Source organism: Phyllobacterium sp. 22229 (assembly GCF_052056495.1).
Lineage (GTDB): Bacteria > Pseudomonadota > Alphaproteobacteria > Rhizobiales > Rhizobiaceae > Phyllobacterium > Phyllobacterium myrsinacearum.
In genome coordinates this window covers 56,865-110,072 of record NZ_JBQEPA010000017.1, presented here as the reverse complement: position 1 = coordinate 110,072, position 53,208 = coordinate 56,865, and the positions used below count along the sequence as shown (strand labels likewise).

The window sequence follows — 53,208 nt, the reverse complement described above, 5'->3', positions numbered from 1 at the left end:
GTCACGTCGATGACCATTGACGATGCCGAACATTATTCACCGGAGCAGCGGGCAAAGATTATTGCGAGCTACCCGGCACATGAACGTGAAGCGCGAGCAAAGGGCATCCCAACACTCGGCAGTGGTTTGATCTTCCCGGTTCTGGAAGAAGACATTGTTGTCGTGCCATTCAAGATACCGGATATCTGGAAACAGATTGGTGGACTGGACTTTGGCTGGGATCATCCAACAGCTGCAGTTTGCCTCGCATACGATGCTGACAGCGATATTGTCTATGTGACCAAGAACTACAGGAAGCGTCAGGCAACACCGGTCATTCATGCAGCGGCGGTCAAGCCGTGGGGATCATGGTTGCCCTGGGCATGGCCGCATGACGGCAACAATGACACGGCGGCCGGCGAAAACCTTGCGTCCCAGTACAAGGCTCAAGGCCTGCATATGCTGCCGGAGCGGGCAACGTTCGAGGATGGCTCAAACAGTGTCGAGGCCGGACTGATGGACATGCTCGACCGGATGCAAACGGGCCGGTTCAAGGTGTTCTCGACCTGTGTCGAATGGCTGGAAGAGCGCCGCCTGTATCATCGCAAGGACGGCAAGGTCGTCAAAGAGCGGGACGACGTTATATCGGCCTCCCGGTACGCGCTGATGATGCTTAGGTTCGCCAAGATGGACACGCCTGCAGGCCAATGGAAATTCACACCCCGTAAGGTGGTCTAATGCCAAAAATGAATGATCAAGAGCTTGCTGGCGTCGTCGGTGGGCTGCTGGCGGATTGTGAGAACTATCAGGTCTCATATCGCCAGCCAGACCGCATAAAAGCCCAGCAGTATTATGATGGCGTCATGACCGACACACCTTCGGATGAGGGCCGGTCAAAGGCAATCTCCAAGGATGTGCGCTCGACCATGAAAAAGGTCCTGCCGTCCCTGTACCGGGTGTTCTTTGGATCGGACAAGATTGTCGAATATTCCCCTGTATCGCAGGGCGATGAGGAAAGCGCAGCTCAGGCCACCGATTATGTGAACTATGTTGTCCTGCCGGAGAGTGGCGGTCAGCAGGCCATTTATGACGCGATGCATGACGCGCTCTTGAAGCGCAACGGTATTCTGAAATGGTATGTCGAGAAGAAGAAGGAAACCCTGACCACCACGCATGACGGGCTTGACCAGATGTCAGCCCAATTGCTTGCCTCTGAAGCAAATGTCGAGGTTCTCGGCGTTGCTCAAGACCCGGCCACCGGTTCCTATACCTTGCAAATCCGTCGTGAGGTCGAAAACAAGCGTGTCGTACTGGAATGCGTTCCGCTTAGGGAATTCTATATTCATCCAGACGCGAAGACGATTGAAGACAGCCCTATCGTCACGCACAAGACGCTCAAGCGGCGCGGTGAACTGATCGCATCCGGTTACAAGAAATCGGTCATCGAGGCGCTGTCTGCAGCTGACGGTGCTGATATTCTTGATAGGCAGGATGAGGATGACGACAAGAGACAGCGTGTCATCGGCACAAGCGCACAGGGTCATCATCCGTCGATTGATGAAATCGAAATCATCGAAAGCTTTGTTCGCGTGGACTATGACGGCGATGGGATCGCTGAATTGCGCCGCGTGATCTATGCCGGTGGCTGCGACGAAGCAAAGATGCTTGAGAACGAGCCATGGGACGACATGATACCCTTTGGCGATCTGGTTGCAGAACGCGAGCCGCATCAATGGGAAGGCCGGTCCATTCCCGACGATATCGAGGAAATCCAGCGCATCAAGACGGTGCTGCTCCGCAATACGCTCGATAACATTTACTGGCAGAACAACCTTCAGCCAATTGTGCAGTCTGGGGCTATCCAGAACCCGGAGAGCGTCACCCAGGCAAAGTTCGGTGAGCCGATCCGTGTCAATGATGGCGTCGATGTTCGTGGGGCCGTGGGATATTCTCAGGTTCCTTTCGTTGCCGGGCAATCGTTCCAGATGCTCGGTTACATGGATGAGGCGATCACCGATCGTACTGGTGTTTCAGACGCTTCCAGCGGTCTTGCGCCGGATTCATTGCAGAACACCACCGCAAAGGCTTCAGCCATGATCGAGGCTGGCGGCATCGCCCAGACTGGTATGACGCTGCAAAATCTCGCCCTTGGCCTTCAGCGCGTGTTCAAGGGTGTCCTGCGTCTGGTCATCCAGCATCAGGATCAGCCGCGCACGGTGCGCCTGCGGGACAAATGGGTGACGTTCGATCCGCGCTCATGGGATGCCAGCATGGATGCCACGGTGAATACCGGCCTCGGCGCCGGTACGCGCGAACGTGACATGATGGCATTGCAGTTTGTCATGGGGATGCAGGAAAAGCTTCTCGCCAGCTTTGGCGCGACGGACAATCCATATGTGAAGCCTGACAATCTATGGAATGCATTGTCTCGCATGGTTGAGGCATCGGGTCTGAAAACCGTCAGTCTGTATTTCACCAAGCCCGATGACGCTGAAATTCAGAAGATGATGGAAGCCAAGCGCAACCAGCCCGATCCTGAACAGGTCAAGCATCAGAACGCTTTGGAGCTGGAGCAGGCCAAGGGGCAGACAGCCATCACCCGAGAAACAGCACAGGTTCAGGCCCAGCAGGCAATCCGCCAGCAGGAACTTGAGCACCAGACTGAACTGAACCGCCAGAAATTGGCGTTGCAGGAACAGGATGATGCCCGCAAGGCAGAGCTTGAACGTCGGCGCATGGAGGGTGAGTTTGCACTGGAGCGCGAGAAAATCGCTTCGCAGGAGCGCATTGCACTTGGCAAGCATCTTGAAAACCAGCAACGGGATGAAGCGCAGCAGTTCATGCGTGATCACGGCCATCTAGCAGGAACACACCAATGAGCAACACAGAGCGCGATGTGAATGATGCCCTGTTCCTGCTCGAACACCCGCTAATTCAGCGCATTCTCGGTGAACTGGAGAAATCGGCTACCGATTCCGCAGTCTATGCACCGATAACAGATCATGAGACGCGACAGGCACACATTGCCGAGGTTCGCGCCATCAGAGCTTTGCGGACGAAGCTCAAGGCTCTCTCAGAGAGCACAGCCACATCGGCCCGCAAGGTCTCCGTAGCATAAGCACGGGGATTTCTACCTAAAAGGAAGTCAACATGAGCGGCGAACCCACCAACCTGCCATCCGGCGGGAGTGATAACGCACACCCCTCTGATGCCCTCGACACGGCACTTGATGCAATGTTTGACGAAGGGGAGACTGAAGAGTCCAACCCCGATAAATCAGGCAAAGCCGACGCCACCGATGGGACTGAGACGGATGACGCCTTAAACGAAAATGGCGAAGAGACCGGCGATGAAGGCGAAACGGAAGGTGAGGGCGAAGAGCTTGACCCTGATGAAGCGACCCTCGTCACGCTTGCCGATGGAACTGAAATCAGCCTGAAGGAACTCAAGGGCGGTTATCAGCGGCAGGCAGACTACCAGAAGAAGACGCAGGAAGTCGCCAACATGCGGCGTGATGCGGAGGCGAAAGTTGCCGCCATCACCCAGCAGGAAGCGGCGTTTTCCCAGCAGCATTCCCAATTGCAGACAACCTTGGATGGGTTGGTGGATTATCTGGCAAATCGCTTGCCCGAGGAACCATCAACAACCCTCGCAATGACCAATCCCGGTGAATACACCCGCCAGAAGGCGATGTATGACGCGGCGGTCGGTGAATTGCAGACCATTCTTGCCACGAAAAAGCAGGTCAACGAGCGGGGCCAGCAGGTTGCATATCAGCAGCATCAGGAACGGCTCAAGGCCGAGAATGAGGCACTGGTTGCGGCTTTCCCCCAAATTGTCGACCCGGCCAAGCGTGAGGCATTCAACAAAGCAATTCTTGATACGGCGACAAAAGTTGGTTTCTCGACCGACGAACTGAACACCGTGACAGATCATCGTTTTTTGAAGCTCGGTTACTATGCGCAGATCGGCCTCAAGGCCCTTGAGCAGCAGAAAATCGGCAAGAAGAAAGTCGAAAGTGCCCCGGCGCTCGCGCCCGGTAAAGCTCGACCCACGGTCAATCCTTCCAACAAGGCCCTGCAGAATTTCAAGAAATCAGGTTCAGTCAGGGACGCCACCCAGGCGTTGGACGCTCTCGACTGGTCCTAGCCATTTTCGAAAGGAATATTACAAATGGCTCAGGCAGCAGGTACTTCCGATACCTACGATATGAAGGGCAAGGCGGAGGATTTCCGCGATGTCATTTATACCGTGGCCAAGGAGGAAACTCCTTTTCAAAAGCTGATCGGCACGACTTACGACGTGACGGCAGTCAAACATCAGTGGCAGACTGATACCCTTCGCGCTCCGGCAGCAAATGCCAAGCCGGAAGGCAACGAGACCTCCTTTACGGAAGTCGCACCGACTGTCGAAGTCGGCAATTACTGCCAGATTTCGGACGAAAGTTTCATGATTTCGAACACTGCGGAAGCGGTCAAGAAGTATGGACGCAAGTCTGAAATCAAACGCCAGACCGTGAAGAAGGCAAAAGAGCTTGCCCGAGACATGGAATACTCCATGGTCGGCGTCAAACAGGCATCTTCGGCCGGCTCTTCTGGTACTCCGGTTCGTCAGGCCGGTTCTCTCTGGACATGGCTTTCCACGAACGCCAATCGCGGTGCGACCGGTGCCAACGGCGGTTACAATCCGGCCACTGGTCTGACTGTTGCCCCGACTGACGGCACTCTACGCAACTTTGCAGAAGCCCAGATCAAGGACGTTCAGCAGAAGTGCTTCAATACCGGTGCAAAACCCACCGTTATCATGATGCACAGCAGCCTGAAGTCCACCTTCTCCAGCTTTGCCGGTATTGCGCTGAACCGTGTCGACCAGAAGGTCAGCAAGGGCAGCGACATGCAGGCGACCATTCTTGGTGCGGCTGACGTTTATCAGGGCGATTTCGGCTATCTGACGGCGCTTGCCAATCCATGGCAGAGCGTCCGCGACGTTGCCTTGCTCGACCCGGAAATGTGGGAAGTCGGTTTCCTTCGCGGCATGAACCAGACACCGCTCGCCAAGACCGGTGACGCCGAAAAGCGCCTGGTCAACTGTGAATGGACGCTCGTGGCCAAAAACGAAGCCTCCAGCGCGGTCATCGCGGACGTTCAGCCCACACCGTAACCTGAACGGCATGAATAACAGAGCGGGGGCCATTGGTCCCCGTTTCCCTTTCACTGGAAAGCAAGATCATGGCAGACGAACCAAACACCGACACGAACAAACAGGCGTCTTCGGCGAAAGATCGCACCATGGAAGTTCTGCTTCTTCGTGGATACTTCCACAAGGAAGGCGAGCAGATCGACGCCGGAACAATTGTCGAATTACCGGAACAGGAAGCGAAAGCTGCCATCCGCAACGGCCTTGCGACGTTCCCCGATGAGGCTTGACCGACCATATCGTCATGGCGAGGTCATCGAGGATGATCCCGTTCGTGGCTTCCGTCGTATCTGGTACGATATCGATGACAATTATGGCGCGGTGAAAACCGAATATTACGCCACAAACGAATTGCTCGACAAAAACGCAGCAGAGCGGGCCGAGAACCAGAAATGGGGCGAATTCGGCAAGGTCGCATCGATCCCCCTCAACCTTTTCTACAAAGAACTGCTCCCCGCCGTACAGGCCAAAGACGACGATTATATCCGTCGCTGGCTGCAGAATGGCGACAATGCGGGTTGGCGGACGCGAGACAAGATATGAGCGCTATCAACGGATATGCTGACCTTCTCGTGACCGCTGGGGAATATTCCGGCCGGAACGACATCGCGCACCTGTTTTCCCGGTTTCTCGGCATGGCCGAAATGAAACTCAATCGCCGGTTGCGGGTCGGGGATATGGAAAAGACGGCCACCGTCACATTGACGGACAGCACAGGACCGTTGCCATCCGATTTCATTGAAGCCAGAGCGGTCTCAATGCCGAATGGTCGGGTGCTGCGTTCATATCCACTACAAGCGCTTCTTGGCCGGTACAATCATCACATTCGTCTGACCCACACACCGGATGCTTTCGCTATCGTCGGCAAGACCATGACCGTCAGGCCGATTTGGGGTGGTGACGTACAGGTCATTTATTATGCGGCGTTGCCATCCCTGAAGCCGACAAACCCCACGAACTGGCTGCTTGATACTGCTTCGGACATCTACCTCTACGCACTGGTCGAGGAAATCGCGATCTGGGCGAAGGATGTCGCCGGGGCTGGCGCCGCAGCCAGTTTGAAGGAACAGGCAATCAAGTCATTCACCGTGAATGATGAAATTGCCCGCTTCGGTCAGAACAAACTTAGCATCGGCGGGGTAACGCCATGAGTTTGATTACTTCTGTCAATGCTGCCTGCGATGTCGTTTCGCTCGACCGGTTCGACACCGTTTACGGCAACAACAATCCCAATGCTCAAACCATGATTGAGTTTGCCCAGGAAGCAGGCGAGGAGATTGTCCGCCGCGTCGATTGGGAAAAGACACTCAAGACGGCAATCGTACCATCGTCACCCTACGCTTTGGACGAGAATTTTCAGCGTTTGATAACCGGCGGAGCCGTCACAACAGCAGCCGGTGAATTCGTTCGACCCGTTACCAATGGCAGTGAATGGACCGTGATCAATCAGGTTCCGTCTTCACAGCCATATTGCTTTATTCGAGGCGGCAAAATGCTCTTTTCGCCTGCAATCGCGGGAGTGGGGGCAATCATCGAATACGTCAGCCGCAATTGGATTTTGGCCGGAACTGACGAGAAATCGAAATTTACAGCCGACGACAACACATTCCTGTTCCCGGAGCGATTGCTGACTATGGGTCTCATTTGGCGCTGGAAGCGACAGAAGGGCCTTACATACGATGATCATCTTGCGGAATTCGAAGCTGCGCTTGCCTTTGAGATCGCAGCAGATCTGGGGGCCTCGCAATGATGGTACGTCCCGGGCGCGTTGCACAGACAAATCGCGGTAGCGTCTCGGTTGGCAGCAAGCCAACTGGAACACCGATCACGTTTCCGGCTCCTAAGCTTGGCCTCGTCTCGAATTATGACCTGATGGCAGAGCAGGCGGGCGCGGCCAGCGTATTGCAGAACTTCCTTCCAACCTTGAAGGGCGCTCGCATTCGTGGCGGTTCGGTCAAGAAAGCGCTTCTCGCTGGCCTCGGGAATGTCCGCAGCGCTTTCAATTATCGCTTCGGTGGCATCGAAAAGATGTTCATGGCGACTGACACCGGCATATTCGAGGTTACCAGCCCCTCAGCGCCACCGGCAACGACACCGGCAAGCCTTGGCAGCCAAACCTCCGGCAATTGGACCGTTGTGCAACATACCACCCAGGGCACGTCGATGATGGTGTGCGTCAACGGATCCGATCCGCGCCAGATGTACAACGGCACGGCGTGGGTGACGACACCGGCGATCACCTTTACAGACGGCACGACGACCAATCAGCTCAATTATGTGTGGCTGTTCAAGAACCGTGAGTTCTTCCTGAAGAACGGCACGATGGACGCCTATTATCTTGATCTGAATTCAATCGGCGGCGCGGCAAAAGTTCTGCCGCTTGGCGGGGTCATGAAAAAGGGCGGTTCGCTCCTGACCGGCTTTTCGTGGTCCATCGAGAGTGGCGATGGCCTGAATGACATGTGCTGCTTCGTCAGTACCGAAGGCGAAGTTGCGGTCTATTCCGGTGCAGATCCCAGTGATGTCAATACATGGGCGCTGAAGGGCGTCTACCAGATCGGTAAACCGCTCGGGAAAAATGCTTGGATCAGGGCTGGCGCTGACGTTCTGATTGCCACGACAGACGGATTTTTACCCATGTCGCAGGTTTTTCAGCGTGATCGGCAGGCGCTTTCGCTCGTCTCTGTCAGCCGGCCGATTGAGGACGAATGGCGGGCGGCAGCGTCCGCCACCGGTACAGGGTGGACGATCACGCAATGGATTGAACGCAATCTGGTTTTCATCACCTTTCCAAAAAACGTCGTCATTCAGGATACGACATTTGTCTTGAACGTCCTGACAGGGCGTTGGTCGATTGTCACCAACTGGAATGCAAGCTGCTTCTCGACGCTGCAGGGTAGTTTGTTCTTTGGGGCAGCGGGTGGCTATGTCTGGCAGGGTGACACAACGGGCACGGATGACGGATTGCCATTCATCGCTGCGTACCTATCTCAGTTCCTTGCTGGTGGTAACGTTGGCCAGCGCAAGACTGCCGCAATGGCTCGTATGCTGGTTCGCGGGAAGGCAAAGCCAAAGGTTCTCCTGTTCGCTCGGGCAGATATGAACAAGGCGCTTCCTGCATTCTCCGACGTGTCGATAGGAAATCAGGCATCTTCGGAATGGGATGTCGGATTGTGGGACCAGGCATTGTGGGATGGGGTCTCTGTCCGTAATGACTATTGGTATCGCCAGAATGTTCGGGCATCGGGTGATACGCTGGCGCTTGGCTGTATCATCGTTTCCGGCGGTCAGTATGCGCTTGATGCCGAAATCGACATTGGCGCGCTACAGGTCGAGGTTGGCGAGGCCAGCGCATGATAATCGTCTGGGCCGATGACGCGGGTTGTCTCGAGATCAACGACGGTATCGGGCAATTCGTCGCCTCTCATATCGCTGGGTGTGATCGGGGCTTTGAGAAATTCAACAGCCTGGGTGTGATTGACAAGGATCGGCTCATTGCCGGGGTGATCTATCACAACTGGTCCCCTGAAACCGGTGTCATTGAATTGTCGGCGGCATCAACCAGCCCGTTATGGCTGACGGTGCCTGTCCTGAACGCTATGTTCGACTACCCGTTCCGGCAGCTTGGTTGTCAAATCTGCGTTCTCCGGGTGTCTGAGCGCAATCAGCGCATGCGGCGCATTCTCGACAGGTTCGGCTTTTCCTCGGTTCGTGTGCCCCGTTTGAGAGGGCGAGACGAAGCCGAAATCATATTCACACTGACCGACGATGCGTGGTCTTCACACAAATTCAATACCAGACAGGGAGAGCGCGTCAGCGCTTGATTGCCGATGGGAAAATCTGCACCGAAAGCACCCGATCCAAAAGAGACAGCCGCGGCACAGACCGGGACAAATGTCACAACAGCGCTTGCAAACGCTCAGCTCGGCAATGTCAACAAGTACGGCCCTGACGGCAGCGTTACCTATTCCCAGAGCGGTAGCAAGCAATTCCGCGATCCTACAAACGGGGCGGTTTATGACATCCCGCAGTACAACCAGACGACGACGCTTTCGCCGCAACAGCAGGCCATCAAGGATCAGACTGACGCCGCACAGTTGAACCTTGGGCAGCTTGCCAACTCGCAATCGTCGCGACTTCAGGGGCTGCTCGGTACGCCATTCACTCTCAACGGCCTTCCGGCTGGAGGAGATGCGTCGAAGATCACGGGCCCGAATTACCAGCGGTTTGCGGACGGACCGCAGCTTCAGACCAGCTACACGGATGACTTCTCGAAGGACAAGCAGGCAGTCCAGGACGCACTCATGTCTCGGCTTCAGCCATCCCTCGACAAGGACCGGGCAGCACTTGAGCAGCGTCTCGCCAATCAGGGGATTCAGATCGGATCTGATGCATATAAGGCTGCAATGGATGATTTCGGCCGCACGTCGAATGATGCTCGCACTTCGACGTTGCTCGCTGCCGGACAGGAACAATCGCGCCTTGCCGGTTTGTCCCGCGATCAGGCGACTTTCGGCAATACCGCCAATCAGCAAATGTTCCAGAACAAGAACACCACAATCGGCGCGAACAACTCGCTGCAGGACCAGATGACCAATGCGCAGCTTGCCCAGTTCAATGCTGCAAACACGCAACGACAGCTTGCAACGAGCGAGAAATTCGCCGAACGCAACCAGCCGTTGAATGAAATCTCCGGGCTTCTCTCCGGTTCGCAGATCACCATGCCTCAGTTCGGTGCATCGAATATGCCGTCGATCCCGACTGTTGATTATGCCGGACTGGTTCAGCAGAAATATGCAAATGACGTGAACGCCTATCAGCAGAAGACAGGTGCTGCGGGCGGCATTCTCGGCGGGCTGTTCGGCCTCGGCGGAAAACTCATCGCCGCATCTGATGAGCGGGTCAAGAAAGACATCCAGAAGGTCGGTAAGGCCAATGGCCACAACCTTTACATGTACCACTACAAGGGCGAGCCGGATGACGCTCCGAAGCGCCTCGGTCTTCTTGCCCAGGAAGTCAAAAAGAAAAAGCCATCGGCTGTCATCAAGATGCCCGGTGGACTTCTCGCTGTCGATTACGGCAAAGCATTGGGGGCTTAAATGTCGGTTCAGTCATTCATCTTCGGCCCCGGCCAGAAATACAAGACGCAGGAAGACTTGGACCGCGCCCGCGCCATGGTGCGCGATATGTATGGCAATATCGGCTCTCCAAGAACTATAGGCGAGGGGCTGTCGGCGCTCGGTGATGGCATCATGGCAAACGTCATGAACCGCCGCATTGCGCAGGGACAGGGCGAGTTTGACAAGAACCGCGCCAGTGCTGACGCCGGTTTCTTGAGCGGTATGTCGGGACTGGGCGCGCCTGCATTTCCGTCCTCCGTTGCTGCTGGCGGCTCGCCTACTGCGCCGGCCGCAACCGGCGTGCAGGCTCCGGATGCAGAAGCCAGCGCTCTCCCGTCTTCTCTGTTGGGTGCGCTCGATAAAACAGAAGGGGGCGGAAATTACGACACCCTCTACGGTAACGCGCAGCGCAATGGCGGAGCTTTTTCGGGCATCAATGTTTCACAGATGCCAATCAAGGATGTTCTGGCCTTTTCTGACCCGAATGGGCGATATGCACAGTCAGTCAAGAGCCAGATCGGGCGCGTTGCAACGCCCATGGGACGGCATCAGATCGTTGGCACAACTTTGAGAAATGCTGTTGACCAGATGGGCATTGATCCCAATACGCCCTTTGATCGCAATACCCAGGACGCGATTGCTACGCATCTGGCGCGCAGCCGCATATCCGCAGCCGGTACGATGGAAGGAAAGATCGCAGGTCTCAGATCGGAGTGGGCTGGCCTGAAAAATGTTCCGGATGCTCAACTGGCGCAGATCGTGAATGATCTTGAGAACGGGAAATCAACGTCTCAGCCCACGCAGGTTGCTTCACTCGATCCATCGTCCGGAATGGAGCAGGCATACGCACCAACTCGGCCACGACAGAGTGCAGCGGTGCAGGCCATCAATCAGGTTGCACCACAGCAGAACAACTACCCGGAAGCCGGGAAAGTTGCGCCGGTCGATTGGACGGACCAGCCGCAGTTTTCAGTTGCTGCTGGTATGCAGTTTGCAAACGGTCAGCCGCCGCAAGGCCAGCAAATGGCGCCATTGCCACCTCAGCAGGCACAAACGCCACAGGCGGGGCAGGATGGCCGTCTGCCGGGCGTTTCAGACGCCATGTTGCGCGCCAATGACCAGATGATGGGCGGCATGTTCGCGCCACAGGGTCAGCAGCCGGTTCAGATTGCCGACAATGGCGGGTATTTTCCGCCGACTCCGTCGATGGCCGATGCTCCAGCACAACAGCCGCAGCAGAATGGCAACCGTCTGGAATTTTATGCCCGGCAGATGAGCAATCCATTTCTATCGCCGGAAATGAAGAAGCTCGCCCTGTACCAGTATCAGCAGGAGGCCGAACGCCAGCAACAGGCATCCGATCCGATGCGTCAGCTGCAATTACAGAAAGGCCAGTTGGAGATTGATGCCCTGAAGCGAGGCAAATCCGCTTTGCTGAATGCGGGCAATGGACAGCTTTACAACCCCAATACAGGCCAATGGATCACTGCGCCGGACAGCGGGAAGGACAAAGAGACAACCGACATCCAGAACTATAATTTTGCCAAGCAGAACGACGGATACTCCGGTACGCTTGCGGACTGGGTGAACAACGTCAAGCGCGGCAAGAACAGTGCGACCGTCAATGGGAACACTATCGATCTGGAAAGCCTTCCGCCTGTTTCCCTGAATGAGCAAGGCGCGCCCGATCCAGCCTCACAGGCTGAATTCCTGTCGAAGCTCCCGACATCCTTGCGCGCTCAGGTGCAGGGCATTTCAGAAGGCCGTATCCCGATTGAAAAGGTGACTTCTATGCGGGGTGGCGAGCGGCAGGAGCTTGCCCGCATCGTCTCGCTGTTCGATCCCACATTTGACATGTCGCAGTCCGGTGCCCGTGTGGCGATCCGGAAGGACTATGCTTCTGGCGAAATGGCAAAGCTTGCCGCGTCAAGCAATCTCGCACTCCAGCATGCGGGCGGTATGCTCGATGCGGCGGAGAAGCTGGATAATGGCCAATATCCATGGGTCAACGCTGCTGGAAACTATTTTGCCAGCAAGACGGGTCAGGGCGCACAGTCTGCCTTCGAAACCTATCGCCTTGGTGTGGCCGACGAGCTGGGCAAAGCCTTCCATGGTGTCGGCGCTGTTCCAGTCGAGACTGTCAAAGAGTGGAAAAATGCAATCAGCACGAGTAGTTCCCCGGAACAGTTGAGATCGGCGGTTGATGCTGCTGTTCACATGCTGGCTGCACGTACCGAGACATACAATCAGCGGTACAGGAACGTCATGGGGCAGGATGCGCCCAGCTTCCTTACGCCGGAGTCGGTCAAGACCTTAACTAAGTTGGGGATTGATCCGAGCACCCTTGATCCTCGCTATGTGGATAAGAGTGCTGGCAAGAATACCCCGGCTCCACTTGGCGCGGGCACTACCTCCGGTGGTCTGAAATGGAGCATTGAACAGTAATGGCAACCCTCAATATCAGCGGTCAGCGCATCAAGGTTGACGATGCGTTCTTGACCATGTCTCCGGATCAACAGAGCGCCGCAGTCGAGGAAATCGCTCGTTCGTTGCCACAGCAGGCAACTCCTGAACCCCAGCAATCGCAGGACTTGCGGAACTCTCTTTCCTCCTTGACGCAAAACCATGATATCGGCACCGCCGATCGGATGGCATTTGACGAGTTGCCCACATGGCAAAAGCCACTCCAAGCAGCCGATGATGTTGTGCGCAAGGGCGTAAACGGCCTCACGATGGGCTTTGCCGACAAGTTGGCAGGTTACATGAGTGGGACGGGAACGGAGGCCCAGCGGGAGCTTTCCCAGCAAGCGTCGAACCGCGCCGGATCAGCGGGAACAGCTGCCGAATTCGGGGGTGCCATCGCAACTCCTGTTGGTCTTGCAGGGAAGGGTATCACCTTGGCCGGCAGGGCTGGAGCAGCGACTATGCAAGGTCTTCCAGGCCTACTGGCGCGAACTGGCTTGATGGGAGCAGAGGGAGCTGGATACGGCGCATTGACCGCTGCTGGCAATGATGAAAACCTTGCGCAAGGTGCGGGTCTCGGCCTTCTTGGCGGTACTGTCGGCAATGTGGCAGGAGAGGCGCTGTCGGCCGGTATCGGTAAGGTGGCAGGACTCTTCAATAAGGGGCCCGCAGTTCCGAACCTGGAAGAACTGCGTAATGCCGCTGAACAGGCCTATAAACGTGCCGATGACGCAGGGGTGATGTTCAGTCCAACCGGTGTTCAAAAGCTCCAGAACAATATCATTTCTGATTTCACTGATCGCGGTTTCCTGCCTGCGAATGAACCGGGTGCTGCGGCTGTTCTCAATCAATTGGGTGAATTGAATGGTAAGAATGTTACCTTGAAAGGCTTGGATACCATCCGAAAAATGGCTGGAAATGCCTATATCCAGGGAAACAAGTCCAACAACGCGCTCATCAAGAAAATGATCGGACGAGTCGATGAGTTGGCTACATCCCCGGCCGCCGATGATGTGATTGCTGGGAATAGCCAGGTAGGATCAGACGCAATCAAGGAGGCAAGGGGGCTTTGGTCTCGGGTGAGCAAGCTGGATCAGGTCAATGACGCAATCCAGAAGGCCGATTTGCGAGCTGCTTCAACAGGATCAGGCGGCAATGTGGATAATGCCACACGTCAAAATCTGCGGCGGGTTCTGGAAAAGGGCCGGGGTTTCAGTCCTGATGAAAAATCTGCCCTTGAAGCCGCAATCAGAGGCACCTCGGGTCAAAACGCACTGCGGCTTGCAGGCAAGCTGTCACCTTCAGGAAACGGCCTGATGGCGGCGCTTGGCGTAGGCGGTGCAATGGTCAACCCATTGGTGGGCGCTGCATCTCTGGGCGGTATGGGCGCAAAGTATGCGGCCGACAGAATGACTAATCAGAATGTTCAGAAGCTGCTCAAGGTCATCAGCGTCGGTGGAGACCTATCGGCCACGCAGGCCGCTCCAAATGCGGTTCAGCGCCTTTCCAAGGCGAAACGCGATACCCTTGCTCGCATGATCATGGGTGGGACCATCAACCAAACTGTTCGGCCTTGAAGGCTTCAATAGCCACCACAATAGGGCAATAAGAAGCGCAATCGCGGTGTAGTCGCGCCAATCCCAGCCTTGGGTGTTCAATCGTCCCTGACCTGCGGCGACGACAATTGCAATTCCAGCAAATGGGATTGCTTTCCATAGTGGATGTTCTTTTTTGAATTCGTCAGGATCGTGGTCAATTTGGTTCATGCCACGCAATATGCCTGAACTCTACGCTTAAGAGAATCCCCCAACATTTCAATATTTGCCATCCTCATCAGGGCGGCTTGTCTATGGAGAATGCCATGCCAAGAACAGGCGGTATCTACAATGCGCCGGCCGGAACGAAAGGTGTGCCAAACACCACGATCCAATCAGCACCCTATAATGCCCTGATTGACGATCTGGTTCAGGATGCCAATGCGGCCCGGCCAATCACTGCAGGTGGAACTGGCGCGACTGACGCTACAACTGCTCGAAATAACCTTGGAGCAATGGCAACCGCTGACCTTGCAGCGGCGGCAACCAAGGCCGTGCCAGTTGATAACGATACATTCCTTGTGCTGGACAGCGAGGACACAAATAAACTGAAGCGCTTCTCTTGGTCAGTCATCAAGACAAAGTTGCGCGAGTTTTTTGACCCGCTCTATTACATCCCCGGCATGAACACCATCGAGCTTGGAGCAAACCAAGCCACTGATACCGTGGCGGCTATTGACCTGCATGCTACGCCTGCATCGGACTACAACGCTCGCATCATGCGCATTGCCGGTGCAAATGGTGAGCTGCAGATTATTCAGACCGGGACGGGCGACATACGGTTCACTGGCGGCAATGTTCGCATCGCTGAACTGCTGCTCGCGGCCAAGAGTATCTCTACTCAAGGATCAATCACCGTAGACAATGACTCTTTTTCCTTTTTGTCATTGCGGAATGCGGCCGGAACAGAAAAGGCGGCGCTCTACGCGCAGAGCGTTGGTGGCAACGCCTTTCTGAGAGTAGCAGGTACAGTTTCTTTTACGTTCGGTGCGGATGGAAAGTTCACGGCCCCGTCATCACTCGGTGCCGGTTCTGCCGCGCTTAACAGCGACGGCAATGTTAGCGGTTCAGTCTGGGCAGGATGGAATGCTACCTACACCGACGCTTTTAACGCGATCAATGCCCGCATCGAAGCGCGCGCAAGCGCATATGCAGGGTTGGCACAGACCAATGCCATCGCCCAGATCATGCCTACCGTAGCCGCTCAGAACGTAGGTGATGTCGGTACATATGCGATGCTCAAGGCAGTTTCTGGATCTGCGCCGGTTCCAGGTACACTGAAATCTGGCAGCGAACTTCAATACACCAACTCGCATGGCGATGGTTACGGCAGTCTAGGTCCTAGTGGAACATGGATGTGCTGCGGCGTCAGCATTGTCACATCGGCAATCAGCGATGGTGCGGTGACCATATATTTGAAAAAGGCAGCATAATGATCATCAAATCTGTAAAAAATCTTCGCTGGGTCAGGTCAGATCGCTCCGCATTTGATGCGGATGTTGATACTGTTGAGCTTGGGGTCATCCCATACACCGCAACCCCTGAGAGCCCGACGAACTACGGTCAGGAGATTTGGAGTAAGGGCCTCGCCGGTGAGTACGGTGATATTGCGGACTTTGCGCCTCCCATCGTGCTGCCGTTAAACAAACCACTATCGCCAGAGCAATTCTATGGATTGCTCGACGGCTTGGGAAAACTTGATCAATTCGCGACAATGATTGAAGCGGTTGTTCCAACCGTAAAGAAAATGACATGTCGCAACCAGTTCAACAATGCCACCACTTTCATATGGGATATGGTGCTCATGACTGAGGTCGCACCGAAAGTTTGGGGTGACGATTGGCGGACGGTTGTTGGCCCTCAGTGGGTATCAGCGTAATTTAGCGAGACCTTTGGCGCGAACAAAAGAGCGGCCCAGAAATGACCGTACCTGCCGAATTGGGTTCGATTTGTGTGTATTCGGAGTGGGGGTCTCTGTAACTTCCAATCCTTGATCCGAACAGACGCCGTAAAAGAATGTTAATTTTTCATGCGGAACAAAGGCCCAATTCCATGATTGCATATCGAATTGCACATCGGGTGTCGGGACGACAAAACCATCCATGAGGCGGAACGAAACATACTCAAAATCCGTCTTGAATTTCATGAATTCCGATACATCAACTGCGGCGAGAATTTCCGAAAAGATGATAGGGCGATTTTTTCTGATTGTCTTTGATGCGCCACGCAAAAATGCAGGTTCATGACCTTCAATATCGACCTTGATGACGGATATCGCTTCCTGAATTGCCAATTCATCGAGTGTCGTTTTTTCAACGACGACCTCTTTCGCATATTTCTGGAAGCTCTTTTCAAGGGATGCACTTGTCTCCAAGAGACCATGTTCTGGGTCCGGCAAGTAAAGGGTTGCCGTGCCCGTAGTGTCGCTCAGAGCAACCTTGTGTAGTTTCACGCGGCTTGCGAGATCATTCAGATCAATGTTGCGTTCGACGGATATGATGCAATCAGGCAATGGTTCAAATGCGTAAACATTTACGTTTGGCCGAGTTGTTGCTGCAAGGACGCTATAGACACCACTATTTGCGCCAACATCGAGAAAAGCACCGGTTGAATGAGAAACAGTGCCAGTGATCATCGCTGGCAATGGGGGCTCAAAAGTGCCTTTTCGGATTTCACGCGCAGCAATGTCAGGCGTCCCTTGCTCGGAGAGTTTAAACTGAACCCCGGCGAATTTGACCTTAAATACCCGCACTGAATATCCCCACATGTTTCAAAATGGCCAGCAAAAGCAGATCGCTCGTTGTCCGGCTCTAGATTCGTTCAATCACACGGCGCGCTTGTAAGCAAGCGCAGCAGAAATCAACCACAACAAGGAAATCCATTATGGATAGAACCATCCCTCGCGGGGCGGCGATCCTGCTCGACTTTGTGTATCGAACAGACGCCGGATGTCCGCCGCCAATCTGTTACGATACCATCTTCGGCAATCGCCAGAACCGGCTTTCCAAGCCCATCACAAGGATGACCCTGGGCGAGTTGATCGACGCACAGCGCAACTGGTCGAACAAGGCCTGGGTGAAACAGAACTGGGGTTACGACAAGGCGTCTTCGGCGTCCGGCGCTGCCCAGTTCATGCGTACCACACTCCAAGACATGTCGGGCGAGTTGAACCTAAGCGGATCGCAGGTATTCGACGCTGACTTTCAGGATCGGCTTGCATATCACCTCCTGAAGCGGCGCGGCTATGAGGATTTCATGGCCGGGAAGATCAGTCGGACGGAGTTTGGCAGGCGGCTTGCTCAGGAATGGGCATCATTCCCAGTCCTCGCGGCCACCAAGGGCGGCTCTCGTGTCGTCAGTCGTGGCCAGTCCTTCTATGCAGGAGACGGCCTCAACAAGTCTTTGGTGAAGCCTGAGGCCGTGGAGGCTGTTCTTGATCGCGTGAAGGCCGTCACATCGGCTCCAGTCACGCCAACACCCGTTGAACCAGCAAAACCGCAACCCACGCCGGAGCAGCCGACCAAACCGCAATCGCTCTTTGCGATCCTCGCTGGCCTGCTCGGTCGCATCTTCAAGAAGGGATAACCCCATGACAGCAACCAAGTTTTGGGTGGCGCTGATTATCGGCCTCATTGCCTTCATCCGCGCTGCCTTCGGCATCGATCTTGGTATGGACGATGCAACGATCAACACGATTGCCATTGCCGTTCAGGGCTTTCTCACTGCCCTGTTGGTCTGGGCATTCCCTAACCGTCCAAAGGAAAAGTGATGGCGACAATCCTCTCCCTCATTTCGGGCGGCAATGGCCTGTTGGTGGCGCTTGGTGCGGTACTGGCGGCCATTGTCGCAGCATTCTTCAAGGGCCGCTCAGTCGAGCGTACCAATCAGAAGGCAAGGAACGCCGATGCTCTCGAAAATCACTACAAAGATGTCAGTTCTGCTGCTGATGCTCGCCACAACGTCAATTCTGACGGGGTGCGGAACGATCCTTATAAGCGCGACTGATCCGGCCCGGCGTGACCTGTGTGAGCGGGCTTGGAAGCCGGTCACGTATTCCAGCCGCGACACGCAGGAAACCCAGTTGCAAGCCCGACAGAATAATGCCGCCTATGACAGCTACTGTAAGGGGAAAGGCAAATGACCGACCGCCAGATGATGGGAATGAGCGTCGATATGAAAATGAGCCTGGGCAACCTCATTACGATTGGCACTGTGGTTGCCGGGATTTCAATTTCTTATGCAGTCATCAGTACGGGAGTGGATCGGACAAAGATCGATGTGACGAAGCTGGAAACCCGCATCGAGCGATTGGAGACGCAGAATGGCGATGTTCGGGACCGAATGACCCGAATGGAAGTCACCCTGTCAAACATGGCCATCAACATTGATCGGGTTGCGCGGTATGTGGACAGTACACAAGCGCCAAGGCCGGGCGCGCCGCGTTGAGTAAGATCAGGGAATTACGAATGGCCTTCTGTGAGTGCTTCCTGCCACAATGTCGAAATTAATTATTGACAATACAAAATTACCATATTCGTACGATATTTGTTCTGCTACCCTAATTGATAGGGGTTGGATTAGGTGATTCACATGGGCCGTCAAAAGGCAGAAATAGTTAATATAAAGCCTGACGTGGACAGAATAGTTGCGGCTATTAGCTATATTATACATGTGGCCGATGATTTAGGTGCAAAATTCTCACAATATGACGTCGTTAAGTCAATGTTTTTGGCAGATCGGGCGCATTTGAATGAATATGGACGTCTGATTTCATCGGATATGTACGTTGCTATGAAGCATGGCCCAGTTCCGACTACAGCCTATAATCTACTTAAGGGCGACCAAATTGCAAAGCGGACGCATGGTATTGATGATCTGCCATGGCAAGTTACTGAAGTTGGCGGTGGTAAGAAACATTATCATGCCGCTGAGGTTGGTTGGGTGGATGACTTTTTGGCTCCAAGTGACAAGTCTGCCATTGCTACAGCTGTCGCTAAAGTGAAAAGCCTGTCCTTCGGTCAAATTCGCCATCTCACCCATGAGGACCCAGCGTATCTTGATGCATGGGAAGAGGGTACTGATCGAAAGCAGTTTCCAATGAGCTTGGGGTTGCTTTTTGAAAAGCCGAATTTTGAGCGAGCACGGGAAATTCAGGACATATCGCAGATTTCTTGATGGCATTTTCAGTGGGTGACATTGTTCTTTTTGAGAGTTCCGTCGCTGGAAAGGCCAAATTTCATTTCTGCTTCTATTTTGATGATAACAGTGAACGCTTCGGATTTATCTTCTTGAACTCGGAAGGCGAATATAGAGATCACTTTGGAATTGATTGCGGTAAGATTCCTGAGTTACCTAAATCGCGGACAGGCCGTACTGTTTTTTCATGCCCAACAGTTATGCGAAAAACGCCCAAAATGCTCGGGCCGCTCCGTCCGAGAAAGATGTGCAGATTACCGAAAGACGTCGCATCTGAATTTTACGAGTTTGCAAAATCGATTACCTCGATGATTGATGCAGACAAAAGCCGACTTTTGACAACACTGAAACTGCTTATGGACGAAGCGTAAAATCTGATTTTTGTGTATAAGATCATCCAGCCTTAAACCCAGCCCAGCCGTTCACGGTCCCATTGCTGCCCTCAGCTTTATGCTCACCGCAATACCACTCCGTTCCATAGCGCTTGTTAAAGCCGAACGGTGCAACCTCGTTGCAACCTTCATGTTCGCAGACGTGGTTTAATCTGCCTTCGGGCAGTATGGATTTGGGTGTCTCGGACATTCCGTCATTTCTTTTTCATGAATTTCGACAGGCGAATCTTAACGTCTGTCTTTGCCTTCGCATCTATTGCAAGAGCCGTATTGTCCGCAACAGCTATGATCGCTGTGATGACTTCCTGCTGACACCACCTCGCAAGTTGATGCGGCCCCGATCAGATCAATCAAACCATCCTCAATGGCCAACTGGCAATCTTCAAATCGATCAGGGTATTTGCCCTTGGCCTTCGGCGCCTTGATTTTCATCCATTCACCCTGTTTGCGCAAGAACAACCAGTTCATCATCGGGCAGCGGCTTTTGAAGCTTCAGGGCTTCTTCAGCTGGCGCATTCATCCAGATGTCGATTTCATCCGCCGTTCGTAGAATGACCGGCATTGCCTTCGAATGGATGGGCTTCACAACAGCATTCGGTTCGGTGGTCAGAAAAGCGAATATCTCTGTATCAACCGGGCCTTCCTTTTTCTTCCGGGTTCCGTGCCATTTGGTCCAAACACCAGCAAACCAGAACAGAGGTTCGTCCTCAGTCAATGCGAACCAGTGAAGCGGGAGCTTCTTTGTCTCAGGATCGCGGACGCTGCCGTATTCCGAGAATCGTGTGGCCGGAATGACGCAGCGGCTGTCAGGACCAAGCCAGCGCCGCCAGTGCGGAGACTTCACGTTTCGGATGTTGGTTACGCCGCTATCAGTTTCACCCTTAACAAACATGGGCGGCGTCGGCATTCCCCAGCGGAGCATGGCCAACTCCATATCCCCGTCCTTATCCTTGCGCGCTATTGGGGCAGGGTAATCGGGATAGATATTGTCATCGAACTCAGTCTTGTTCGTTCGGTTGCCGATCCCCTTGAAGAGATCGCGCATTGCCTGAAAGCCGGTGGTTATTCTGTAAAGGTTGCACATGGTTGAATGATATCCGATCCCGATGCGATCACAAGATGGACTCTGCGACATCTCTGATCTTGACTCTCGTCGAATTTGTTCTCATTTTGTTCACGTGTCAATTGTTGCGGAAGAGTAGCACAGGGAGGGTAAAATGGCATTCGAACCGACAGCGGCAGAAGTTCGCCGTTTGAACAATCTTCCGAGTGAGGAGCGCTACAAGTTCTTCATTGAGACCGTGGCTAAACACAAGCAGATGTTTGCGTACACCGATGGGAACCGCATGGGAATGATGGAAGGCCAAGACCTGCCGGGGCTTCTCTTGGTTTGGCCCGCAATGACTTTTGTCGATGCGTTCTGTTTGGACGAAAACAGGGAACTCCCCGAACTCACGATAGCTGTGCAGATTTCGTTGGCTGCCGTTTTTGACCACTACCTGCCAGCGTTGAAGCGCGAAGGGTTCGGTGTCGGCGTGTTTCCCGATCCAGATGGCCACCTGGCGGAATTGTCCGTTGAGCAGTTCGAAGCCGACCTTCGCGGCGCGTTGGATGCTTCTCCCGCTCAACACTGATCGCCCCAATTTATTGAATGAAAAACCCGATGACAGTGAACGTCGACACGCTCGGCAAAGCGGCGAAACACGGCTTCTTCCTGCATGTGAAATGCACCCGCTGCGGCAAGGAATCCACCTTCTTCGCAAGGGACCTTCTCGTATTTTACGTGCCAGATTGCCCGCTGGATCGGATCAACTTCAAGTGCGAGCGTTGTGACACGAAGAATACTGAGGTGATGGCGTTTCAGGTCTGCCGGGACCGGTCAAACCGCAAGCAATTGGTCTGGCGGTTGGTGGAGATGTGACCATGGGCGAGAACTACAATACGCTGGGTTATCACCTCCAAGCTGGTGATATGATCAGTGCGGTTTGCTACAATAGGGAGTGCCAGCACGGTGCGCCCCTCGATCTAAAATACCTCGTGGAGAAGTTGGGGCCTGAGTTTCTGGCTATGCACCATACCCTGACACCGTTGCTCTATTGTTCGGAGTGCAAATCCAAGAATGTCGGAATACGGTTGAATGTGAATGTCGAACAGAAAGTGAGCCCAACAGGCTAGGATGGTCAACAGGCCGCAGTGTAGTGTTATAGCGGTCAAGAATGGAGTTTAGACTTTGCCACTCTTAGGAAGAAAAAAGTCATCCACATTTTCGAAACAATCATTGAAAAACAACAATTTCTTACGGCCTTCTAAGCCGACGGTCGCTGGTTCGAATCCAGCCGGGATCGCCATTTCCTTTCAACAGGTTGGACGAAAATCCGGAATCATTTTCCAACCGCCGGGATGCTCCGTTCAATGATCGCTGCGGCTTTTCCCGAGTTGAACCAATAAACCAGCAACGGCATCTTCAAGGCCGGTGGTAAACGTATCGATCGTCGTCGTTCCCGCATCCCATTTTTCGTAAGTCCGGCCGGCGACCTGTTGCCACGTCGGCAGCACGAGACCGGCAATATCTGAAGCCCGCGTTTCAACCCGGCGGCGATGCTCTGCCATGTCCGAACATATGACCTCAATCGCGTGAAAGGGAACACCGGCGCGGGCTGCCACATCCCGCCATGCCTGGCGGGTCAAGGCCAGACCATTGACGTAATCGGCAATGACGGTTGCTCCCGTGCGCAGGTTTTCCTCCGCGACGGCATATCCGACGATGTATGCCGTTGGATTGTCATCGTCTTTCATAACCTCTGCCGCAATGAGAGCCTGTGCAATCGTGTCAGCGCGCAAAAACACGCCGTTCAGGCGCCGGGCAAGCTCACGCGCTATGGTGGTTTTTCCAGTGCCCGGAAGTCCGCTCATGATGATCAGCATATATGACCTCTTCCCGAATGCAGCGAATCCTATGTGTCCAGCCGCAAAGTGGCAAGCTGAGGCGGGCGACGGAATGTGTTCTTTGCATCAAAATGCGGCGTGTACCGGATGAGAATATTTGACTTCATCCCACCTCCCGCTTGCGCCAAGCTTCCGGCCAGCGAGAGGGCAGGATGCATCCGGAATCCATCATCGTTTCCATTGAGCAGGCGGTCGCAACCGCCACGATCAGCCGTGCCCTGCAGCGCAATGCCCTGTCGAAAGCGCTGGTTGAAGCGCTGACGCGTGCATTGGACCGGCTGGACGCTGATCCTGCGATCAAGGTGATCATCCTCACCGGGGAGGGCATGCACTTCGCCGCGGGCGCCGGCGTCAAGGAGATGCATGGCCTTACAATGGCCGATGGCATTGCCAGGGATTGGTCTCGCGTGTTGTAGCGCCCGATCAACTGATCAACGAGGCGAAGTCGGTTGCATCCCGGATCGCGTCCCTTTCGGCACCGGTGGTGCAGATGATCAAGGCGGCCGTGATGCAGGGGCTTGATGGATCGCTGTCGAGCGGTCTTGCCCTTGAGCGGCGGATGTTTCATCTCACCTTTGCCCTCAACGACCGCGCCGAGGGCATGGCGGCCTTCATTGAGAAGCGTCCGCCTTCCTTTCAGGATCGATGACGAGGCTGCGGCCATGGCAATCGGGTGGCATGCCTCCTCGTCGGCGGTGCGCTATACTCTATTCCACTTTAATATCCACCGTCGTTAAATGAGCATTGCCGGTCGAAGTATGGCCGGAAATCGTCACTTTATCGCGCCCCTTAAAGCCCTTATCCGATGTGTAGAGGACCTTTATTCCATCGACGGCTTTTGCATTGCATTTATAGCGCATGTTGTCCCTGCTGAAATTGGGATAGACTTTGCTTTGAATAATGCGGACGGAACCATGACTTGGTCCCGCAACGGCTTTGACAACTGGCATACCAGCATTTGAACAGTCAGGATTGACCTCCGTATCGTGGTAGATAAAGATCTCCTGACCGGAAAGAGATGTCTTTGTATAAGCGTCTCGGGCATCATTCCCCGCTGTCACGCAGCCGGAAAGGCTCAAAACCACAAATGATGATGTGATCAGAACACGATGGCGGTTCATTTGGTTTCCCCCCAAATAAGTGGTGTGTGAAAGTAAAAATAGAGCCAATACCGAAACTGAGTGGCGGAGCCTCTCATTCACGCATCGGTACGCGAAAAACGAAGCCCCGTCATGTCATCACTGTAAGTTCGCTATCGTGCACGGGCCGTTTGCATTCCACAACAGGCGTTAGGCGCGGTATCGTGCCGTCACCCGCGCCGGGCCGCCTCGATTGCGGCGATATCGATCTTCTTCATGTCCATCATCACATCGAACGCGCGTTTTGCTTCAGCGCCGCCGGCAGCCATCGCGTCGGTCAGCGCGCGCGGGGTGATTTGCCAGGAGACGCCCCATTTGTCCTTGCACCAGCCGCAGGCGCTTTCCTCGCCGCCATTGCCGACGATGGCGTTCCAGTATCGGTCGGTCTCCTCCTGATCGTCCGTGGCGATCTGAAACGAGAATGCTTCGCTGTGCTTGAACACCGGTCCGCCATTGAGGCCGATGCAGGGGATGCCGGCAACCGTGAATTCCACCGTTAGCACATCGCCCGCCTTGCCGGACGGGTAGTCGCTGGGAGCGCGATGAACGGCTTTGACTGAACTGTCGGGAAAAACCCCGGCGTAGAAGCGGGCTGCCGCCTCGGCATCCTTGTCGTACCAGATACAGATCGTGTTCTTGGCATTTACCATGGTTCGTCCTTTCCCATCTTGACGTTGACGCGGTCTCCAATCCTCATCCGCGGCCGTCTGAGCCAAACGCATCTTTCCGCATTGAAAAGCGGTGTCCCTGTGGCCGTGGCAACCGGTCTACCTTAACGCCGCAGCCTCTTTCGGTCAAAACGGGCGTAATGCAGGTCAGACCGCCGCCAGAATGATGTGAGCCTGGATTTTGGCCGCAATCGCGCCGCTGCCATGCCTGCCGGCAAGCGCGGATGCGACATAGTCGGTTGCCGCTGCCAGCTTTCCCGCGCCTCTCGCCTCGATTTCGTTGCGAAGCAGCGTTCCCTGGCAATAGGCAATGGCCGGAAGGCGCGGCGAGGAGGCGCGGCTTTGTTCAGCCCTTGTCTCGATCAGCACACGGGAGAAACCCGCGTCCGCCAGCTCGCTGCGGATCAGCGCCGTATCGTGGTAGCCGTGCGGTGTGCGGGCCAGAAAGCGCGGCGGATCCTGCGGAAACATCCTTGCGAGCGCATCCGTCACATCGTTTGCAAATATGTTCTCCTCGATGCGATCCCAGACATTGAACAGGAAATGTCCGCCGGGCTTCAGCACCCGCCTGGCTTCGCGGTAGGCGGATAGGCGGTCGGGAAAGAACATCGCGCCGAACTGACAACAAACGAGATCGAAGACCGCATTGTCAAACGGCAGTGCCAAAGCATCCGCCTGGCGCCACAGGATGGGCCGGCCGGGAGGCTGCCGCGAAGCAGCGCGGTCGAGCATGGGCTGGTTCAGGTCGGTTGCGGTATAGCTGGCACCAGGAGGCAGTTCTGGCGCCAATGCACGGGTGACAACCCCGGTGCCTGCCGCGGTTTCCAGCACGGCGCCCGGCTTCATCGACGCGGCGCGCCGTGCAAGATCGGCTGCGAACGGCGCGAAAATCAACGGCACCATATAGCGGTCGTAGTTTTCCGGAACCGAGCCGGCGAACACCTTGTCTGTTTCCAGCATCGCAAACACCCGCCATCCGTTTGAGCCCTGCGCGACCGGCGCAGGCCGCCATCGCTTCGCCAGGGAGAAAGCAAGATCAGGCTGCTGAAACCTATCATACCGGGCGCTGCAGGTCGATAAAGGCACGGCAGGGGCCGCAATGGAGGCGCCAGCCCTTCCACGGGCGGCGATGGCGGCTTACTATCCTGCCATGGAGGCCGGAGAACACCCCCGTGTGGCAAGAGCAATTTATCGAGAAGATCAGGAACGTCTTTGAACCCAATGAAAGGGTGATCGCGCTGTTTCTGGCGGGCAGCTTCGGAAAGGGGCAGGCCGATGCCTACAGCGATGTCGACCTGCTGGCGATCGTTGCGCGTGATGATCAGGCTGAGTTCAGCGCCGGGTGGCGGCACCAGCTCGAAACCATCGCGCCGGTTGTCTTCTGGAACGAATTGGGCAAGGAGGAGCGCGTCTTCAATGCCATCACCGACCAATGGCAGCGGGTCGATCTGGCCGTAGCCGATGCGGAATCGCTGAAGAAGCGCAGCAGGGACGCGCTCAAGCCCCTGATCGACAGGCAGGGCCTGTATGACGCTTTACCGGCCACGGTTCCCTGGACTGGACCCAACAAGGGATATGTCGCCTATCTCATCAATGAGTTTTTCCGCGTGTTCGGCCTCCTGGCTGTCGCGAGCGGCCGCAGGGAGTATCTCCTCAGCATGGCCGGCGTCGAGTTGCTTAGAATGATGCTCTTCAATCTCCTGAGCGAGGAGGTCGAACGGTCGGACAAGGGCGGTATGCTGGCGTGGAGCCGCAGGCTTTCCCCCGAGCAACTGGGCCTGCTCGCCAGCATTCCGCCGCTGGAGCCGACGCCCCAGTCCCTGATCGACGCTCACCTTGCCTGCGCGAAAGCCTTTCTGCCACGGGCTCGAAAAATGGCAGAGAGATGGAATATCGAATGGCCGCAGGCGTTTGAGGAAGCGACATGGAACAATCTTGAGCGCGAAGTGGGACTCATAAAACCGGACGGCCTATCCTGACGGCCCGTGGCTGTCCGGCCGCCGCAAACCGCTGCTAGGGCGTTGTCCCGCGAAATACGGACAAGCCGATGAACGCCGCCAGGATGGAGCCGGCGACGGAAATGATCACATAGGCGGCGGATGCAATTCCGTTATCGCGTTGCCATAGGGTTGCCGTATCAAGCGCGAAGGCCGAAAATGTCGTAAAGCCGCCGATAATGCCGGTTGTAATCAGCAACCGGACCGATTGGGATTCCGTCCCGCCGCCACGAAAAGCAAACCAACCCGCGCACAATCCCATCAGAAAGCAGCCGACGAGGTTCACAAAGAGGGTGCCGCCGGGCCAGTCTGGGCCCAGCAGACGCAACGAGACCTGATTGGCACCCAGACGCAAGGCCGAGCCTATGCCGCCGCCGACGAAGACCAAAATGTAAAGAGACATCGATTCCATACCCACTCCTTCCGGCCGGATGCCGGTTAAAAGCAGGAGTCATCAGCCATCATGGCGGTTATTGGGAGAACCCCATTCCCAGTACGTTACGAATACAGAAAGCGTTGACATTCGGCAAGCGCGTGTTTCGGAAACGGTCCTTGCTGCGGCTTTCCTGTCGCAGGCCGTTCACATCAAGCCCAGGCCATAGGCGAACCCTGATTTGCGGTAATATCAAGTACAGGGCAGTGCAGATATAATTCAAAATGCGACAGATTTATACAAATAACGAACAGATTAACTAAGAAATATCGTCGCAAAGAATTTATTGCGTAGATTAACATGTCGCATATTGATGAAGTTACTGAATTCATACAGAGTGACTGTAGTTCAGATTTACTCTGTTTGGAGGTGGCTATGGATAATCACGGTGGCTCTGGACTATTTCCGAGCGCAGAGGCTGAAGCGATATTCTATCACCAGGTAAAATTGTCCCACGACAAGATATTCGGGACAGTGGGCGGCCCCTACAACATCGATTCCGTTGCTTACTTCGCGACCGCGATCGAGTGTTTTTATTATGTGCAGCAGCACATGCGCAACCGGCCCCGGTTCGCGAGCCGGGAAGAGCTTCTGAAATTCGCCCTGGATCAAATAGAGGTGGATGGCCTGGTGCTTGAATTCGGTGTGTATTCCGGCCACACCATCAACATAACGGCCGAAAAACTGCACAATAAAGTCATCTATGGATTTGATTCCTTCAAGGGCCTTCCGGAAGATTGGACGCCTGGCATCAAGGCCGGAACCTTCGCGCGGGAAGACCTTCCAGCCGTCCGTGAAAATGTTCAGCTCGTCGTTGGCTGGTTTGACCAAAGTTTACGGCCATTCCTTGCAAGCCATCCAGGCAAGGCTTCCTTCATTCATGTGGATTGCGATCTGTATTCATCGACAAAAACAATTCTGACCGAGCTTCGCGACAGGATCGTTCCGGGGACCGTCATCTTGTTTGATGATTATTTCAATTACCCCGACTGGAAGCGTCACGAGCATCTGGCATTGCAGGAGTTTGCCGCACAGAACGACGTCAAATACGAGTATATCGGGCTGGTTCCTGCGTTCGAACAGGCCGCCATCAGGATACTTGGATAGGCGTTTACTCTAACCGCCAATGCCGCGCTTTTCGTCCTTTGCCTTCGCGATGTGTCTTGCGGCGATTTGAAGGCACCGCATAGTTTGATCTTCGATTGTTTGGAGGTGCTCTGAATGCTTGAAACCACGGCTTCTGTGCGTAATCAAAAGATCGCCTACAAATTCAGAACCCCCGATACACTGGAAGTAACACCCGTACCGGTTAAACGAATCCTCGTTGTCGGATCGTGCATGGCGGCGGGTCTATTCCACTACGCCCATGTCATCTTCAAGGGCGCGGAAGTCGATCATGTCCTGTACAATTACCCCGGTGATCTGACAGAACCGCCGCATCCAATCGAAGAATATGCCTTCCAGCTCATACATTTGCCCTTGCGGACGATTGTGCCGGAAAACATGCTGTCGGATATTCCGCATACCAGCGAAGAGCCGTTCAGGGAAAAATTGTGGGAATGCGAGCAGCGTCTGATCCAGACATTTACCGGCGCGCTGGCATTCACAAAAGACACCAGGCTCACGACCTTCGTGTCCGAATATTTTACGCCGCAGCAGAATCACATGGGGCGGCTTCTGCCGCGTTATGACCTGCGCAACCCCACCTATTTCGTCGAGCAGTTGAACCGTAAACTGCACGAACTGGCAAGGGAACATGGGGCTCACATGGTCCAGACCGATGCGATCGCGCAGACATTCGGCCGCAAGTTCATTCAGGAGGATCTCGTCTGGAACTGGTCGCATGCCGGTTACGCCAATGACTGGGATTCCATTCACGACACAACCCGCATTGTCCAGCCGGCGAAACTGACCAGCCTTTACCCGTTTAACATAGAGGATTTCATCTTCGGTTTTTGGAGCGAGATCCATGCAATGTACCGGACGCTCACGCAGCAGGACAGCGTCAAGCTGGTGATCCTCGATCTGGACGACACGCTGTGGCGCGGCGTTATCGCTGAAGAAGGCATACACAATCGCTTTGTCCTTGAAGGGTGGCCGCTCGGCCTGATCGAAGCCCTGAAATTTTTGAAGCAGCGCGGCATCATCCTGGCCATCGTCAGCAAGAATGACGAAGCGAAAATTCTCGATCTGTGGCCTCAATTGCTCAAGCACCGGCTGGATATCGACGATTTCGCGGTCCGGAAAATAAACTGGAAGCCAAAGGCGGAAAACATCCAGGATATTCTCAACGAAACCAATCTCCTGTCGAAGAACGTTCTTTTCATCGATGACAATCCGGTGGAGCGGGAGAGCGTGCAAGCGGCATTTCCGGCCATCCGTGTCCTTGGCGAGGAGTTGTATTCGATCCGCAGCACGCTGCTTTGGGCGCCGGAAACACAGGTTGCGTATGTCACGCAGGAGTCCAGCCGGCGCACCGAGATGATACAGGCGCAGGTGCAGCGCGAGACGGCAAAGGCCGATATGACCCGGGAGGAATTCCTGGCTTCGCTTGATGTTTCCGTCGGCATCCGGTCGATCAACACCGTGGACGACGAACGCTTTCCGCGAGCTCTGGAACTGATCAACAAGTCAAATCAGTTCAACACCACGGGCAAGCGCTGGACCGTCAACGAATGCCTGCAGGCCTTCCTGTCGGGCGCCACGTTCGAGATCTTCGAAGTCGGTGACAAATACACCGATTACGGTCTGGTCGGAATTGCCATTGTGAGAAACCAGGTCATCCTCCAATTCGTGATGAGCTGCCGCGTGGTTGGCCTTGGCGTTGAGCAGGCTGTCATCGCAGGGCTTGCCAAAATCCATCCTCAGTTGAAGGGCGTGTACACGGAAACCGAAGCAAACAGCCTGTGCCGCGATCTCTACCAGAAATGCGGGTTTGAATTTGACAATGGGATATGGGCGCTCGGCGAAAACACGGTCCCAGTCCCGCCGCACGTCAAATTCATCTAGCTGGCGGTTTTGACAGCCTTGTGCCCGCTTGTTTCAAGGATCGAAATCCGGAAGAAAATGGGTTCAAGCGGCCGCTCTGAATCGCGAATGACGGTCTTTGCATAACCGGGCTGCCACCATTCGGCGGATGCACTCAGAAGATGGTGCGCGGTCGCGCGGGCGTCGACATGGGACGGATCGTTCGACAGTTCTTCGTAGAGCCCGTTGACGAGCACGCTTTGCCAGCGATTGGTCGCGTCGATCTCATCAAACGCAACGCAGACACGCGGGTTGTCCCGCATCCATTCGACCTTTCGGCCAAGCGTCGTGAACGAATAGAGAAAGACGGAGTGATAGGCGAACCTGAGCGGGACGATATAGGGGTGATCATCGCGCGAACAGGCCAGGCGGCCAATGCTCGCGCGGCTGAGCAAGGCATTGATTTCGGCCTTCGTCATCTCATTAATGATCATCGAGGATGCTCCTGAATTTCTTGAACCTGCGGCGCGTTGCATTTTCTCACGGGTGTGTCGCTGCCGTGAAACCGGGGGGTACAACACGCCCCAATTATTGGCGGCGCTTTGCCCCTTGTCAAACCGCTGAATGGCTTCGGCCTGCTGCAGGAAGGACAGTTCAATCGACTGCGCAAAACCGGCGAGATGACAAGAATTTCGACATGACAATTCCGTCGTTCGTCAGAATTTCGGGCTGTTTTTCGCTTTATGGAACTACAGAAAAATAAACTTGACGGATACCATAGTAATTGTTGATGTCTGCTGTGCGCAACTCTGCGATAAACGCTACACGTAAAGAAAGATGACCATGAACCTTTACACGTACTTCATTAACAATACTGGTCGACAGATAATAAAATGCGCTCACTATTTCCCAATCTATGAGCGATATTTTTCACGCTACGTGAACCGGCCTGTCACGTTTCTGGAAATAGGAACGGGGCAGGGCGGTTCGGCGCAAATGTGGAAATACTACTTTGGTCCCATGGCCCGTATCGTGACAATCGATATTCGGCCGGAATGCAAGGCTTTCGAAGAGGAACAGATCCATGTGAGGATCGGCAGCCAGAGCGACACGCAGTTTCTGCAGAGCGTGCTTGATGAGTTCGGCGCTCCCGATGTGGTCCTGGACGACGGCAGCCATCATCACGACGATATCAATGTTTCCTTCGACTACCTTCATCCGCGGATGGCCCGTGACGGCATCTATCTGGCGGAAGACTTGAACGGTGGCTACTGGCCGCAACTGGGTGGAGGTCTGCGCTCGCCGAACAATTTCATCAATCGTTGCAAGGGATTTGTCGATGAGATGCATGCCGCGGCAACATTGTATGGTGACGAGGTTGTTGCGGAAACGGACATCACGCGCACGACGTCTGCAATTCATTTTCATGACTCGGTTGTTGTTCTGGAGAAGACCCCATACCTCAACCATACGATGATGATCATTCCGCCAGACGACCCCGGCCGCGCCTGAACAGCATCACGCCGAGATCGATCTGAACCACCTGGCCGCCCTCCGGCGGGCCGGTGTGATCCGGCTGCGGGACCGCAGCCGGTCGCTCGCAACTGCCGCCGGCATGTTGTTCCAGCCGCGCGGCCAGTGCGGGGTGCAGACCTTCACCCCGCCGGGCGGCCATCGCATGCAAAGCATTCAAGAGAGACAACATTGAACCCACACTCCCTGCGGTGTGGGTTCAATCTACGCCTGGGCCGGGGTGCCCAGCCACCCGATTCATGCCGGAGGGTTCAGGCGGCGCTTCCCCTTGGCGCAAAGAGGATGATCCCCGCAGCGACAAGCGCAAGGATGCCGCGACGGTCTTCATCCGGCGATCAGCGGATTGCAGACAGTCGGCTCTTTATCCGGGAAGGATCGAAAATCGATCGCTTCGTAACACGCGTTTTCTGAAAGTTATCGGGACTGCTGTTTCCCGGCGCGTTCAGCCACACTATAGCCCTAAACAAATCATTAACCCTGCTTCGGGGGCGTCGGCAAAAGCATATGTGGTGTATGGTTTTGGTGGGTCGTGTTAAGGAGAGAGTCATGTTCAAAGTTTTGGCAATGGCAGGTGTAGCGGCTCTGACGTTGTTGGCTTCAGCGCCGTCATTTGCGCAATCAATCGAAATAGGTCCCGGCGGTGTCCGCCTTGTCGATCCGCAATTTGAGCGGCCTTACCGCAGCGTCAGCATCAGTGAGCGGACGGCGGTGCGGATTGCCCGTTCCGAAGGCGTGCGCGAGGTCGACGATATCAGGCGGACGCGGTCGCGCATCATCGTCGAGGGAACCGATTATCAGGGAGACGACATCAGCGTCTCCATCGATCGCCGCACCGGGGAAGTGATTTCAGTCGACTGATCCCGGCTTGCAGCAGCATTTCGCCCCGCTATCCCCAGGGGATGGCGGGGTGCCTGCATCTTGATATCGGGTGGGAGGGGAAGGCCGTGCTGGCCCATACCTCGCTCCGGCCTCTCGGCTGGGTTTTCGGCGGCGCCGTGGCAATTATCCAGGCCGCTGCCCGTATAGGCTGCGCAACCCCGCATTGAGCGGGGCCGAATAGAACCGGGCAATCCCGTCGCCGGTTATCCCCGACAAGACAAGGCCGGCCAGAAAAAACATCAGGGCTGGCACTGTATCGCTGCCGGCTGCCGGGGCGAGGGACGCCAGCGGCGTGATGACAAGCATGTGGCTGAGATAGACTTCGTAACTGTTGCGCCCGAACCAGCGGAGGGGAGCGGTGACGGCCAAGGCACGGGCACCGAAGGCCAGACGGCGATCCTGCAGGGCAATGAGCATCAGGCAAACCGCCAGCGCCAGCGCCGTGACATTGAGGCCGAGCGCGGTCAGTCCTAATTCGCTGGTCTGCCGCCGGAAAATGAAGATGAATGCAAACAGCAGCACGCCCGCGGCAAGGCAGGCGCCGCGCAGAGCGGGCCGGTCCTTCATGCGCTGGGAAACAAGCGCGGCGATGCAGCCGAGGGCAATGGCATCGGCGCCCGAAAGATAGGATTTATCCGCCCACAGATCGTTGTCCGTAAGAACCGTTCGCGCGAGTGGTCCCAGCACCACGAAGACGCAAAGCATCGCGACGAGGCGGCCCGGCATGCGCGCCGCCAGGCAGAGCAGGGGAAACACGAGATAGAACATTTCCTCCACCGCCAGCGACCACAGGATATCCCAGGAGCCCGGCAAATATCCTGTCGCTGCCTCCAGCCAATTGACGTGAAATGACAGCGCGGCGAGCAGCGCCCGGTAGAGCGGCACCGTTGTGACGACGAAACCATCCGCCGCCAGCAGGTGCAACAGGCTGAGGACGGCCAGCAGCGCGATGAGGCACGGCCAGATTCGGGTCAGCCGCAGCACATAGAAATCCACAGGATTGATGGTGTCGAGGCGCCCCCATCGCCGCAACGAGGTGGTTGTGATCAGGAAACCGGAAATGGCGAAAAAAATGACGACGCCGTAATAGCCGCTGCGCAACACTGCGTTGAAGATTTCCGGCAGCAGCCGGGCGCCAAGCGGCGTCGTTTCGAACGGCATGCGCAGTTGAAGGTGAAAGAGGATGACCCAGACAACCGACAGCCCGCGCAACAGGTCAATCCCGTCACTGTGCGGTTGGCCGCCGGGCAGGCTGGAATCGCGAAGATGTGTCATCCTGCTCTGATCGGCCGGGAACATTGCAGCACTATTGCATGGTATCGATGCGCAACGCCCAATCGGCTGGTCTTTCGGTCTCCGGCATCGCGCATGAGCACATTAAGCGGGGCTTTGATGTCAGAGAATGCGCCTGACCTCCACCCAGCCATTCATGTCGTTGATCTTGAGTTTTCCGATGTTTCCGGCCGTATCGAGCAGAACTTCCGGCATGAACTGGTGCAGATACTCGTCATCGGCGCTGGTCTGCTCCCATACCTGGCCGTTGGTGAGTTCGAATTTCACCCCGCGCCCATAACCATCGGTCGAGCCTTTGATCGTCTCCTTGTCATATTCCATGGGCAGCCCTCTCATTCGGAAAGGCCCAGTGTCGGGCAAGCCGGAGAATTCGTCAATCAAGGGCAGTGGGAACCACTTTCGTTCTCACGCATTTGAGGCTTATGGAAATGCTGTCTTTCACGCATGTGACCATCAAGTCGCCCCGCACCGGCCGCGTCATCGTCGTGCGCAACGTGCGCGACGCGCTCAGCATGCTGACGCAGTACTGGTCGCGACGCCGAGGGGAAAAACATGGGCTTGCCTGCGAAGCATGCCGCCGCGCGCTTGATGAAAAACTATCCGCGGAAGATGCGCGCGCCGCATTCCTCGCCGCAGCGCGCGAAGCGGGTATCGATGTCAGCGAGCGAACCGGCTCGCAACTGGGCACCACACTTGCCGCGTCGACCGATCAGCCGGGAAAACCCGCAAATACGATCTAGGTCTGGTCGCAGGACCGGTTGTATCAATGGTTGAAGTGACAGGGGGCCGTCAGGCCATGGAAGAACAAATCTGACTAATCAGCACGGCGATCGCCAGGGCAAAGCCAAACACAAGCAAATGGCACCACGCGGGCGTGGTATAGTGCAAGTGCTGTTCGTCCTCATCATCTTCATACATTCGAATGTTCCCCTAATTCGTCTGCAGGTGCCTATTCCATCAACATGAAAGTTAAATGTCAAAGCGTGTGCATGAAAATAATTCAGAAAATGCACCGAAAATGACCTGATGGGCACAGAAGTGTTGCGGAATCGACGCACAGAAATGTGCTGCAGCGCAACAATATCCGGTTGAAACAGCGATTACTAAACCTAGGGTTGTTATGCGAAGGCGCGACCGAGCATCCAGACAGCGGCCAGGATAATGAGCATGATGATCGCGAGCCGCCAGGAACCTGCGAATACGCTGGGTTGTTTGTTGTCGTCAGACATCTGGGATTCCAGAGCGATTACAATTTTACGGAAATGAATACAACTATTGCGCGAATATGCAACGAGAACTTCTGTAATTATGGAAGGTTAAATGTTGCCTATGGCGCCGGCGCGAAAGCGTCGAAGCGTTGCATCATGAACAGATCCGATGGAAGGCCGCACATGAATGGCACCGGTCTTCGGCTTGGGAGCCGCGACCGGTGCAGTGCCAGCTGTCAAAATCCTATTTGGCCAGCGTCCTCACCTTGAGCTTGCGAACGATATGGCGCGATCTCAGTTTCTTGATCAGCCTGTCTTCGAGCTTGACGCTGCGGGCGATAAGCTCATCCCAATTCGTCGTCGTCGCCGCGGCCTTGACGGGTTTGACTTTCTTGGTCTTTTTGACTGGCTTTGGGTTCTCGGGGCGATGTGTCGCCATTTCGGTCTCGTGATTTGAATGGCCCGGGTTACGGTAGTCTTCCAAAAAGTACAGAGTAAGCACTCAGATGGCCCTTTCCAAACGTCCCCTGCCAACACAACTGCAGGTATGTGTCAGCAAATTGGACGAAGGGGTGGAGCACAAGACGATATGCGCCAGAAAAGGCCGGTCAGCGACAACCTTTGGTACTTTTGTCGTAATTCTCCAGTTGTGTCGCGCTGTGCGGTTCCACGCGGGCATGAATGTGACAAAATCACGTGAAATCCGATAGATAAGTCGTTTCGCGAAGCCGGGTATTGTTGCCGGTGAACCGCAATTCTGCCACGGTTTGCCGCGATCAGGCCTGCGGTCCGGACACGCCGGTTCCCTGGAAACCGGAGCGCGACCCCATGCTGTTTTCCGCTTGTCTGCCCCTTCGCCGCGAGGCCGATTGAACGGTCTGGGGCAGGCCGGAACAAAGGCCGGCTGGACTGGGTCATCGTCCGAATTTGCGGCCGAGAATCAGCACAATGGGAATGATGATCAGGAAGACGGCGAGATAACCCCATATGGATGTCATATAGGGCGCATAATCGTCCTTCTCCCTGCTTTCGTCGTCCTCCTCCTCCATTGCTTTCTCCCGCATGGGCTTGGCCAGGCAGAGGTCAACGGATTTTGAACCTGCAAATCGCGGTGAGGCCAAGTCACGTTGGACCAGCGTGGCAATTCGAGAACAATTTCAAAACACGATCATAACACCGACCTGGCGGTACCGGGAGGTGTAATATTCTAGTCCATCCGATTGAGCGGACCGGATGGAGGGCGGCGCGGAAGGCGATTGGCCCCGTCTCAATCGGCTTCGACGGCAACGTCGATGGAGTCCTCATAGATGTCGACATGGATCAGCGGTGTGCCGTTGACGATGGCCCGCCGCGCTGCAGGCGTGAACTTGCCCCGGTTCAGCATGCTTTCCAGGCGGGCGCGGTTGTCCTTGCTGCGGAAAAAGCTGTCGGCTTCATCGTCCGGATCGCGGTTGCCATAGACATAGAAATTCGCCCGGTCCTGGCGAATGATGGCCGCCGCGCTGTCCAGTCTCTGGCCGGTCGAGTTGAAATGGTCGGCGGAACTAAGCCTGGCCGTATAGCTGTCAATGGGCTGGGCAAGGCCTGTCGCCTGCATGGCCAGCAAGAACACGGCGGAAAGATAGATCGGCTTCATGAATACCCCCTGGCGAAAACTGCAAACGGTGTAGTGCGATGACCCGGCGCTGTCGAGCGGCGGGACGGGTTTTTCACCGCATGGCGGGATGAAACCGCCGCAGGCAGGCAAAACCCGCCGCGATGAACAGGAGCAGGACGACCCCTTGCGCAATTGCAAATGGCGGTTCCGAACCGGTGGGGGCCAAGGCATTCAGTGCCGGTATCTTCTGGAATGACTGGGCGACAAGCACGAAAACATTGAGGTAGAGCGCAATCAGCGCCGTGACCACATAGATCCACCGCCACGCACCGGCGAGGCGGAGGGGATAACGGGCGGCGGCCGCGATGATGAGAATGATAATCGAGAGGATGCCGACGCCGATGGCGGGCGTAAAACCCTGATAGGGGAAGCCGAACCCGGTCAGGCTCGTCGCGGCGGTGGTCACCAGAAAGATCAGGGTCCACCCGTCCTTTCTATCGGATGCGAGCAGCCCGGCGAGAACGATCAGCCCCGATATGATCCCGATCAGGCTGATGAGAACGTGAATGAACGTAAAGGAAGTCATGCCAAAGATCATGATATGGTCCCCTCCAGGATTTGTTCGAAATCACTCTGAAACAAACTGGAGAGAAGTAACAACGTTTAGGAAGATAAGTAAATCTCTCTCGTTGTTTCACAAATATGAGTATAAAATTCTTCTTTCATGCCTATCGGCCATTTCAAATGAAAAGAACCAGATCGTGAGATCTGGTTCCAATGCAAGCTCTGCCCGAATTGAGCAGGCTGGATATTATGGCTTCGGTGCTACGGCGGTGCTCAGCTTGGTGCCGATTGTCGTGAATGTGGTGCCGAGCGTGCTGCCGAGGCTGCCAACGCCGGCAACGATGGCGACGGAGATGAGGGCAGCAATCAGGCCGTATTCGATCGCTGTTGCGCCGGACTCATCCTTGAGAAAACGTGTGAAAAGAGTTGTCATGTTCTGTATCCCTGTTGAAGCGTTGCTGTTGACGCGGTTTCGTTGAACCGTCGTGAACTTAGGCTTCCAACAATTTCGGCTGACTTAAAGAAACTGGTTAGCAAAGTATCACCGGGTTTCTTGCTTAATCATCGCTTACACCGTCCCGAAAATTTTAAGTAAAATGAAAGTCATGACCGCAGACTTGCTTTTCCGGCATTGCGCTGTGGATCGCATGGGGCGTGCGCACAGCCGGTCAGGCAGGAGTGCTGCCCATTTGGACGGTCTATCCCGGACCAGACTTGTACTCGCGCGATCAGGCGCAATCATCCCGTTACATCTGCGAATAGATTCATCAAGTAAGTATTTGTTCAAATTGTAATTAATGTTGCGATATTCAAATGTTATTCTGTGTTTCTTTCAAGAAGAAAAAGAGTATTTTACAATAATGGAGGAAAATATATTCCAAAGTGAAACTAAGTTTGGTTTTCACACGTATTGCATTCTATTGGTTCCAAAGTTTTTTGGAATTCATGGCGGAGGTCTGAGTAAAATTATAAACTGAACAGAAATACAGACGCGAAATAAGAGTATTATCATGTATCACAATGTTGTTTTGTGTGTAATTCTTTGTTTGTTTTAATAATAAAAGCGTCACTTATAATTTAAACTATGAATTTTATTGATTTATACGAATAAATAGCGCATATATCGGTGTTCTAAGCTGTTTTTTGCTTGGAGATAATAATAAAATGACTGGGAGGTTGTAATGAACAGGTTCGAGAAAAAGACGCGTTGCATTGTAGCTGGCTCTTTCATACTTGCAGTACTGTCGACGCCAGCGCTTGCCGGAGGTTTGTCAGTGGGCGGTGTTTCGGTCGGCGGATCGCAGAATGGCGGGCTGGGCGTGGGCGCCAGCGCCAATGTCGGCGGCATAAAGGCGGGTGCGGATGCATCGGTTGGCGGCTCCAAGGGCATTGCAGCGGGAGCAGGCGCGTCGATTGGCGGTTCCAGCGGAATCAATGCGGGCGCGGGCGCCAGTGTCAACAATGGCGTTAGCGCCGGTCTCGGCGCCAATGTCGGTGGAACCGGTGGTGTGACGGCCGGAGCCGGCGCAAATATCGGATCAAGGGGTATCGGCGCAGGGGTCGGGGCCAATGTTGGCGGCGCAAACGGCGTGAGTGCCGGTGTTGGCGCGACTGTCGGCGGGACCGGTGGGATCGGCGCCGGGGCGGGTGTCGGTATTGGTGGTGGCGCCAATCCGGGTGGCACCAATCCGGGAGGGGGTACCAATCCCGGCGGTGTCAGTCCGGGCGGAATCACCACGGGCGGCGGTATCCTTGGCGGCGGCACCAAGCCGGGCAGCCTCAATCCCGGTGTAAACAACAAGGCGATCGCTGCCAGACTGGCGCAGCTCACGGCTCAGGACCGGATGAAGCTGAAAATCCGCTGTGTTGAAATTTCATCCAACGCGATGAGCTATGACAGCTCGCTGGTTGCCTTGTGCAAGCTGCTGCGCGGCTCATGAGAACAGGCGCATGATACAAGAATGGCCCCGGAAGGGGCCATTTCTTTGCCGGGACAGCGCGCGACTGCGGGCAATCAGCCTGTGCATTTGCGCCGTGCGATGGAGCGGGTCATGGAATCGACCTGTCCTTGCAGGGCGCCGGCCTTCTTCTGGTTGGCGGTGCGATAATCCGGCAGGATGGGGCCAAAGCCTGTGATCACGCTCGGCTCGCGGTAGCCCGCGCCATTGGTCAGCTGGCTGATCTGGCTCATCGCGGCGTTCTTTTGCGCAATCAGCGCGGGGCACTCGACCGTGTCATAATGCAGGGATGAAATTTTTTCGCGATCAAGCTGTCCCTGTATATTGCCGCAGCCGGCCAGCAGCACGGCCACAATAATCAGCGGAAGGTGTTTCGTCGTCGTCATGTGCCAGTTTCCTCGATCACGAATAGCGGGACATGAATGGGCCAATGCCGCGGTTTTGGCAAGATGGCTGCGTGAATCAGTTCACCGGCCAAGGCGGCGGCGCGCCGCTTTTCCCGGCTGCGGGCAGGTGGCGGACCGCGGCAGGGCAAGCCCAGTTGAATTGGTACGTAAATTCATCTTTATCAATAAGTTGCATAGCTTTTCATAATAAAGATATCAGCATTGATGTTTAAAACTGTAGTGAAATCTCGATTTAATCAGAAATCTCTAGCCAATCGGTCTTGTATCGAAGTTTTGTCTTGCTGATCACGCCCGCTCGCCCTTATGATTCTGCTTCCGGGAGCCCCCGGCATTGCAACGCAAGAGTGAGGAGACAGGAATGCCTGGTTTGCTGCACCCACTTCATGAGGGCCACGCGCCCGTCATATTGCATAGTGCCTTTCAAGACGCCCTTGATGCTTTGGAGGATTGGGAACTCGGGCACGATGAACCTCAGATTGAGGTCAATGACAGGCAGGTTCTGATCAGCGCCGTGTTCCGGCGTCTTTGGACCTGCACCGACATTCTTCCATCGCGGACACTGGATGTCGTGGAAGATTTGCTGCCATTGCGTTCGGCAGAGTTCAAGGCTGGCACGTCGACCTATGCCGATGCTGCCCATAGCCTGTGGGAACTGAGCCTGCAGAAACGCGCTGCATCCTACGAGATGCAGCATCACAACGCCTCCTGAGAGTTCCTGGATGGTTTTGAGTTACCCGCCGCTTTGACCCGGCGGGTAATTTGTTTCTGGGAGCGTCTATGGCTGGCGCGGCTTAGCCGCCATGTTTGGCCAGCCAGGCTTTCATCTGTTTGATTTCGCCTTCCTGCGCGGCGATGATGTCGGTCGCAAGCTTGCGGATTTCTTCATCCTTGCCGTATTTCAGCTCCACCTTGGCCATGTCGATTGCCCCCTGATGGTGGGCAATCATGCCGCGGACGAAATCCTTGTCGGCATCGCCTGAGAACTTGATGGACATGTCCTTGTGCATCTTGGTGTTGGCTTCGGTGAACGCCTTGGATGATGGGCCCTGATCGCCGGTTGGCTGCATCGCCATGGCGTCATGCTTCATCATCTTGTGCTCCTGCGCCAGGGCAGGTGCGGTGAAGGCAAGGGCGCAGGCGAGGGCCGCGGCGGAGAAATAGCTGGTTTTCATTGAATTGATCTTTCCTCAGGTCAGACAGACAAGCACAGGCTATGACCTGTTCACCCGTGCGTTATGAAGGATAGGAAGCAATCAATAGCGGTTTGGGTGGTGGCGACAGCGGCGCGCTGGCCTGGGCAATGAGGGGCAGTTGCGTGCCGTGCGGCACCAGCATCCGGGCTGAAGCAGTCGTCACGGCGGCAATGCCAATGGCTGGTATGGCGATACAGGCGGAACAAAGCGCCGGATGGGGCATCTTTGCCGTGCACTGTTCCTGGCTGGTGGCGCAGGCATGGGCGTGACCGGCCATCGGACCCGCCGATTGTACCGCCATTTCGCTGGCCAGCCGCACGGGCGCCGCCAAGACGGGCACCCAGCCGGCAGAAAACGCCGTGAGAAATGTCAGAAGAATGGCGAGCCTGCTCATGGCATTGTCATAGCAAGAACCATCGGCAAGGCGAAATCACCTTCTGTTTATTGCGTTATTGCGCATGTCTTGCCGCGGCAAGCGCCTTTTCCAGATCGGCGATGAGGTCCTTGGTATCCTCAAGGCCAATCTGCAGGCGGATGAGCGGGCCCTTGTAATGCTTGCCCGTGAGCACCCGGTCGGACAGGTTGACCTGAAGCGCGAGGCTCGCATAGCCGCCCCATGAATAGCCGAGCGCAAAAATATCAAGGGCATTGAGGAAGGCCCGTGCGTGTTTTGTCTCGCCTTCGATGACAATCGAGAACACACCGGCGGCGCCGCTGAAATCCCGCTTCCACAGGGCATGCCCGGCATGGCTTTCAAGCGCCGGATGCAGGACCTCGATCACGCCGGGCTGCTTTTCCAGCCAGCGCGCTATTTCAAGTGCATTCTCGCCGTGGCGTTCCAGGCGCAGTGCCATGGTGCGCAAGCCGCGCAGGACATCATAGGCATCGTCGCCGCCGACACACAGGCCGATGGCCGTGTAGTTGTCCTCAAGCTGCCGGAAGCATTTTTCATTGGCGGAAATCGTGCCCATGAGAATGTCGGAATGGCCGGATGGATATTTCGTTGCCGCGTGGATGGAGATATCGACGCCGAAATCCAGCGGCTTCAGGTAGAGCGGTGTCGCCCAGGTGTTGTCCATCATGACGATGGCGCCTGCCGCGTGCGCCTTCTCGACGATCGCCGGAATATCCTGAATTTCGAACGTGTTGGAGCCGGGGGATTCGGTAAAGACGACGGATGTGTTGGGGCGGATGAGCTTCTCGATGCCCGCGCCAACCAGCGGATCGTAATATTCGACCTCGATGCCGAGCCGCTTGAGCGTCGTATTGCAGAAATAGCGGGTATTGCCGTAGACGCTGTCCACCATCAGCAGGTGATCGCCCGGTGACAGGAAGGCCAAGAGGGGAATGGTAACGGCTGCAAGGCCCGACGGCACGAGAAGCGTGCCGAACGAGCCTTCCAGTTCGTCAATGGCCTGGCACAGCGCGTCGGTCGTGGGGGTTCCATGCGTGCCATAGCCGTATTTCTGCTTGTGGCTCGCCATGGTTTCCGCATCGGGGAACAGCACTGTCGAGGCATGGACAATGGGCGGATTGACGAAACCATGATAATCCCTGGGATCATAGCCACCATGGGCAAGGCGCGTGTTGATCCCGAATTTTGCCATTTTGTCCGACTCTTTGCCCATGGAATATCCTCCGCCCTGCGATGCCAACAATTGTAACTGCTGGGAGAAGTCGATAAAGCCACGGCGTTCCCGTTGCAACAGGCGAGCACGGCGGCGAAAAAGAATAAACCCGCTTGGGTCAATGGGAGAAACAATGACTGCAGCCAGCAATCCGCAATCCCCGTCAGGCCTGAAACGCGCGCACCGCTCGATCGTCAACTTCCTGCGGCGCATGCGGGCGCCAGCCTATCCGAACAACCCGGCGGCATGGACAGGCGGCATGTCGATGGCGGCGGTCCTGATCTTCTTCGTCATTCTGCTGCTGCACCCCTTCGACGATGCGCTGTCGCGCAACCTGTCTTCGCATCAGGGGCCGCTGAGTTCGCTGCGGCTGCTGACGGATGTCGGTTTGTCGCAATGGTATCTGATCCCGGCCTTTTTCATTGCGGTTTGCCTGATCGGCATTGACTGGCGCAAGCTGCCCCATGCCAAACGCGTGCGTCTCGGCCTGATCTATGCCCAGGCGACATTTGCGTTCTGGGCGGTGGCCCTCTCGGGCATTCTGACCAATATCGCCAAATTCTGCATCGGGCGTGCCCGGCCAAAATTCATCGATACCCTTGGGGCCAATGGTTTTTCGCCGTTTCAGGCGGGGTATGATTTTGCCAGTTTCCCCTCGGGACACTCAACCACGATGGGTGCAGTTGGCGCCGTTCTCGCCCTCTGGTTTCCGCGCTGGCGGGTGCCGATTATCCTGGCAACCATGTTCATTGCCTTTACGCGCATCGTTGCCAGGGCGCATTATCCGACGGATGTGGTCGCGGGCTACAGCGTGGGCTTCCTCTTTACCCTCGCGCTTGCCAGATTCCTGGCCGGGCGCCGGGCGGCCTTTCTGTTCGATGGCACACGATTCTTCCCGGTTTTGCGGTTTCGCGCGCAGTTCTGGCGCTGAATTGGGTTTTTGACCAAGAAATAATCGAAAACTCCATTCAGAAGCAGCCATTCGGCCGTTTCTGCAAAAATATTGAGCAAAGATTATCCCTTGACCAAACACGTAGAATGCCCTTCGATACAGGGGTGAATGGGAGACATGCTGGACCCTTGAAAGGGTGCGGGGGAACCCGCCAGCGTGTAAAATTTCTCTCTTGGGAACCACGGGCAACAATTAAAAGGGTTTAGTCGTTATGAAAAATTTTGTTTTGAAGAGCGTTCTGGGGGTATCGGCGCTGCTCTTGCTGGCTTCTGCGGCCTCCGCCGGCACGCTGGATGACGTCAAGAAAAAAGGCTTTCTGCAATGCGGCGTCAACACCGGTCTGGCCGGGTTTGCTGCGCCGAACGACAAGGGCGAATGGTCCGGTTTTGACGTTGACTATTGCCGCGCTGTCGCTGCCGCCATTTTCGGCGATGCAACCAAGGTAAAATTCACGCCGCTTTCCGCCAAGGACCGCCTGCCAGCGCTGCAGTCCGGTGAAATCGACGTTCTGATTCGTAACACCACCTGGACACTCAGCCGTGACTCGCAGGGCTTTGATTTCACCGGCGTCAATTATTACGACGGCCAGGGTTTCATGATCAACGCCAAGAAGCTGTCGGGCATCAATTCCGCCTTGCAGCTGTCGGGCGCTTCGGTCTGCGTTCAGGCCGGCACCACGACAGAGCTCAATCTGGCCGACTATTTCAAGGCCAACAAGATGGAATACAACCCCGTCGTCTTCGAGAAGCTTGAAGAAGTCAACGCCGCCTATGATGCCGGACGTTGCGACGTATACACCACGGACCAGTCCGGCCTTTACGCCATTCGTCTGACCCTCTCGGCACCGGATGACCACGTCGTTCTGCCGGAAATCATCTCCAAGGAGCCGCTCGGCCCCGTTGTCCGCCAGGGCGACAGCCAGTGGGCGCATGTCATCCGCTGGGTGCATTACGCCCTGCTGACGGCCGAAGAGCTTGGCATCACCAAGGCCAACGTCCAGGAACTGACCAAGAGCGACAGCCCGGAAATCAAGCGCGTGCTTGGCCAGGAAGCCAACACCAAGCTTGGCGTCGATCTCGGCCTGACCAATGACTGGGTTGTCAATATCGTCAAGGCGGTGGGCAATTACGGCGAAGTGTTCGAATCCAATATCGGTTCCGGCAGCAAGCTGAAGATTGCGCGCGGCATCAATGCTCAGTGGAGCAAGGGCGGCCTGCAATACGCAATGCCGATCCGCTGATATTTTAAAATCATGATCTGATATCCGGGAAGGGGGCTCGTCCTCCTTTCCGGGGGAACAATTAAAAAAAATAATAAAAATAAACGATTAAAAGAAATGAGGGGTCAATGGCATCGCAGGATATTACGCCTGCCGGTACAGGTAGCGCCAAAGTATCACTTCTGAACGATCCGAGAATTCGCGGTTATATCTATCAGCTCGTCGTTCTGATTGTACTGGTTTCCCTGGGGTACTGGTTTGTCAACAATACAATTGCCAATCTGCAGCGCGCCAACCTGGCAACGGGTTTCGGTTTTCTCGACGGCCGCTCCGGCTTCGATATCAGCTCGCATCCGTTCACCGACTATTCGAGTGACTCGACCTATATAAAGGCGCTCTATGTCGGCATTTTGAACACGATGCTGGTTGCCGTGGTCGGCATCATCACGGCCACCATCATCGGTTTCATCATCGGCGTCGGGCGGCTTTCGCACAATTGGCTCATCCGCAAGCTGTGCACCGTCTATGTCGAGGTGTTCCGCAACATCCCGCCGCTGCTGGTTATTTTCTTCTGGTATTCCGGCGTTCTGGCGGTTCTGCCCCAGGCGCGCCAGAGCATAGCGCTGCCGTTCAGTTTCCTGAACAATCGCGGCTTCTATTTTGCCGTACCGGTTTTCGGTCAGGGCGCCTGGCTTGCCGGCGTGGCTTTCGTGCTTGCCGTCATCGGTGCCTTTCTGGTCCGCCGCTGGGCCTATAAACGGCAGATGGCAACAGGCCAGCGCTTTCCGGTGTTGTGGACCTCGCTGGCGTTGATCATCGGCCTGCCTTTCTTGGCATTCGCCCTCAAGGGCTTTCCGGTCACCGTCAATTATCCGGAACTCGGCGGTTTCAACATCAAGGGCGGTGCCCTGGTCGGACCGGAGTTCATGTCGCTTTATCTGGCGCTGTCCTTCTACACCGCGTCCTTCATCGCCGAGATCGTCCGTGCCGGCATTCGCGGCGTGGGAAAGGGACAGAGTGAGGCTTCGCACGCGCTCGGGCTGCGTGCGGGTACAACGACGCGGCTTGTCGTGGTGCCGCAGGCCCTGCGCATCATCATTCCGCCGCTGACCAGCCAGTATCTCAACCTGACAAAAAACTCGTCGCTCGCGGTCGCGGTTGGCTATCCCGATCTGTTCGCCGTTGGCGGAACCATCCTCAACCAGACCGGCCGTTCCATTGAAGTGGTGGCGATCTTCATCGTGATCTATCTCAGCCTGAGTGTGCTCACATCGCTGTTCATGAACTGGTTCAACGCCAAAATGGCATTGGTGGAGCGCTGATCATGGCCGACAACAATCTGAGTTTCGTACGGACCGAAATGCTGCAAGGCCAGACGCCGCCCTTGGGCGAGCGCGGGATCGTGCGCTGGATACGCATCAATCTGATGGCAACGCCCATTGACGCAATCCTGACAGTGTTCGCGATTTTCCTTCTCGCCTGGTTCGTGCCGCCGATGATCAACTGGCTGTTCGTCCAGGCCTCCTGGTCGGGGGCGGATCGCGCGGTCTGCGCCACGGTGTCCCAGGGCGGCACCCAGCCGGAAGGCTGGTCGGGTGCCTGCTGGGCCTATGTGAACGCCAATTTCAACCAGTTCATGTATGGCCGCTATCCCCAGGAGCAGCACTGGCGCGTCAACATTGTCGGCATCATGTTTGTCGTCCTGCTGATTCCACTGCTGATACCGAGGATTCCCTTCAAATCAGCCAATGCGATCGTGTTCTTCTTTGTCTTCCCGATCGTTGCATTCTTCCTGCTGGTTGGCGGCTGGTTCGGCCTTCCCTATATCGAAACGGCGACATGGGGCGGCCTGCTCGTCACGCTGGTTCTGTCCTTTGTCGGTATTTCCGTCTCCTTGCCGCTCGGTATCGTCCTGGCCCTGGGACGGCGTTCGAAAATGCCCATCATCAAGATGCTGTGCGTCGTTTTCATCGAAATGGTGCGGGGCATCCCGCTGGTGACCGTGCTGTTCATGGCCAGTTACATGCTGCCATTGTTCCTGCCGCCGGGCGTGACGTTCGACAAGTTCCTGCGCGCGCTGATCGGCGTGGCACTGTTCGCATCGGCCTATATGGCGGAAGTGGTGCGCGGCGGCCTGCAGGCAATTCCGAAGGGACAGTACGAAGGCGCTGACTCGCTGGGATTGAGCTATTGGCAGAAAACCGGCCTGATCATCCTGCCGCAGGCGCTGAAGATGGTGATCCCCGGGATCGTCAACACCTTCATCGGCCTGTTCAAGGACACATCGCTGGTGTCCATCATCAGCATGTTCGATCTGCTTGGAACCGTGCGCCAGCACTTCAACGATGCCAACTGGGCATCCCCGCAAACCCCCATATCCGGCCTGATTTTTGCCGGGTTCGTCTTTTGGATTTTCTGTTTCGGCATGTCGCGTTATTCCATCTTCATGGAGCGCAGGCTGGACACAGGACATAAACGCTAAGGAGCATACGCATGACCACTGAAAACGTTGTCGATCCATCCGAAATTCATGTCGACCGCTCGCTCATGCAGGTCTCCAAGACCGATGTGGCCGTCGAAATTACCAACATGAACAAATGGTATGGCGATTTCCACGTCCTCAAGGACATCAACCTCAAGGTGATGCGCGGCGAGCGCATCGTCATTGCCGGACCTTCCGGATCGGGCAAGTCGACGATGATCCGCTGCATCAACCGCCTCGAGGAGCACCAGAGCGGCCGGATTCTTGTCGACGGCATCGAACTGACCAACGATCTGAAAAAGATCGATGAAGTGCGGCGCGAAGTGGGGATGGTGTTCCAGCACTTCAACCTGTTTCCGCACCTGACGATTCTGGAAAATTGCACGCTCGCCCCGATCTGGGTGCGCAAGATGCCGAAGAAGAAGGCGGACGAGATCGCCATGCATTATCTCGAACGCGTCAAGATTCCCGAGCAGGCCAACAAATATCCCGGCCAGCTGTCCGGCGGTCAGCAGCAGCGCGTGGCCATTGCCCGGTCGCTGTGCATGAATCCGCGCATCATGCTGTTCGACGAGCCGACCTCGGCGCTCGATCCGGAAATGATCAAGGAAGTGCTCGACACCATGGTGCAGCTTGCCGAAGAGGGCATGACCATGGTGTGCGTCACCCACGAGATGGGCTTTGCCCGCCAGGTGGCGAACCGCGTCATCTTCATGGATCAGGGCCAGATTGTCGAGCAGAACGAGCCGGCGGCCTTCTTCGACAATCCGCAGCATGAGCGCACAAAACTGTTCCTCAGCCAGATCCTGCATTGAGCCGTCTGCGCATCATCTGAAAACGCATCGCAGCGGCCTTTTTGGCCGCTGTTTTGTTTGGTGTGACTGGAATTGGCGGTACAAAGCCTTGTCTGGCCGCTAAGATGGTACAATAATTCATAACGGGACATATTCTTTTTAATTTCTGGATTTTTAAAATATTTTTTAGTCGGAGTTTTTATGACCGAGAACTTTCAAGAGCTGACAAGCGCGCAGATAGACGCGGCAGAGTTGCTGCGTAAGAACCGCAACAATGAAGTGTTGAAATATACCGTTGCCGCATATGACCGTCTCTCGACAGCCATCTTTATCACTGGCTTTCTTGGACCGATTTTTGGCTCAGTTTTGAATCCAACCCTTTTGAGCAACTACGCCGGGATAGGCAAGGCATTGATCGTTTGTGGATTGTTGCAGGCTTTGATGATATCCTGCGGTCTACATCTTTATGGAAAAAACAAACTGAGAGATGGCTGGCAATGACGATTGATGCAAACATGCTCATTTATGCAATCTTCATGATCAATCTCATTGGAGTGGGTGGATTTTTTGCTGCCCGGTATGAGTTTAGTCAGCTTGAAAAAGAAACCGAGCGTTCCAGGAAGCAAATCGCATTGGCGAGGGAGCGTTTGCGCGAGCGCGGACTGCCCGCGGAATAACCGCTACGACTCCGCATCAAACCCATAGAGCCAGTCAAAGCCCGCCACGAATTTTTCAGGCGGCCGGTTGCGCAGCAGCAGGTTGCGAGCCAGCGCCACCGGCCCCTTGGCGTGATAGGCCAGCTGATTGAGTGCGCCGCGCCGCACCACCGACTCGATGCGCTTTGTCCGGTTTTTGGCGTAGGCCGCCAAGGCTGCGGGCCAGGTTTCGCTGCCATGGCCGAGTGCGGCGGCAAGCGCACAGGCATCCTCGATGGCCATGGCCGCGCCCTGCGCCGCATAGGGCGTCATCGCATGGGCGGCGTCGCCGATCAGCACAAGCCGCTCGTCGCGCAGGAAGCTGCACCGCTTCATCTCGAACAGGCGCCAGGGTGTCCAGTGCCCGGCTGACAGCACCAGATCGCGGATGCCCGGATGCCATCCGTAGAAATCCCGCGCAAAATTCTGGCTGGGCGCGTCGGGGCTGACTTCGATGTCCCAGCGCCCGGGATTTTTCCGGTCACGCGCCACCGCCACGAAATTCATCAGCTCGCCCGAGCGGATGGGGTAGGCGATGAGATGCGCATTGCTGCCGGTCCAGGCAACCACATTGGTTCCGCCGGGCAAAAGGGCGCTGAACGATGCGGGCAGGCGCTCGGCCGGTACGGACGAGCGCCAGGCGATGGAACCGGTATAGCGGGCGCGGTCCAGGTCTGACGCCGCGTTGCGCGTGTTCGACCAGACGCCGTCGGACCCCACCAGCAGGGCGCCGCGATGCTCTTCGATACGGTCATTGTACTGGACGCGAACCAGCACGCCCTGAGCATCGCTCCTGTGATGGGTAACGGCCGATTCCAGCTGCATGGCGATGGTGTTGCGCTGGCGCACTTCGGCAAGGAGTGCCTGCTGCAGGTCGGCGCGATGGCAGACGATATAGGGCGCGTGCCAGCGTTGCTCGGCGGCCTTGCCGATGGGCAGATGCAGGAGGTCCTTGCCGCTCACGCCGTCCTGCAGGCAGACGGCATCCGGCTGCACCGCATGGGGCATCAGCCTTTCCAGCACGCCAAGGCGGGCAAGCAGGCGGGTGGCATTGGGCGAAAGCTGCAATCCGGCGCCCGCTTCGGCCAGAACGGCGCTCTTCTCGAAGATCTGGACAGCAAAGCCCCTGGCGCTGAGCGCCAGCGCCAGCGTCAGGCCGGCAATACCGGCGCCCGCAACGATGATTTGATCAGGATTGGGAGTTCGCCTGTTGCGAGCCGTCTTCAGATCGATGACGGGCGTTTGCAATCAGGCTGCCTTGTCGTCCACATAGGTGCAACCGGCAGGAACCGTTTCTCCGGCGGAGAGCGACGCATCATAGCGATACAGCGTCGAGCAGTAGGGGCAGACCTTTTCATTGTCATCGCCGAGGTCGAGGAAGACATGCGGATGATCGAAAGGCGGATTGGCGCCAACGCACATGAATTCCTTGACGCCAATGCTGATGGCGGCGTGACCAGCGCTGTTCTGGAAGTGGGGAATGCTGTGTCCGGCCATGTGTCGCTCCTGGGCTTTCCGTGGGTAGGCAATAAGATTGCCTTTCTCATAGAGCAATTCCGCGGCGAAGAAAATCGCTTCTGCTGTGCCAAAGCGAGGCAATCTGACACAAGTAGCGCCCAGTTGCGCCGCAAATGGCATTATGCCGGGTCTTCGGGAGAATTTCATCGCGGAAGGTTTTGTTTCCGGTGTAAGCTGGCGGTGCTGATTTTTATCGGGTTGGGCGCGGATTGGCAGCGATTGCTATAAAACCTTCAAGAGACTTGACTAATGTGGCCTGTGATTCCGCATTTGACGGGACTATTCTAATCGGAGAATGACAATGAACGATCAGTCACCCGCCATAACGAATGCAGTCGAAGCCATCGGTCTGCCGGATCTGCACACCAGTGTCGACCGTTTCGTCAATCGCGAGTTCTCCTGGCTGCAGTTCAACCGCCGCGTACTGGAAGAAGCCCACAACGTGCACCAGCCGCTGCTGGAGCGCTTGCGCTTCCTGTCCATCTCCGCCGCCAATCTCGACGAATTCTTCATGGTGCGCATTGCCGGTCTTGCCGGGCAGGTGCGTGCCGGGGTCGCCAATCGCAGCCCGGACGGGCGCACGCCGCAGGAGCAGCTGGAATTCGTGCTCGATGAAGTCGGCAAACTGCAGGCCGCACAGCAATTGCGCCTGAACGAACTGCGCGTCGAGATGCTGGCGGAAAACATCGAGATCGTTCGTCCGGACAAGCTGACCAAAAGCGAGCGTCTCTGGCTCGAGGATCACTTCCTTGAAACCATCTATCCCGTCCTGACCCCGCTTTCCATCGATCCGGCGCATCCGTTCCCGTTCATTCCCAATCTTGGTTTCACCATCGCCATGCTCCTGAGCCGCAGCATCGACAACCGCCCGATGACGGCGCTGTTGCGCCTGCCGCAGGCGTTGAAACGTTTCATCCAGATTCCCGACGATGCCGGGCGTTTCCGCTTCCTGACGCTTGAGGATGCCATCAGCCTGTTCACCGGGCGGCTGTTCCCCGGCTATGAGGTGAAGGGCGCCGGTACATTCCGCATCATCCGCGACAGCGATATCGAGGTGGAGGAAGAAGCGGAAGATCTGGTGCGCCTGTTCGAAAGCGCGCTGAAGCGGCGCCGCCGCGGCCAGGTGATCCGCATCGAGTTCGATGACGAAATGCCGGAATCGCTGCGTGCTTTCGTGGCGACGGAACTTGGTGTTCCCGACAACCGCATCAGTGTGCTGGAAGGCCTTCTGGCGCTCAACACCATCTCCGAAATCGTCGGCATTCCGCGCGCCGACCTGAAATTCGTGCCCTACAACCCGCGCTTCCCCGAGCGGGTGCGTGAGCATGGCGGCGATTGCTTTGCCGCGATCCGCGAAAAGGACATCGTGGTGCACCACCCCTACGAATCCTTCGACGTCGTCGTGCAGTTCCTGCGCCAGGCGGCGGCGGACCCCGAAGTGGTTGCCATCAAGCAGACGCTCTACCGCACCTCCAATGACAGCCCCATCGTGCGTGCGCTCATCGATGCGGCCGATGCCGGCAAGTCGGTGACGGCGCTGGTCGAACTCAAGGCGCGCTTCGACGAAGAAGCCAATATCCGCTGGGCGCGCGATCTGGAACGCGCCGGCGTTCAGGTCGTCTTCGGCTTCATCGAGTTGAAAACCCATGCAAAAATGTCGCTGGTCGTGCGCCGCGAGGAGCAGAAGCTGCGCAGCTATGTGCATCTCGGCACGGGCAATTACCACCCGATCACCGCCAAGATTTATACGGATCTGTCGTTCTTCACGTGCGAGCCGTCGATCGGCCGCGACGTTGCCCAGATCTTCAATTTCATCACCGGCTATACCCAGCCATCGGGCGAGATGGGCATCGCCGTGTCGCCGACCACCCTGCGCCCGCGCATTCTCCAGCACATCGCTGAGGAAATCGAGCACGCCAAGGCCGGCCGTCCGGCGGCAATCTGGATGAAGATGAATTCGCTGGTCGATCCGCAGATCATCGATGCGCTCTACAATGCCAGCACGCATGGCGTCGACATCGACCTTATCGTGCGCGGCATTTGCTGCCTGCGTCCGCAGGTTCCGGGCCTGTCCGACACGATCCGGGCGAAATCCATCGTCGGCCGCTTCCTCGAGCACAGCCGCATCTTCTGCTTCGGCAACGGTGCGGGACTGCCGTCGGAAAAGGCGCTCGTCTATATCGGTTCAGCCGATATGATGACCCGCAACCTCGACCGCCGTGTCGAAACGCTGGTTCCGATCACCAATCCAACTGTGCATCAACAGCTTCTTTCACAGATTATGCTGGCAAACCTTCTCGACAACCAGCAGAGTTACGAGTTACTAGCAGACGGTACATCGCGCCGGATTGTTCCGGCGGATGGAGAAGATGCTTTTAACGCGCAGGAATATTTCATGACAAATCCCAGCCTGTCCGGCCGCGGCAAGTCGCTGAAGTCTTCAGCACCACGCTTGATCGCTCACCGCAAGCGATCCAAAGCAGCGAAAAACAAGACTGCATGATATCCGCAGCGCAGGGGCGTGTGCAAGGACGCCATCCGGCCGGTGTCATCGACATCGGCTCGAACTCTGTACGTCTGGTCGTCTATGAGGGGGTTACCCGTTCGCCGACCGTCCTTTTCAACGAAAAGATTCTCTGCGGCCTTGGCAAAGGCCTGGTAAAAACCGGCAAGCTGAATGAAAAGGCCGTGCAAAGCGCCCTGCGGGCGCTGCGCCGGTTCCGCGCCCTCGCCGATCAGGCGGGCGCCCGCTCGCTGGATGTGCTGGCGACGGCGGCAGCGCGCGAAGCCGAAAACGGTCCCGATTTCATCGCCCAGGCCGAAATCGTTCTGGGAGAACCGATCAAGGTTCTGTCCGGCCGGGAAGAGGCCTATTATTCCGCGCTGGGGATTATTTCCGGCTTTCACGATCCCGATGGCATTGCAGGCGATCTTGGCGGCGGCAGTCTTGAGCTGGTCGACGTCAAAGGCCGCATCATCGGCGACGGCATCACCCTGCCGCTGGGCGGCCTGCGTCTGCAGGATATGTCGAACGGCGATCTTTCCGCCGCGTCCGATATCGCCAAGAAGACGCTCGAATCGGCCAAGCTTTTGGCCAAGGGCAAGGGCCGCGCTTTCTACGCCGTGGGCGGCACCTGGCGAAACCTTGCCAAGCTGCATATGAGCGCCGAACACTATCCGCTGCACGTCATGCACCA

At 56.0% G+C, this 53,208-nt stretch carries 67 protein-coding genes and 1 riboswitch (2 of these 68 running past the window's edge); of the genes, 44 read left to right on the top strand and 23 right to left on the bottom strand.

The features are described 5' to 3' along the window. From ACTJJ7_RS20080 to ACTJJ7_RS20005, 16 genes are all read left to right on the top strand, one after another. Positions 1-717: the end of a terminase large subunit domain-containing protein gene (locus ACTJJ7_RS20080; protein WP_440968605.1), read on the top strand. Its footprint begins 756 nt before the window's first position; the window shows 717 of its 1,473 coding nt (coding positions 757-1,473); its start codon lies off the left edge, out of view; it ends in the stop codon at positions 715-717. Then, on the top strand, positions 717-2,858 hold the full coding sequence (locus ACTJJ7_RS20075; RefSeq protein ID WP_440968604.1) for a portal protein: 2,142 nt from the start codon (positions 717-719) through the stop codon (positions 2,856-2,858). The genes ACTJJ7_RS20080 and ACTJJ7_RS20075 overlap by 1 nt, the downstream gene beginning before the upstream one ends. Beyond that, on the top strand, positions 2,855-3,097 hold the full coding sequence (locus ACTJJ7_RS20070) for a hypothetical protein (protein ID WP_440968603.1): 243 nt from the start codon (positions 2,855-2,857) through the stop codon (positions 3,095-3,097). The genes ACTJJ7_RS20075 and ACTJJ7_RS20070 overlap by 4 nt, the downstream gene beginning before the upstream one ends. Positions 3,098-3,129: 32 nt before the next feature. Then, positions 3,130-4,128, top strand: a complete 999-nt coding sequence (locus tag ACTJJ7_RS20065) for a hypothetical protein (RefSeq protein WP_440968602.1) — start codon at positions 3,130-3,132, stop codon at positions 4,126-4,128. A 24-nt stretch (positions 4,129-4,152) separates the two neighbouring features. Then, positions 4,153-5,139, top strand: a complete 987-nt coding sequence (locus tag ACTJJ7_RS20060) for a DUF5309 domain-containing protein (RefSeq protein ID WP_440968601.1) — start codon at positions 4,153-4,155, stop codon at positions 5,137-5,139. A gap of 68 nt (positions 5,140-5,207) precedes the next feature. Then, on the top strand, positions 5,208-5,405 hold the full coding sequence (locus ACTJJ7_RS20055) for a hypothetical protein (RefSeq protein ID WP_440968600.1): 198 nt from the start codon (positions 5,208-5,210) through the stop codon (positions 5,403-5,405). Continuing rightward, positions 5,395-5,718 carry a hypothetical protein gene (locus tag ACTJJ7_RS20050; RefSeq protein ID WP_440968599.1) on the top strand — a complete coding sequence of 108 codons (324 nt, stop codon included), beginning with the start codon at positions 5,395-5,397 and terminating at the stop codon, positions 5,716-5,718. The genes ACTJJ7_RS20055 and ACTJJ7_RS20050 overlap by 11 nt, the downstream gene beginning before the upstream one ends. Next, positions 5,694-6,326, top strand: coding sequence for a phage adaptor protein (locus ACTJJ7_RS20045; RefSeq protein WP_440968598.1), 633 nt, complete (start codon positions 5,694-5,696; stop codon positions 6,324-6,326). Before ACTJJ7_RS20050 ends, ACTJJ7_RS20045 begins: the two co-directional genes overlap by 25 nt. Then, positions 6,323-6,925: a phage adaptor protein gene (locus tag ACTJJ7_RS20040; protein WP_440968597.1), complete on the top strand. Its 603-nt coding sequence runs from the start codon at positions 6,323-6,325 to the stop codon at positions 6,923-6,925. Before ACTJJ7_RS20045 ends, ACTJJ7_RS20040 begins: the two co-directional genes overlap by 4 nt. Beyond that, entirely contained in the window at positions 6,922-8,532 is a 1,611-nt protein-coding gene (locus tag ACTJJ7_RS20035; RefSeq protein WP_440968596.1) for a hypothetical protein, read from the top strand. The genes ACTJJ7_RS20040 and ACTJJ7_RS20035 overlap by 4 nt, the downstream gene beginning before the upstream one ends. Further along, positions 8,529-8,999 carry a GNAT family N-acetyltransferase gene (locus ACTJJ7_RS20030; RefSeq protein ID WP_440968595.1) on the top strand — a complete coding sequence of 157 codons (471 nt, stop codon included), beginning with the start codon at positions 8,529-8,531 and terminating at the stop codon, positions 8,997-8,999. Before ACTJJ7_RS20035 ends, ACTJJ7_RS20030 begins: the two co-directional genes overlap by 4 nt. 6 nt (positions 9,000-9,005) lie before the next feature. Further along, on the top strand, positions 9,006-10,274 hold the full coding sequence (locus ACTJJ7_RS20025) for a tail fiber domain-containing protein (RefSeq protein WP_440968594.1): 1,269 nt from the start codon (positions 9,006-9,008) through the stop codon (positions 10,272-10,274). Continuing rightward, positions 10,275-12,740, top strand: a complete 2,466-nt coding sequence (locus ACTJJ7_RS20020) for a hypothetical protein (RefSeq protein WP_440968593.1) — start codon at positions 10,275-10,277, stop codon at positions 12,738-12,740. It begins immediately after the preceding gene. Further along, on the top strand, positions 12,740-14,335 hold the full coding sequence (locus tag ACTJJ7_RS20015; RefSeq protein ID WP_440968592.1) for a hypothetical protein: 1,596 nt from the start codon (positions 12,740-12,742) through the stop codon (positions 14,333-14,335). Before ACTJJ7_RS20020 ends, ACTJJ7_RS20015 begins: the two co-directional genes overlap by 1 nt. Positions 14,336-14,619: 284 nt before the next feature. Then, the gene (locus ACTJJ7_RS20010) at positions 14,620-15,786 is read left to right on the top strand and encodes a hypothetical protein (protein WP_440968591.1); all 1,167 of its coding nucleotides are present in this window, start codon (positions 14,620-14,622) and stop codon (positions 15,784-15,786) included. Then, entirely contained in the window at positions 15,786-16,232 is a 447-nt protein-coding gene (locus tag ACTJJ7_RS20005) for a hypothetical protein (protein WP_440968590.1), read from the top strand. Before ACTJJ7_RS20010 ends, ACTJJ7_RS20005 begins: the two co-directional genes overlap by 1 nt. Here ACTJJ7_RS20005 and ACTJJ7_RS20000 read toward each other — a convergent pair. Continuing rightward, positions 16,224-17,105: an FkbM family methyltransferase gene (locus ACTJJ7_RS20000; protein WP_440968589.1), complete on the bottom strand. Its 882-nt coding sequence runs from the start codon at positions 17,103-17,105 to the stop codon at positions 16,224-16,226. The two genes, ACTJJ7_RS20005 and ACTJJ7_RS20000, sit on opposite strands and share 9 nt — an antisense overlap. 131 nt (positions 17,106-17,236) lie before the next feature. On the opposite strand from ACTJJ7_RS20000, the gene ACTJJ7_RS19995 reads away from it, so the two are divergent. The 6 genes from ACTJJ7_RS19995 to ACTJJ7_RS19970 all read left to right on the top strand — a co-directional run bounded on the left by ACTJJ7_RS19995 (position 17,237) and on the right by ACTJJ7_RS19970 (position 19,920). Continuing rightward, positions 17,237-17,938: a hypothetical protein gene (locus ACTJJ7_RS19995; RefSeq protein WP_440968588.1), complete on the top strand. Its 702-nt coding sequence runs from the start codon at positions 17,237-17,239 to the stop codon at positions 17,936-17,938. A 4-nt stretch (positions 17,939-17,942) separates the two neighbouring features. Beyond that, entirely contained in the window at positions 17,943-18,122 is a 180-nt protein-coding gene (locus ACTJJ7_RS19990; protein ID WP_440968587.1) for a hypothetical protein, read from the top strand. Continuing rightward, the gene (locus ACTJJ7_RS19985) at positions 18,122-18,358 is read left to right on the top strand and encodes a hypothetical protein (protein WP_440968586.1); all 237 of its coding nucleotides are present in this window, start codon (positions 18,122-18,124) and stop codon (positions 18,356-18,358) included. The genes ACTJJ7_RS19990 and ACTJJ7_RS19985 overlap by 1 nt, the downstream gene beginning before the upstream one ends. A gap of 132 nt (positions 18,359-18,490) precedes the next feature. After that, positions 18,491-18,799: a hypothetical protein gene (locus ACTJJ7_RS19980; RefSeq protein WP_440968585.1), complete on the top strand. Its 309-nt coding sequence runs from the start codon at positions 18,491-18,493 to the stop codon at positions 18,797-18,799. Positions 18,800-18,943: 144 nt separating this feature from the next. Continuing rightward, positions 18,944-19,528 (top strand): Panacea domain-containing protein, encoded by a 585-nt coding sequence (locus tag ACTJJ7_RS19975; protein WP_440968584.1) that lies wholly within the window; start codon positions 18,944-18,946, stop codon positions 19,526-19,528. Next, positions 19,528-19,920 (top strand): hypothetical protein, encoded by a 393-nt coding sequence (locus ACTJJ7_RS19970; RefSeq protein ID WP_440968583.1) that lies wholly within the window; start codon positions 19,528-19,530, stop codon positions 19,918-19,920. Before ACTJJ7_RS19975 ends, ACTJJ7_RS19970 begins: the two co-directional genes overlap by 1 nt. Before the next feature lie 457 nt (positions 19,921-20,377). Here ACTJJ7_RS19970 and ACTJJ7_RS19965 read toward each other — a convergent pair whose 3' ends face one another. Continuing rightward, on the bottom strand, positions 20,378-21,025 hold the full coding sequence (locus tag ACTJJ7_RS19965) for an SOS response-associated peptidase (protein ID WP_440968582.1): 648 nt from the start codon (positions 21,023-21,025) through the stop codon (positions 20,378-20,380). Between the two features lie 133 nt (positions 21,026-21,158). On the opposite strand from ACTJJ7_RS19965, the gene ACTJJ7_RS19960 reads away from it, so the two are divergent. The 3 genes from ACTJJ7_RS19960 to ACTJJ7_RS19950 are packed head-to-tail and all read left to right on the top strand — an operon-like array spanning position 21,159 to position 22,116. Further along, positions 21,159-21,575, top strand: coding sequence for a DUF2750 domain-containing protein (locus ACTJJ7_RS19960; protein WP_440968581.1), 417 nt, complete (start codon positions 21,159-21,161; stop codon positions 21,573-21,575). 29 nt (positions 21,576-21,604) lie between these two features. Continuing rightward, positions 21,605-21,862 carry a hypothetical protein gene (locus ACTJJ7_RS19955; protein ID WP_440968580.1) on the top strand — a complete coding sequence of 86 codons (258 nt, stop codon included), beginning with the start codon at positions 21,605-21,607 and terminating at the stop codon, positions 21,860-21,862. Between the two features lie 2 nt (positions 21,863-21,864). Beyond that, entirely contained in the window at positions 21,865-22,116 is a 252-nt protein-coding gene (locus ACTJJ7_RS19950) for a hypothetical protein (protein ID WP_440968579.1), read from the top strand. A gap of 234 nt (positions 22,117-22,350) precedes the next feature. On the opposite strand, the gene ACTJJ7_RS19945 is transcribed toward ACTJJ7_RS19950, so the two are convergent. Next, positions 22,351-22,854 (bottom strand): AAA family ATPase, encoded by a 504-nt coding sequence (locus ACTJJ7_RS19945; protein WP_440968578.1) that lies wholly within the window; start codon positions 22,852-22,854, stop codon positions 22,351-22,353. A gap of 185 nt (positions 22,855-23,039) precedes the next feature. Here ACTJJ7_RS19945 and ACTJJ7_RS19940 point away from each other — a divergent pair, with 185 nt between their 5' ends. Both ACTJJ7_RS19940 and ACTJJ7_RS19935 read left to right on the top strand, forming a co-directional pair. Continuing rightward, on the top strand, positions 23,040-23,303 hold the full coding sequence (locus tag ACTJJ7_RS19940) for an enoyl-CoA hydratase/isomerase family protein (protein WP_440968577.1): 264 nt from the start codon (positions 23,040-23,042) through the stop codon (positions 23,301-23,303). Then, complete coding sequence (locus tag ACTJJ7_RS19935) at positions 23,285-23,536, top strand: enoyl-CoA hydratase-related protein (RefSeq protein ID WP_440968576.1); 252 nt, start codon at positions 23,285-23,287, stop codon at positions 23,534-23,536. Before ACTJJ7_RS19940 ends, ACTJJ7_RS19935 begins: the two co-directional genes overlap by 19 nt. A 58-nt stretch (positions 23,537-23,594) precedes the next feature. Here the strand turns inward: ACTJJ7_RS19935 and ACTJJ7_RS19930 are convergent, their stop codons facing one another. From ACTJJ7_RS19930 to ACTJJ7_RS19920, 3 genes are all read right to left on the bottom strand, one after another. Next, positions 23,595-24,008, bottom strand: coding sequence for a hypothetical protein (locus tag ACTJJ7_RS19930; RefSeq protein ID WP_440968575.1), 414 nt, complete (start codon positions 24,006-24,008; stop codon positions 23,595-23,597). Positions 24,009-24,196: 188 nt separating this feature from the next. After that, positions 24,197-24,676 (bottom strand): VOC family protein, encoded by a 480-nt coding sequence (locus ACTJJ7_RS19925; RefSeq protein WP_105735707.1) that lies wholly within the window; start codon positions 24,674-24,676, stop codon positions 24,197-24,199. Positions 24,677-24,841: 165 nt separating this feature from the next. Next, a complete protein-coding gene (locus tag ACTJJ7_RS19920) occupies positions 24,842-25,654 on the bottom strand; it encodes a class I SAM-dependent methyltransferase (protein ID WP_440968574.1) in 813 nt (270 codons plus the stop codon). A 212-nt stretch (positions 25,655-25,866) separates the two neighbouring features. On the opposite strand from ACTJJ7_RS19920, the gene ACTJJ7_RS19915 reads away from it, so the two are divergent. Beyond that, complete coding sequence (locus ACTJJ7_RS19915) at positions 25,867-26,673, top strand: nucleotidyltransferase domain-containing protein (RefSeq protein ID WP_440968573.1); 807 nt, start codon at positions 25,867-25,869, stop codon at positions 26,671-26,673. Between the two features lie 34 nt (positions 26,674-26,707). Here ACTJJ7_RS19915 and crcB read toward each other — a convergent pair whose 3' ends face one another. Further along, positions 26,708-27,103 (bottom strand): fluoride efflux transporter CrcB, encoded by a 396-nt coding sequence (gene crcB / locus ACTJJ7_RS19910; RefSeq protein ID WP_440968632.1) that lies wholly within the window; start codon positions 27,101-27,103, stop codon positions 26,708-26,710. A 26-nt stretch (positions 27,104-27,129) separates the two neighbouring features. After that, positions 27,130-27,192, bottom strand: a riboswitch (Fluoride riboswitch). A 307-nt stretch (positions 27,193-27,499) separates the two neighbouring features. Here crcB and ACTJJ7_RS19905 point away from each other — a divergent pair. Both ACTJJ7_RS19905 and ACTJJ7_RS19900 read left to right on the top strand, forming a co-directional pair. Beyond that, complete coding sequence (locus ACTJJ7_RS19905) at positions 27,500-28,231, top strand: class I SAM-dependent methyltransferase (RefSeq protein WP_105735700.1); 732 nt, start codon at positions 27,500-27,502, stop codon at positions 28,229-28,231. A gap of 114 nt (positions 28,232-28,345) precedes the next feature. Continuing rightward, positions 28,346-30,133 (top strand): HAD-IIIC family phosphatase, encoded by a 1,788-nt coding sequence (locus tag ACTJJ7_RS19900; protein ID WP_440968572.1) that lies wholly within the window; start codon positions 28,346-28,348, stop codon positions 30,131-30,133. Here the strand turns inward: ACTJJ7_RS19900 and ACTJJ7_RS19895 are convergent. Further along, complete coding sequence (locus ACTJJ7_RS19895) at positions 30,130-30,585, bottom strand: pyridoxamine 5'-phosphate oxidase family protein (RefSeq protein ID WP_158531322.1); 456 nt, start codon at positions 30,583-30,585, stop codon at positions 30,130-30,132. The genes ACTJJ7_RS19900 and ACTJJ7_RS19895 overlap by 4 nt on opposite strands. 343 nt (positions 30,586-30,928) lie before the next feature. Between ACTJJ7_RS19895 and ACTJJ7_RS19890 the strand changes: the two genes are divergently transcribed. Continuing rightward, positions 30,929-31,603 carry a class I SAM-dependent methyltransferase gene (locus ACTJJ7_RS19890; RefSeq protein WP_110003322.1) on the top strand — a complete coding sequence of 225 codons (675 nt, stop codon included), beginning with the start codon at positions 30,929-30,931 and terminating at the stop codon, positions 31,601-31,603. Here the strand turns inward: ACTJJ7_RS19890 and ACTJJ7_RS19885 are convergent. After that, positions 31,572-31,796, bottom strand: a complete 225-nt coding sequence (locus ACTJJ7_RS19885; protein ID WP_440968571.1) for a hypothetical protein — start codon at positions 31,794-31,796, stop codon at positions 31,572-31,574. The two genes, ACTJJ7_RS19890 and ACTJJ7_RS19885, sit on opposite strands and share 32 nt — an antisense overlap. 374 nt (positions 31,797-32,170) lie before the next feature. Here ACTJJ7_RS19885 and ACTJJ7_RS19880 point away from each other — a divergent pair, with 374 nt between their 5' ends. Then, positions 32,171-32,482: a PepSY domain-containing protein gene (locus ACTJJ7_RS19880; protein ID WP_105735690.1), complete on the top strand. Its 312-nt coding sequence runs from the start codon at positions 32,171-32,173 to the stop codon at positions 32,480-32,482. A 144-nt stretch (positions 32,483-32,626) separates the two neighbouring features. On the opposite strand, the gene ACTJJ7_RS19875 is transcribed toward ACTJJ7_RS19880, so the two are convergent. Continuing rightward, entirely contained in the window at positions 32,627-33,778 is a 1,152-nt protein-coding gene (locus tag ACTJJ7_RS19875) for an acyltransferase family protein (protein WP_440968570.1), read from the bottom strand. Positions 33,779-33,898: 120 nt separating this feature from the next. Next, a complete protein-coding gene (locus ACTJJ7_RS19870) occupies positions 33,899-34,117 on the bottom strand; it encodes a hypothetical protein (RefSeq protein ID WP_105735686.1) in 219 nt (72 codons plus the stop codon). A gap of 107 nt (positions 34,118-34,224) precedes the next feature. Between ACTJJ7_RS19870 and ACTJJ7_RS19865 the strand changes: the two genes are divergently transcribed. Next, entirely contained in the window at positions 34,225-34,536 is a 312-nt protein-coding gene (locus ACTJJ7_RS19865; RefSeq protein WP_440968569.1) for a DUF982 domain-containing protein, read from the top strand. Between the two features lie 49 nt (positions 34,537-34,585). On the opposite strand, the gene ACTJJ7_RS19860 is transcribed toward ACTJJ7_RS19865, so the two are convergent. The 6 genes from ACTJJ7_RS19860 to ACTJJ7_RS19835 form a co-directional block, all read right to left on the bottom strand. After that, a complete protein-coding gene (locus tag ACTJJ7_RS19860) occupies positions 34,586-34,714 on the bottom strand; it encodes a hypothetical protein (protein ID WP_264319180.1) in 129 nt (42 codons plus the stop codon). A 534-nt stretch (positions 34,715-35,248) separates the two neighbouring features. Beyond that, the gene (locus tag ACTJJ7_RS19855; RefSeq protein ID WP_440968568.1) at positions 35,249-35,443 is read right to left on the bottom strand and encodes a hypothetical protein; all 195 of its coding nucleotides are present in this window, start codon (positions 35,441-35,443) and stop codon (positions 35,249-35,251) included. A gap of 475 nt (positions 35,444-35,918) precedes the next feature. Further along, positions 35,919-36,053, bottom strand: a complete 135-nt coding sequence (locus ACTJJ7_RS19850; RefSeq protein ID WP_280952419.1) for a hypothetical protein — start codon at positions 36,051-36,053, stop codon at positions 35,919-35,921. A 218-nt stretch (positions 36,054-36,271) separates the two neighbouring features. Next, entirely contained in the window at positions 36,272-36,640 is a 369-nt protein-coding gene (locus tag ACTJJ7_RS19845; protein WP_105735680.1) for a hypothetical protein, read from the bottom strand. Positions 36,641-36,713: 73 nt separating this feature from the next. Further along, a complete protein-coding gene (locus tag ACTJJ7_RS19840) occupies positions 36,714-37,187 on the bottom strand; it encodes a hypothetical protein (protein WP_440968567.1) in 474 nt (157 codons plus the stop codon). A gap of 225 nt (positions 37,188-37,412) precedes the next feature. After that, positions 37,413-37,598 carry a Flp family type IVb pilin gene (locus ACTJJ7_RS19835; protein WP_105735675.1) on the bottom strand — a complete coding sequence of 62 codons (186 nt, stop codon included), beginning with the start codon at positions 37,596-37,598 and terminating at the stop codon, positions 37,413-37,415. Between the two features lie 841 nt (positions 37,599-38,439). Here ACTJJ7_RS19835 and ACTJJ7_RS19830 point away from each other — a divergent pair. Beyond that, positions 38,440-39,105: a hypothetical protein gene (locus tag ACTJJ7_RS19830; protein ID WP_440968566.1), complete on the top strand. Its 666-nt coding sequence runs from the start codon at positions 38,440-38,442 to the stop codon at positions 39,103-39,105. Positions 39,106-39,179: 74 nt separating this feature from the next. Here ACTJJ7_RS19830 and ACTJJ7_RS19825 read toward each other — a convergent pair whose 3' ends face one another. Next, on the bottom strand, positions 39,180-39,509 hold the full coding sequence (locus ACTJJ7_RS19825) for a hypothetical protein (RefSeq protein WP_105735672.1): 330 nt from the start codon (positions 39,507-39,509) through the stop codon (positions 39,180-39,182). A gap of 379 nt (positions 39,510-39,888) precedes the next feature. On the opposite strand from ACTJJ7_RS19825, the gene ACTJJ7_RS19820 reads away from it, so the two are divergent. Beyond that, on the top strand, positions 39,889-40,239 hold the full coding sequence (locus ACTJJ7_RS19820; protein ID WP_245421166.1) for a hypothetical protein: 351 nt from the start codon (positions 39,889-39,891) through the stop codon (positions 40,237-40,239). A gap of 82 nt (positions 40,240-40,321) precedes the next feature. Here ACTJJ7_RS19820 and copM read toward each other — a convergent pair whose 3' ends face one another. The 3 genes from copM to ACTJJ7_RS19805 all read right to left on the bottom strand — a co-directional run bounded on the left by copM (position 40,322) and on the right by ACTJJ7_RS19805 (position 42,351). Further along, entirely contained in the window at positions 40,322-40,702 is a 381-nt protein-coding gene (copM, locus tag ACTJJ7_RS19815; protein ID WP_105735670.1) for a CopM family metallochaperone, read from the bottom strand. Positions 40,703-40,763: 61 nt separating this feature from the next. Next, a complete protein-coding gene (locus ACTJJ7_RS19810; protein WP_105735669.1) occupies positions 40,764-41,117 on the bottom strand; it encodes a hypothetical protein in 354 nt (117 codons plus the stop codon). Between the two features lie 55 nt (positions 41,118-41,172). Continuing rightward, a complete protein-coding gene (locus tag ACTJJ7_RS19805) occupies positions 41,173-42,351 on the bottom strand; it encodes a cystathionine beta-lyase (RefSeq protein WP_105735667.1) in 1,179 nt (392 codons plus the stop codon). 133 nt (positions 42,352-42,484) lie between these two features. On the opposite strand from ACTJJ7_RS19805, the gene ACTJJ7_RS19800 reads away from it, so the two are divergent. The 7 genes from ACTJJ7_RS19800 (at position 42,485) to ACTJJ7_RS19770 (ending at position 48,475) form a co-directional block, all read left to right on the top strand. After that, complete coding sequence (locus ACTJJ7_RS19800; protein ID WP_440968565.1) at positions 42,485-43,282, top strand: phosphatase PAP2 family protein; 798 nt, start codon at positions 42,485-42,487, stop codon at positions 43,280-43,282. A gap of 232 nt (positions 43,283-43,514) precedes the next feature. Beyond that, positions 43,515-44,543, top strand: a complete 1,029-nt coding sequence (locus tag ACTJJ7_RS19795) for an amino acid ABC transporter substrate-binding protein (protein WP_130269120.1) — start codon at positions 43,515-43,517, stop codon at positions 44,541-44,543. A 107-nt stretch (positions 44,544-44,650) separates the two neighbouring features. Continuing rightward, positions 44,651-45,844 carry an amino acid ABC transporter permease gene (locus ACTJJ7_RS19790; RefSeq protein ID WP_105735661.1) on the top strand — a complete coding sequence of 398 codons (1,194 nt, stop codon included), beginning with the start codon at positions 44,651-44,653 and terminating at the stop codon, positions 45,842-45,844. Positions 45,845-45,846: 2 nt separating this feature from the next. Next, a complete protein-coding gene (locus ACTJJ7_RS19785) occupies positions 45,847-47,004 on the top strand; it encodes an amino acid ABC transporter permease (protein WP_130269121.1) in 1,158 nt (385 codons plus the stop codon). A gap of 11 nt (positions 47,005-47,015) precedes the next feature. Then, the gene (locus ACTJJ7_RS19780; RefSeq protein WP_105735657.1) at positions 47,016-47,819 is read left to right on the top strand and encodes an amino acid ABC transporter ATP-binding protein; all 804 of its coding nucleotides are present in this window, start codon (positions 47,016-47,018) and stop codon (positions 47,817-47,819) included. A gap of 180 nt (positions 47,820-47,999) precedes the next feature. Beyond that, entirely contained in the window at positions 48,000-48,299 is a 300-nt protein-coding gene (locus tag ACTJJ7_RS19775; RefSeq protein ID WP_440968564.1) for a hypothetical protein, read from the top strand. Then, positions 48,296-48,475 carry a hypothetical protein gene (locus ACTJJ7_RS19770; protein WP_440968563.1) on the top strand — a complete coding sequence of 60 codons (180 nt, stop codon included), beginning with the start codon at positions 48,296-48,298 and terminating at the stop codon, positions 48,473-48,475. The genes ACTJJ7_RS19775 and ACTJJ7_RS19770 overlap by 4 nt, the downstream gene beginning before the upstream one ends. Positions 48,476-48,478: 3 nt before the next feature. On the opposite strand, the gene ACTJJ7_RS19765 is transcribed toward ACTJJ7_RS19770, so the two are convergent. Further along, a complete protein-coding gene (locus tag ACTJJ7_RS19765) occupies positions 48,479-49,741 on the bottom strand; it encodes an FAD-dependent monooxygenase (RefSeq protein ID WP_440968562.1) in 1,263 nt (420 codons plus the stop codon). Continuing rightward, positions 49,742-49,990 (bottom strand): zinc-finger domain-containing protein, encoded by a 249-nt coding sequence (locus ACTJJ7_RS19760; RefSeq protein WP_105735649.1) that lies wholly within the window; start codon positions 49,988-49,990, stop codon positions 49,742-49,744. Positions 49,991-50,312: 322 nt separating this feature from the next. On the opposite strand from ACTJJ7_RS19760, the gene ACTJJ7_RS19755 reads away from it, so the two are divergent. Both ACTJJ7_RS19755 and ppx read left to right on the top strand, forming a co-directional pair. After that, on the top strand, positions 50,313-52,514 hold the full coding sequence (locus ACTJJ7_RS19755) for an RNA degradosome polyphosphate kinase (RefSeq protein ID WP_105735647.1): 2,202 nt from the start codon (positions 50,313-50,315) through the stop codon (positions 52,512-52,514). Continuing rightward, a protein-coding gene (ppx, locus tag ACTJJ7_RS19750; RefSeq protein ID WP_440968561.1) for an exopolyphosphatase crosses the window boundary here: on the top strand, positions 52,511-53,208 show its start. 814 nt of this gene lie beyond the right edge of the window; the window shows 698 of its 1,512 coding nt (coding positions 1-698); the start codon lies at positions 52,511-52,513; its stop codon lies beyond the right edge, outside the window. The genes ACTJJ7_RS19755 and ppx overlap by 4 nt, the downstream gene beginning before the upstream one ends.

Coding starts and splice junctions, on each gene's coding strand:
- ACTJJ7_RS20075 (WP_440968604.1), top strand. CDS start 717: ATGCCAAAAATGAATGATCAAGAGCTTGCTGGCGTCGTCGGTGGGCTG.
- ACTJJ7_RS20070 (WP_440968603.1), top strand. CDS start 2,855: ATGAGCAACACAGAGCGCGATGTGAATGATGCCCTGTTCCTGCTCGAA.
- ACTJJ7_RS20065 (WP_440968602.1), top strand. CDS start 3,130: ATGAGCGGCGAACCCACCAACCTGCCATCCGGCGGGAGTGATAACGCA.
- ACTJJ7_RS20060 (WP_440968601.1), top strand. CDS start 4,153: ATGGCTCAGGCAGCAGGTACTTCCGATACCTACGATATGAAGGGCAAG.
- ACTJJ7_RS20055 (WP_440968600.1), top strand. CDS start 5,208: ATGGCAGACGAACCAAACACCGACACGAACAAACAGGCGTCTTCGGCG.
- ACTJJ7_RS20050 (WP_440968599.1), top strand. CDS start 5,395: ATGAGGCTTGACCGACCATATCGTCATGGCGAGGTCATCGAGGATGAT.
- ACTJJ7_RS20040 (WP_440968597.1), top strand. CDS start 6,323: ATGAGTTTGATTACTTCTGTCAATGCTGCCTGCGATGTCGTTTCGCTC.
- ACTJJ7_RS20035 (WP_440968596.1), top strand. CDS start 6,922: ATGATGGTACGTCCCGGGCGCGTTGCACAGACAAATCGCGGTAGCGTC.
- ACTJJ7_RS20030 (WP_440968595.1), top strand. CDS start 8,529: ATGATAATCGTCTGGGCCGATGACGCGGGTTGTCTCGAGATCAACGAC.
- ACTJJ7_RS20025 (WP_440968594.1), top strand. CDS start 9,006: ATGGGAAAATCTGCACCGAAAGCACCCGATCCAAAAGAGACAGCCGCG.
- ACTJJ7_RS20020 (WP_440968593.1), top strand. CDS start 10,275: ATGTCGGTTCAGTCATTCATCTTCGGCCCCGGCCAGAAATACAAGACG.
- ACTJJ7_RS20015 (WP_440968592.1), top strand. CDS start 12,740: ATGGCAACCCTCAATATCAGCGGTCAGCGCATCAAGGTTGACGATGCG.
- ACTJJ7_RS20010 (WP_440968591.1), top strand. CDS start 14,620: ATGCCAAGAACAGGCGGTATCTACAATGCGCCGGCCGGAACGAAAGGT.
- ACTJJ7_RS20005 (WP_440968590.1), top strand. CDS start 15,786: ATGATCATCAAATCTGTAAAAAATCTTCGCTGGGTCAGGTCAGATCGC.
- ACTJJ7_RS19995 (WP_440968588.1), top strand. CDS start 17,237: ATGGATAGAACCATCCCTCGCGGGGCGGCGATCCTGCTCGACTTTGTG.
- ACTJJ7_RS19990 (WP_440968587.1), top strand. CDS start 17,943: ATGACAGCAACCAAGTTTTGGGTGGCGCTGATTATCGGCCTCATTGCC.
- ACTJJ7_RS19985 (WP_440968586.1), top strand. CDS start 18,122: ATGGCGACAATCCTCTCCCTCATTTCGGGCGGCAATGGCCTGTTGGTG.
- ACTJJ7_RS19980 (WP_440968585.1), top strand. CDS start 18,491: ATGACCGACCGCCAGATGATGGGAATGAGCGTCGATATGAAAATGAGC.
- ACTJJ7_RS19975 (WP_440968584.1), top strand. CDS start 18,944: ATGGGCCGTCAAAAGGCAGAAATAGTTAATATAAAGCCTGACGTGGAC.
- ACTJJ7_RS19970 (WP_440968583.1), top strand. CDS start 19,528: ATGGCATTTTCAGTGGGTGACATTGTTCTTTTTGAGAGTTCCGTCGCT.
- ACTJJ7_RS19965 (WP_440968582.1), bottom strand. CDS start 21,025: ATGTGCAACCTTTACAGAATAACCACCGGCTTTCAGGCAATGCGCGAT.
- ACTJJ7_RS19960 (WP_440968581.1), top strand. CDS start 21,159: ATGGCATTCGAACCGACAGCGGCAGAAGTTCGCCGTTTGAACAATCTT.
- ACTJJ7_RS19955 (WP_440968580.1), top strand. CDS start 21,605: ATGACAGTGAACGTCGACACGCTCGGCAAAGCGGCGAAACACGGCTTC.
- ACTJJ7_RS19950 (WP_440968579.1), top strand. CDS start 21,865: ATGGGCGAGAACTACAATACGCTGGGTTATCACCTCCAAGCTGGTGAT.
- ACTJJ7_RS19945 (WP_440968578.1), bottom strand. CDS start 22,854: ATGAGCGGACTTCCGGGCACTGGAAAAACCACCATAGCGCGTGAGCTT.
- ACTJJ7_RS19940 (WP_440968577.1), top strand. CDS start 23,040: ATGCATCCGGAATCCATCATCGTTTCCATTGAGCAGGCGGTCGCAACC.
- ACTJJ7_RS19930 (WP_440968575.1), bottom strand. CDS start 24,008: ATGAACCGCCATCGTGTTCTGATCACATCATCATTTGTGGTTTTGAGC.
- ACTJJ7_RS19925 (WP_105735707.1), bottom strand. CDS start 24,676: ATGGTAAATGCCAAGAACACGATCTGTATCTGGTACGACAAGGATGCC.
- ACTJJ7_RS19920 (WP_440968574.1), bottom strand. CDS start 25,654: ATGCTGGAAACAGACAAGGTGTTCGCCGGCTCGGTTCCGGAAAACTAC.
- crcB (WP_440968632.1), bottom strand. CDS start 27,103: ATGGAATCGATGTCTCTTTACATTTTGGTCTTCGTCGGCGGCGGCATA.
- ACTJJ7_RS19905 (WP_105735700.1), top strand. CDS start 27,500: ATGGATAATCACGGTGGCTCTGGACTATTTCCGAGCGCAGAGGCTGAA.
- ACTJJ7_RS19900 (WP_440968572.1), top strand. CDS start 28,346: ATGCTTGAAACCACGGCTTCTGTGCGTAATCAAAAGATCGCCTACAAA.
- ACTJJ7_RS19895 (WP_158531322.1), bottom strand. CDS start 30,585: ATGATCATTAATGAGATGACGAAGGCCGAAATCAATGCCTTGCTCAGC.
- ACTJJ7_RS19890 (WP_110003322.1), top strand. CDS start 30,929: ATGACCATGAACCTTTACACGTACTTCATTAACAATACTGGTCGACAG.
- ACTJJ7_RS19885 (WP_440968571.1), bottom strand. CDS start 31,796: ATGTTGTCTCTCTTGAATGCTTTGCATGCGATGGCCGCCCGGCGGGGT.
- ACTJJ7_RS19880 (WP_105735690.1), top strand. CDS start 32,171: ATGTTCAAAGTTTTGGCAATGGCAGGTGTAGCGGCTCTGACGTTGTTG.
- ACTJJ7_RS19875 (WP_440968570.1), bottom strand. CDS start 33,778: ATGACACATCTTCGCGATTCCAGCCTGCCCGGCGGCCAACCGCACAGT.
- ACTJJ7_RS19870 (WP_105735686.1), bottom strand. CDS start 34,117: ATGGAATATGACAAGGAGACGATCAAAGGCTCGACCGATGGTTATGGG.
- ACTJJ7_RS19865 (WP_440968569.1), top strand. CDS start 34,225: ATGCTGTCTTTCACGCATGTGACCATCAAGTCGCCCCGCACCGGCCGC.
- ACTJJ7_RS19860 (WP_264319180.1), bottom strand. CDS start 34,714: ATGTATGAAGATGATGAGGACGAACAGCACTTGCACTATACCACGCCC.
- ACTJJ7_RS19855 (WP_440968568.1), bottom strand. CDS start 35,443: ATGGCGACACATCGCCCCGAGAACCCAAAGCCAGTCAAAAAGACCAAG.
- ACTJJ7_RS19850 (WP_280952419.1), bottom strand. CDS start 36,053: ATGGAGGAGGAGGACGACGAAAGCAGGGAGAAGGACGATTATGCGCCC.
- ACTJJ7_RS19845 (WP_105735680.1), bottom strand. CDS start 36,640: ATGAAGCCGATCTATCTTTCCGCCGTGTTCTTGCTGGCCATGCAGGCG.
- ACTJJ7_RS19840 (WP_440968567.1), bottom strand. CDS start 37,187: ATGACTTCCTTTACGTTCATTCACGTTCTCATCAGCCTGATCGGGATC.
- ACTJJ7_RS19835 (WP_105735675.1), bottom strand. CDS start 37,598: ATGACAACTCTTTTCACACGTTTTCTCAAGGATGAGTCCGGCGCAACA.
- ACTJJ7_RS19825 (WP_105735672.1), bottom strand. CDS start 39,509: ATGACGACGACGAAACACCTTCCGCTGATTATTGTGGCCGTGCTGCTG.
- ACTJJ7_RS19820 (WP_245421166.1), top strand. CDS start 39,889: ATGCCTGGTTTGCTGCACCCACTTCATGAGGGCCACGCGCCCGTCATA.
- copM (WP_105735670.1), bottom strand. CDS start 40,702: ATGAAAACCAGCTATTTCTCCGCCGCGGCCCTCGCCTGCGCCCTTGCC.
- ACTJJ7_RS19810 (WP_105735669.1), bottom strand. CDS start 41,117: ATGAGCAGGCTCGCCATTCTTCTGACATTTCTCACGGCGTTTTCTGCC.
- ACTJJ7_RS19805 (WP_105735667.1), bottom strand. CDS start 42,351: ATGGGCAAAGAGTCGGACAAAATGGCAAAATTCGGGATCAACACGCGC.
- ACTJJ7_RS19800 (WP_440968565.1), top strand. CDS start 42,485: ATGACTGCAGCCAGCAATCCGCAATCCCCGTCAGGCCTGAAACGCGCG.
- ACTJJ7_RS19795 (WP_130269120.1), top strand. CDS start 43,515: ATGAAAAATTTTGTTTTGAAGAGCGTTCTGGGGGTATCGGCGCTGCTC.
- ACTJJ7_RS19790 (WP_105735661.1), top strand. CDS start 44,651: ATGGCATCGCAGGATATTACGCCTGCCGGTACAGGTAGCGCCAAAGTA.
- ACTJJ7_RS19785 (WP_130269121.1), top strand. CDS start 45,847: ATGGCCGACAACAATCTGAGTTTCGTACGGACCGAAATGCTGCAAGGC.
- ACTJJ7_RS19780 (WP_105735657.1), top strand. CDS start 47,016: ATGACCACTGAAAACGTTGTCGATCCATCCGAAATTCATGTCGACCGC.
- ACTJJ7_RS19775 (WP_440968564.1), top strand. CDS start 48,000: ATGACCGAGAACTTTCAAGAGCTGACAAGCGCGCAGATAGACGCGGCA.
- ACTJJ7_RS19770 (WP_440968563.1), top strand. CDS start 48,296: ATGACGATTGATGCAAACATGCTCATTTATGCAATCTTCATGATCAAT.
- ACTJJ7_RS19760 (WP_105735649.1), bottom strand. CDS start 49,990: ATGGCCGGACACAGCATTCCCCACTTCCAGAACAGCGCTGGTCACGCC.
- ACTJJ7_RS19755 (WP_105735647.1), top strand. CDS start 50,313: ATGAACGATCAGTCACCCGCCATAACGAATGCAGTCGAAGCCATCGGT.